The 43889-nt window shown below is 42.2% G+C and carries 37 protein-coding genes (1 of these 37 only partly in view); all 37 read left to right on the top strand.

The features are described 5' to 3' along the window. Nucleotides 1-253 (top strand): hypothetical protein (locus tag HMPREF1548_RS30230; RefSeq protein WP_021636956.1); only part of this gene is annotated, 253 nt, incomplete at its 5' end. Between the two features lie 86 nt (nucleotides 254-339). Continuing rightward, nucleotides 340-2244, top strand: a complete 1905-nt coding sequence (asnB, locus tag HMPREF1548_RS14320) for an asparagine synthase (glutamine-hydrolyzing) (RefSeq protein WP_021636955.1) — start codon at nucleotides 340-342, stop codon at nucleotides 2242-2244. A gap of 12 nt (nucleotides 2245-2256) precedes the next feature. Further along, nucleotides 2257-3390, top strand: a complete 1134-nt coding sequence (locus HMPREF1548_RS14315; RefSeq protein WP_035322208.1) for a glycosyltransferase — start codon at nucleotides 2257-2259, stop codon at nucleotides 3388-3390. 128 nt (nucleotides 3391-3518) lie between these two features. Beyond that, a complete protein-coding gene (locus HMPREF1548_RS14310) occupies nucleotides 3519-4601 on the top strand; it encodes a hypothetical protein (RefSeq protein ID WP_021636952.1) in 1083 nt (360 codons plus the stop codon). Between the two features lie 111 nt (nucleotides 4602-4712). Further along, on the top strand, nucleotides 4713-6596 hold the full coding sequence (gene asnB, locus HMPREF1548_RS14305) for an asparagine synthase (glutamine-hydrolyzing) (RefSeq protein WP_021636951.1): 1884 nt from the start codon (nucleotides 4713-4715) through the stop codon (nucleotides 6594-6596). A gap of 14 nt (nucleotides 6597-6610) precedes the next feature. Beyond that, nucleotides 6611-7681, top strand: a complete 1071-nt coding sequence (locus HMPREF1548_RS14300; RefSeq protein WP_051358400.1) for a glycosyltransferase — start codon at nucleotides 6611-6613, stop codon at nucleotides 7679-7681. Nucleotides 7682-7746: 65 nt separating this feature from the next. Continuing rightward, entirely contained in the window at nucleotides 7747-8616 is an 870-nt protein-coding gene (locus HMPREF1548_RS14295) for an alpha-1,2-fucosyltransferase (protein ID WP_021636949.1), read from the top strand. Beyond that, nucleotides 8514-10373: an ABC transporter ATP-binding protein gene (locus HMPREF1548_RS14290; RefSeq protein WP_270495061.1), complete on the top strand. Its 1860-nt coding sequence runs from the start codon at nucleotides 8514-8516 to the stop codon at nucleotides 10371-10373. The genes HMPREF1548_RS14295 and HMPREF1548_RS14290 overlap by 103 nt, the downstream gene beginning before the upstream one ends. Nucleotides 10374-10562: 189 nt before the next feature. Beyond that, on the top strand, nucleotides 10563-11594 hold the full coding sequence (locus tag HMPREF1548_RS14285; protein ID WP_035322206.1) for a glycosyl transferase: 1032 nt from the start codon (nucleotides 10563-10565) through the stop codon (nucleotides 11592-11594). An 8-nt stretch (nucleotides 11595-11602) separates the two neighbouring features. Next, complete coding sequence (locus HMPREF1548_RS14280; protein ID WP_021636946.1) at nucleotides 11603-12379, top strand: DUF5672 family protein; 777 nt, start codon at nucleotides 11603-11605, stop codon at nucleotides 12377-12379. A 1-nt stretch (nucleotide 12380) separates the two neighbouring features. Beyond that, entirely contained in the window at nucleotides 12381-13352 is a 972-nt protein-coding gene (locus HMPREF1548_RS14275; protein ID WP_021636945.1) for a glycosyltransferase family 17 protein, read from the top strand. 26 nt (nucleotides 13353-13378) lie between these two features. Beyond that, nucleotides 13379-14335, top strand: coding sequence for a glycosyltransferase family 2 protein (locus HMPREF1548_RS14270; RefSeq protein WP_021636944.1), 957 nt, complete (start codon nucleotides 13379-13381; stop codon nucleotides 14333-14335). A gap of 47 nt (nucleotides 14336-14382) precedes the next feature. Next, nucleotides 14383-15600, top strand: coding sequence for a hypothetical protein (locus tag HMPREF1548_RS14265; RefSeq protein ID WP_021636943.1), 1218 nt, complete (start codon nucleotides 14383-14385; stop codon nucleotides 15598-15600). A 24-nt stretch (nucleotides 15601-15624) separates the two neighbouring features. Beyond that, on the top strand, nucleotides 15625-16734 hold the full coding sequence (locus tag HMPREF1548_RS14260; RefSeq protein ID WP_021636942.1) for a glycosyltransferase family 4 protein: 1110 nt from the start codon (nucleotides 15625-15627) through the stop codon (nucleotides 16732-16734). Further along, nucleotides 16731-17837, top strand: a complete 1107-nt coding sequence (locus tag HMPREF1548_RS14255) for a glycosyltransferase family 2 protein (protein WP_021636941.1) — start codon at nucleotides 16731-16733, stop codon at nucleotides 17835-17837. Before HMPREF1548_RS14260 ends, HMPREF1548_RS14255 begins: the two co-directional genes overlap by 4 nt. A gap of 36 nt (nucleotides 17838-17873) precedes the next feature. Further along, complete coding sequence (locus HMPREF1548_RS14250; RefSeq protein ID WP_021636940.1) at nucleotides 17874-19043, top strand: polysaccharide pyruvyl transferase family protein; 1170 nt, start codon at nucleotides 17874-17876, stop codon at nucleotides 19041-19043. Nucleotides 19044-19056: 13 nt separating this feature from the next. Then, the gene (locus HMPREF1548_RS14245) at nucleotides 19057-20145 is read left to right on the top strand and encodes a glycoside hydrolase family 88 protein (RefSeq protein ID WP_021636939.1); all 1089 of its coding nucleotides are present in this window, start codon (nucleotides 19057-19059) and stop codon (nucleotides 20143-20145) included. Then, the gene (locus HMPREF1548_RS14240) at nucleotides 20146-21291 is read left to right on the top strand and encodes a glycosyltransferase family 4 protein (RefSeq protein WP_021636938.1); all 1146 of its coding nucleotides are present in this window, start codon (nucleotides 20146-20148) and stop codon (nucleotides 21289-21291) included. A 70-nt stretch (nucleotides 21292-21361) separates the two neighbouring features. After that, nucleotides 21362-21919, top strand: coding sequence for an LbetaH domain-containing protein (locus tag HMPREF1548_RS14235; protein WP_021636937.1), 558 nt, complete (start codon nucleotides 21362-21364; stop codon nucleotides 21917-21919). Between the two features lie 465 nt (nucleotides 21920-22384). Continuing rightward, nucleotides 22385-23407 carry a glycosyltransferase family 2 protein gene (locus HMPREF1548_RS14230; RefSeq protein WP_021636936.1) on the top strand — a complete coding sequence of 341 codons (1023 nt, stop codon included), beginning with the start codon at nucleotides 22385-22387 and terminating at the stop codon, nucleotides 23405-23407. Nucleotides 23408-23748: 341 nt separating this feature from the next. Further along, nucleotides 23749-24648: an alpha-1,2-fucosyltransferase gene (locus HMPREF1548_RS14225; protein ID WP_021636935.1), complete on the top strand. Its 900-nt coding sequence runs from the start codon at nucleotides 23749-23751 to the stop codon at nucleotides 24646-24648. A gap of 261 nt (nucleotides 24649-24909) precedes the next feature. After that, nucleotides 24910-26454, top strand: coding sequence for a lipopolysaccharide biosynthesis protein (locus HMPREF1548_RS14220; RefSeq protein WP_021636934.1), 1545 nt, complete (start codon nucleotides 24910-24912; stop codon nucleotides 26452-26454). Between the two features lie 31 nt (nucleotides 26455-26485). Then, a complete protein-coding gene (locus HMPREF1548_RS30900) occupies nucleotides 26486-28453 on the top strand; it encodes a WecB/TagA/CpsF family glycosyltransferase (RefSeq protein WP_021636933.1) in 1968 nt (655 codons plus the stop codon). A gap of 891 nt (nucleotides 28454-29344) precedes the next feature. Continuing rightward, nucleotides 29345-30094 carry a hypothetical protein gene (locus HMPREF1548_RS29520; RefSeq protein ID WP_147331845.1) on the top strand — a complete coding sequence of 250 codons (750 nt, stop codon included), beginning with the start codon at nucleotides 29345-29347 and terminating at the stop codon, nucleotides 30092-30094. After that, on the top strand, nucleotides 30091-31299 hold the full coding sequence (locus HMPREF1548_RS14205) for a glycosyltransferase family 4 protein (RefSeq protein WP_021636931.1): 1209 nt from the start codon (nucleotides 30091-30093) through the stop codon (nucleotides 31297-31299). The genes HMPREF1548_RS29520 and HMPREF1548_RS14205 overlap by 4 nt, the downstream gene beginning before the upstream one ends. 1 nt (nucleotide 31300) lies before the next feature. After that, nucleotides 31301-32320 carry a radical SAM protein gene (locus HMPREF1548_RS14200; protein ID WP_035322200.1) on the top strand — a complete coding sequence of 340 codons (1020 nt, stop codon included), beginning with the start codon at nucleotides 31301-31303 and terminating at the stop codon, nucleotides 32318-32320. Next, a complete protein-coding gene (locus HMPREF1548_RS14195; protein WP_021636929.1) occupies nucleotides 32321-33391 on the top strand; it encodes a glycosyltransferase family 4 protein in 1071 nt (356 codons plus the stop codon). Nucleotides 33392-33445: 54 nt separating this feature from the next. Beyond that, nucleotides 33446-34480, top strand: coding sequence for a glycosyltransferase family 2 protein (locus HMPREF1548_RS14190; protein WP_051358399.1), 1035 nt, complete (start codon nucleotides 33446-33448; stop codon nucleotides 34478-34480). A gap of 12 nt (nucleotides 34481-34492) precedes the next feature. Then, nucleotides 34493-35446, top strand: coding sequence for a glucosamine inositolphosphorylceramide transferase family protein (locus HMPREF1548_RS14185; protein ID WP_021636927.1), 954 nt, complete (start codon nucleotides 34493-34495; stop codon nucleotides 35444-35446). Continuing rightward, complete coding sequence (locus HMPREF1548_RS14180; protein ID WP_021636926.1) at nucleotides 35443-36456, top strand: glycosyltransferase family 2 protein; 1014 nt, start codon at nucleotides 35443-35445, stop codon at nucleotides 36454-36456. Before HMPREF1548_RS14185 ends, HMPREF1548_RS14180 begins: the two co-directional genes overlap by 4 nt. Before the next feature lie 10 nt (nucleotides 36457-36466). Then, the gene (locus tag HMPREF1548_RS14175; protein WP_021636925.1) at nucleotides 36467-37363 is read left to right on the top strand and encodes an ATP-grasp fold amidoligase family protein; all 897 of its coding nucleotides are present in this window, start codon (nucleotides 36467-36469) and stop codon (nucleotides 37361-37363) included. A 34-nt stretch (nucleotides 37364-37397) separates the two neighbouring features. After that, a complete protein-coding gene (locus HMPREF1548_RS14170; RefSeq protein ID WP_021636924.1) occupies nucleotides 37398-38261 on the top strand; it encodes an alpha-1,2-fucosyltransferase in 864 nt (287 codons plus the stop codon). 3 nt (nucleotides 38262-38264) lie between these two features. Further along, nucleotides 38265-39293, top strand: a complete 1029-nt coding sequence (locus tag HMPREF1548_RS14165) for an O-fucosyltransferase family protein (protein ID WP_021636923.1) — start codon at nucleotides 38265-38267, stop codon at nucleotides 39291-39293. Between the two features lie 18 nt (nucleotides 39294-39311). Continuing rightward, nucleotides 39312-40382 (top strand): glycosyltransferase family 10 domain-containing protein, encoded by a 1071-nt coding sequence (locus tag HMPREF1548_RS14160; protein WP_021636922.1) that lies wholly within the window; start codon nucleotides 39312-39314, stop codon nucleotides 40380-40382. A gap of 3 nt (nucleotides 40383-40385) precedes the next feature. Then, entirely contained in the window at nucleotides 40386-41357 is a 972-nt protein-coding gene (locus tag HMPREF1548_RS14155; protein WP_021636921.1) for a WaaS/CpsH family glycosyltransferase, read from the top strand. Between the two features lie 28 nt (nucleotides 41358-41385). Continuing rightward, complete coding sequence (locus HMPREF1548_RS14150) at nucleotides 41386-43137, top strand: ABC transporter ATP-binding protein (RefSeq protein ID WP_021636920.1); 1752 nt, start codon at nucleotides 41386-41388, stop codon at nucleotides 43135-43137. A gap of 18 nt (nucleotides 43138-43155) precedes the next feature. After that, nucleotides 43156-43889 carry the 5' portion of a glycosyltransferase gene (locus HMPREF1548_RS14145; RefSeq protein ID WP_021636919.1) on the top strand. Its footprint extends 112 nt past the window's final position, so only the first 734 of its 846 coding nucleotides appear in the window; the start codon lies at nucleotides 43156-43158; its stop codon lies beyond the right edge, outside the window.

Raw genomic sequence — 43889 nt, 5'->3', positions numbered from 1 at the left:
GGCTGCCAAAATGGCGGAACTCCTCACTGCGTTCGTCAGACATCGCCATTTTAGGCGGGCAGCCGCAGGGAAAGCGGAGTCTGTAAGAAATATCTCCATTTTCTCGGGACTCACCTGCAAAAATCCCCGCCCCGGCCAGACAGACGGCAGACAGGAGATAAACAGAAGCGCGGCCTCCGGGGACGGACGGGGAGCCTGGGGCTATGATGAAGGGCAAAAGGATAAGGACAAAAGGGATAAGGGCAAAAGATAAGGGGTTAGTTGGTGTAGAAGTGGTGTTTATGAGTTTTAATGGTTGATATGGGATGAGGAGTTTGGTTTGGAAGGGAGTGATGGAGGATGTGCGGGATTTGCGGGTTTGTTAGCCGGGGGGATATTTCTTTGGAGGCTTTGCGGGGGATGAATGATACGATGTATCACCGGGGGCCTAATGATTCCGGGGCGGAGATTTATGTCGGGGGAGATGGGTACCGGGTTGGATTTGCGCAGCGCAGGCTTTCTATCATGGATCTTTCGGAGCTGGGGCATCAGCCTATGCATTCGGAGGCTGCTTTTGGTGTGGCAGGGCAGTGTGTGAGTGTGGTTTTTAATGGTGAGATTTATAATTTCGGTGAATTGAAGAAGGAACTTTCGGACTACCCCTTTAAGTCTAACTGTGATACGGAGGTGATTATCGCAGCTTACCTGAAATGGGGTATTTCCTGTATTGACAGGATGAACGGGATGTTTGCCATCGCTTTGTATGACAGGAGGTCGGAAGAGGTTTTTCTGGTGAGGGACAGGATCGGGAAGAAGCCTTTGTATTATTGGATTGAGGGCGGTAATCTGGTCTTTGGGTCGGAGCTGAAGCCTTTGATGGCTTGTCCGGGATTTCGGAAGGAGATTCGCAGGGATGTGCTTGCCAGGTTTTTGTATCAGCAGTATATCAATGCGCCGGATAGTATTTTTAAGGATGTTTATAAGCTGGAGCCGGGAGGTGTGCTGCGGTTTCATCAGGGCGAAGTGAAGAAGTGGAAATATTGGGATATCGGACGGGTGTATCATAGGATGCAGGAGCGGCCGGTTGAGGATTTTGATGAGGCGAAGGGAGAGCTGAAGGGGCTTTTGAAGAGCGCTGTGGCTTCCAGGATGATTGCGGATGTGCCTTTGGGCAGTTTTTTGAGCGGGGGTTATGATTCTTCTTTGATGACGGCAATTGCTCAGGAGAATTCGGCGGAACCGGTGAAAACCTTTTCCATCGGGTTTGAGGAGGAGCGGTATGATGAGGCGGTGTATGCCAGGCAGGTGGCGGAGTATCTGGGGACGGATCATACGGAGGCTTATATTGATGAGAAGGGGATGTTTGAGCTTGTGGAGAGTATTCCGAAGTATTATGATGAGCCTTTTGCAGACAGTTCCCAGATTCCTACCATGTTGGTGTCGGCGCTTGCCAGGGAGCGGGTGACGGTGGCGTTGTCCGGTGACGGCGGGGATGAGTTTTTCTGCGGTTATCAGATGTATGACAGGCTGGCGCAGGCGCAGCGGCTGGATGGGGCGGGAGCGTTTGTCCATGGAGTTCTGGGGCTGCCGGGGCTTAAGGGGGCGAAGCTGGAGGAAAGGCTTGCGGTGAAGGTGCGCGCTGTGTCTGAAAACCGGGATCCGGAGCTGAAAACGCAGGTGTGTCCGCCGGCTTATCTGAAGACAGCCATGGCCTTTGTCCCGGGAAGCGGGCTGGACTGCAGGTATCCGCAGGAAAGCGGCTATCAGGTAAAGGACTGGCAGATCCGCAGAATGCTTCTTGATATGGATACGTATCTGCCGGGGGATATCCTGTGCAAGGTGGACAGGGCTTCCATGAAGTATTCGCTGGAAGCAAGGTGTCCGATTCTGGATAAGGATGTGATGGAGTATTCCTTCCGGCTGCCTCATTCTTTTAAATATGACGGGAAGGAAAAGAAGCGGATTCTGAAGAGTATCGCTTATGATTATATACCGCGTGAAATGCTGGATCGGAAAAAGAAGGGGTTTTCGGTGCCGTTGGATAAATGGTTGCGAGGACCGCTGCGGGAGAGTCTGGAGACGTATTCCGAAAAGGGATTTCTCGGACGGCAGGGAATTTTTGATGCGGATTATGTGAACAGGTTTGTTGCCAGGTATCTGGAGCAGGGAGACGGAGGGCCGGGAAGCGGTTCCAATTATTCCAGGATAGTATGGGCTTTTTATACCTTTCAGCAGTGGTATGCCTGTTATATCAGACAGGCTTAAGGAGTGGTGAAGTTGGGAAAAGGACAGCGTGAGAAAAAGGACAGGAAACAACCGCATATTGCTCTTTTTATCAGCGCGCTCCGTAAGGGCGGTTCGGAACGTGTCCTGGTGAACCTGGCGGAGTATCTGAAGGATAACGGCGTGGAGGTCACTGTGGTGACCCAGTATGAGGGGCAGGGGGAATACTCTCTGTCGCCCGGTATCCGGCGTGTATTCAGCGAGATTACGGAGGAGGAGAAGAGCAGGAGCCGGGTGGTGAACTTTTTCCGGCGGTTTTTCAAGCTGCGGGGTATCTGGAAAGCGGAGCGGCCGGATGTAATTTTGTCCTTTATTGGGAAAAATAATCTGATGGCGCTGCTGACCAGCAGCTTCCTTCGTATTCCGGTAGTGATTTCCGTCCGGGGAGAGCCGAAGGAGGAATATTATTCCGGTGTGCTGCGTTTCTTTGCGAAAACTTATTTTGCCAGGGCGGCGGGAGTGGTTCTTCAGACAAAGGAGGCCATGCAGTTTTTCCCGGAAAGGATCCGGAAGAAAGCGGTGATATTAAAAAATCCGCTGAATCCGTCCTTTGTCAGGGAGCGGTTTGAGGGGGAACGGGAGCGTTGTATCCATGCGGTAGGCCGTATGGATGCCAATAAAAACCATGAAATGATACTGCGGGCGTTTGCTGCGCTGGCGGCGGATTTTCCGGAGGTAAGGCTTGTTATATACGGAAACGGCGAGTGCAGGGAGCCTTTGATAAAGCTTTCAGAGCAGCTGGGGCTTTCGGAACGAATCAGCCTGCCGGGAGCGGTGTCGGATGTGGCGGATAAAATTTACAGAAGCAGCGCTTTCGTGTTGTCCTCTTACAGTGAGGGGATGCCGAATACGCTGATTGAGGCCATGTGTATGGGACTGCCGGTAATTTCCACGGACTGCCCCTGCGGCGGGCCTGCGGAGCTGATTGAGGATGGCGTGAACGGGTATCTGATTCCGCCTGGTGATGGGAAGGCGCTGGAGGAGCGGCTGCGGATTCTTCTTTCCGACAGGGAGAAAGCGGAGAAAATGGGCCGGAATGCATCGAAGCTGCTGGAGGAGTATCGGCCGGAGCATGTGGACAGGACCTGGATGGATTATCTTCTTTCCTTCCTGCCGCCGGCAAAATGAAGGAAATTGGATAAAACTGCACCGTTGTTAAGGCAGGGCCGGAAAAAGTTTCCGTTACAGAGAAAGATAAGCTGTCCGCCGCCGATGAAAAGGGCGGAAGCGGCAGCTGACAGAAAGCAACAGGTAGTATGAAGAAAAAAGAATGGATTAAGACAATTTGTTTCATAGCAGGGTTTTTCCTGATTCTGATACCGCTGACTTATATTATCCGTACGAACGGTGATATTAAGGATATTTTTGTGGGATTTTATGCGGAGAAGGAAGATACGATTGATGTGGTTATGATCGGATCCAGCCCGGTGTATCCGTATTATGCGGGGCCGAAAATCTGGAAGGATACCGGGATTACCTGTTATCCGCTGTCCTCAAACATGCAGCGGCCCAAGGCGGCGGTGCATCTGGTGGAGGAGGCGGAGAAAACGCAGGATCCGGGGCTTTACATTTTTGAACTGCGCATGTACCTGGGACCGGATGAGCGGCTGACCCAGAATATGGCCTATACCAGGGGAGTGACCGATAATATGAAATACTCCTGGAACCGGATTAAGACGATTAATGCGTTGGTGGATCCGGACGGCCCGGAACCGCGTTATACCTATTATTTTGATATTTTCAAGTATCATTCCAACTGGAAAACCATGGTGCTGCCCAGCCAGATTGTAACCTTCCGGTATGAGTGGCCGGATCCGCTGAAGGGCGCTGTCATCAGGGATGATGTGGGTCCCAGTGAGATTGCGGATTTTTCCTGGGTAACGGAACGGCAGGCCATACCGGAGGATCAGGAGGAGGTGCTGCGGGAGCTGCTTTCCTGTCTGCAGGAAAAGGGGCTGAATGCGCTTTTCATCGTTTCCCCCAATACCATGACGGAAGAAAAACAGCGCCAGTATAATTATATTGCGGATATCATTGCGCCTACAGGCTACGGGTTCCTGAATCTGAATGATTATTATGAGGAGCTGGGAATTGATTTTGAAACGGATTTTGATGATTACGGCGGCCATACCAATGCCTTCGGCATGGAAAAATGCAGCGCCTTTTTGGGGGAATATTTGAGCACCCACTATGATTTTGAAGATAAACGGGGACGGGAAGGCTATGAAAGCTGGGATAAGGCGGCGGAACTGTGGGAAGAACAGACAGAGAGCGCAAAGCAGGCCATACTTGATAAAATAGCCCGGAAAGAGTTTAAGGTAATTGAGGAAGAAGAGTAATTTTTTGCAACGGTTCAGGACGATGCGCCGTCCCGAACAGATACTATTTGAAGAATTATTCCGCCAGGTCAGCGCATAAAAAGCGCAGACCGTAAGAAAGCAGGTGAGCCTATGTGCGGTATTGCAGGATTTTGCAACTGGAAAACAGACTGGGAGAAAAACATAAGGAAAATGAATGACCGTATGCGCCACAGAGGGCCGGATGCCTCCGGGATCTGGGCCAGTGAAGACGGCAGTGTTGTTTTCGGCCACCAGAGACTTTCTATTGTGGATCTTTCCGAGAACGGCGCACAGCCCATGCAGTCCCACAGCGGCAGGTTTGAAATCGCTTTTAACGGTGAAATTTATAATTATAAACAGATTGCGAAACGGCTTCTGGATGAAAAAAAGGTGGATCATTTCCGGGGAGGTTCGGATACGGAGGTGCTTCTGGAGGCTATGGAGCATTATGGGGTGAAGGAAGCCATTTCCATGTGCAAGGGGATGTTTGCCATCGCTTTGTATGACAGGGAGGAACGCGTCCTTTACCTTCTCAGGGATCGCATCGGGGAAAAACCCCTGTACTATGGATTTGTCAACGGCAGCTTTGTGTTTGCCTCGGATATCGGTTCCATTGCCGCGCTGGACGGATTCAAAAATGGAATCAATAAGGATGTCCTGGATATTTACTTTGTACATGGTTATATACCGGCGCCTTATTCTATTTACGAGGATATCCGGAAGCTGGAGCCGGGCTGCATACTTACGTTGCGTCAGCCCTTTGCAGAGCCGGAATTGGAGGCCTATTGGTCTGTGAGGGAAGCGGCACGGAAGGGGCAGGAAAACCTGTTTACCGGCAGCCGGGAAGAAGCGGCGCAGGAGCTGGAGCGCCTTCTGAAGAATTCCATACGGGAACAGATGGTGGCGGATGTGCCGGTAGGCGCCTTTTTATCGGCAGGCATTGACAGCAGCACGATTGTGGCGCTGATGCAGTCACTGAACAGCGGAAGGGTGAAAAGCTTTACCATAGGTATGGGAGAAGCAGAGTACAATGAGGCGGAGGCGGCCAGGGAAATAGCGAAAATACTGGGAACCGAGCATACGGAGCTTTATATTACGGAGGAGGATGCCAAGGCTGTCATCCCCAGGCTTGCGTTTATGTTCGGTGAGCCCTTTGCGGATTCCTCCCAGATCCCGACCTATCTGGTGAGTAAAATGACAAGGGAGCATGTAACCGTTTCCTTAAGCGGCGACGGCGGGGATGAGCTGTTCTGCGGCTATACGTCCTATGCCTCGGTGAGCCGTATCTGGAACAAAATGAAGAATGTCCCCTACTTTCTGAGGAAGCCCTGCAGCGGCCTGGTACTTCACAGCCCGCTTGCCAGAAAAGAAATCTTCCGTATCAAAGGAAAGCTTTTGGGCGCAAAGGATCCGGCGGATATTTATCTCCAGTCCCGCCTGACAGATCCGCTCACCATGGAAATTGCAAAGCAGCGGGGGAACCTGCCCTATAAATATACTACGATGCCTGAGGGATACCTGAAGGAGGTCAATCACACGATCATGCTGATGGATATGCTCATGTACCATCCGGATGATATTCTTGTGAAGGTGGATCGAACGGCCATGGCTGTTTCGCTGGAAACGAGGGTGCCGATGCTGGACAAGGATGTGGTGGAGTTCGCCTGGAGCCTTCCTGTGGAGTACGAACGTCAGGGAGAGACGGGAAAGCTGGTTCTGCGGGATGTGCTTTATAAGTATGTGCCGAAGGAGCTGATGGACAGGCCGAAAAAAGGATTTTCCATTCCCATTGCCAAATGGCTGAAGGAGCCGTCCCTGCGGGCCTGGGCGGAAACACTGATTGACCGCAGGACGCTGGAGAGCCAGGGGATGCTGAATCCGGAGATGGTATGGACCATCTGGAAGGATTTCGTGGAAAATGGTGTGTGGCGCATCCAGATCTGGTATATATTGATGTTCCAGGCATGGATGGCGGAACGCAAGCTGGCTGTCTGAAGGAGGTGGAAGCCTTGCGGAAACTGGAAAAATTCACGCCTTTGCCGATACCGGAGGAGGAACAGACGGATAAAATTTCTGTGATAGTAGCAGTCTATAATATAGAAGCCTATCTGGAAAAATGTGTCCGTTCCCTCAGAAACCAGACCTATCGGAATCTGCAGATCATTCTGGTGGATGACGGCGCTACGGACGGCTGCCCGGCCATCTGTGACAGGCTGGCGGAAGAGGATGGCAGAATTCAGGTCATCCATAAGAAAAACGGCGGCCTCTCAGACGCCAGGAATGCCGGAATTGCTGCTGCAGACGGAGAATATATCGCTTTTGTAGACGGGGACGACTGGATTGAGACGGATATGTATGAGAAGCTGCTTTCTGCAGCTAGGCAATTCGATACGCCTCTGGCGGTCTGCAGATACCGGAAGATTTACCGGAACCGGGAGGTGGATGCTTCCACCGGTGCGGCCGTGGTTTTTGACGGCCAGGAGGCCCTGGAATCCTTTCTTATGGAGGAGGATGATATCTGCATCCAGAACGCTGCCTGGAACAAGCTGTACCGCAGGGAGCTGATGGGGGAGCTGCGTTTCCCCACGGGAAAGTATTATGAGGATATTGTGTACACCACCATGCTGCTGGCACGTTCCCAAAAAACGGTTTATCTGGATCTGGCGCTTTATAATTATGTGCTGGAGCGGGAGGGCAGTATCATGGGCGAAGGGCTGGGAAGCCGTATTTTTACGGATCAGATCCCGGCGTATGAAGAAAAGGAAGCGTTTTTGCGTTCCATCGGAAGAGAGGATCTGGCGGATGTACACAGGTATTTTTTCTATAAAAGGCTGCTCCTGTACTATATTGCCCTGGGAAAATCCCAAAAGGATATGAAAGAAAAGTACAGGAGAGTCATACGGGAGAGGCTGCTAACGGATCGCGGGGAAATGGACAGGGTATATGCATGCAGGGCGGCTAACCAAAAGGAAAAGAAAAAGATGGAAATTTTCCTGAAAAGCCCGAAGCTGTATCTGGCGGTAATTATGGTGAATGAACGGTTTCTGATTCCGGTGAAGCAGCGGCTTCGCCGGCATTGAAGACAGAAAATGTGCAGGCTTTTTAAGGTCTGTGATAAGATGGTGCAGATGGGAGCAAGTACAGTATGGTAATTGTGCAATTATCAGGAGGGCTGGGCAATCAGATGTTTGAATATGCCCTTTACCTGAGTCTGAAGGCGAAGGGGAAGGTCGTGAAAATAGACGATATCACCTGCTATGAGGGGCCGGGAACGCGGCCGAAGCAGCTGGATGTATTCGGGGTTTCCTATGAGCGGGCCACAAAGCAGGAGCTGACGGAAATGACGGATTCTTCCCTGGATCCCGTCTCACGTATCCGGCGAAAGCTCACCGGGCGTAAGACAAAGGCATACAGGGAAAAGGATATCAATTTTGACCCGCAGGTAATGGAACGTGATCCGGCGCTGCTGGAGGGATGCTTTCAGAGTGAAAAGTATTTTCAGGACTGCAGGGAGCAGGTGAGGGAAGCCTACCGCTTCCGTGGGATCGAATCCGGGGCTTATCCGCTTCCGGAGGCTTACCGGAGGCTGGAAAAAGAAATCGCAGACTGCAAATCAGTGAGCGTCCACATCCGCAGAGGCGATTATCTGGAGGAAAGCCACGGAGGGCTCTATACGGGAATCTGTACCGAACAGTATTATCAGGAGGCTTTTGCCCGGATGGAAAAGGAAGTGCCGGGGGCAAAATTTTTCCTGTTCAGCAACGACCCGGACTGGACGAGGGAGCACTTTAAAGGCGAAAACCGGATACTGGTGGAAGGTAGCACGGAGGATACGGGATATCTGGATCTGTACCTGATGAGCAAATGCAAACATAACATCATCGCCAACAGCAGCTTCAGCTGGTGGGGCGCATGGCTGAACGACAACCCGGAGAAAAAAGTGACGGCGCCGGCCAGATGGCTGAACGGCAGGGAATGCCGGGATATTTATACGGAGAGAATGATACGCATATGATGGAAAATATTAAAAAGCTGAGTCGTATTTTAAGCAAGGCACAGAAGAAAAAGGTCGGGATGATAGGCATCCTGATATTGATTGGCGGCGTGCTGGAAACAGTAGGCGTAACCGCAATCCTTCCGCTGATTACCGCGATTATAGATCAGGACCGTATGCTGAAAAACGAGACGGTTCAGCAGGTGTGCAGGTTCTTTGGATTTGAATTAAGCAGGGAGAATTATACCCAGCTGATTTTGCTGCTGCTGTTACTGGTTATTGTGGTCATTGTGGTAAAAAACCTTTTCCTGCTGCTTCTTACCTATGCCCAGGCCAGGTTTGTAAACGGAAACCAGTTCCGCACGGTAAGCTATATGCTGGAGGAGTACCTGAACAGACCCTATGAATTTTACCTGAATGCGGATATTCCTACCGTATTCCGCACGGTGGACAGCGACGTGCCCAAGGTATTTACTATATTGATGGAATATATCCAGCTGGCCAGTGAAGCGGTGGTAGCCGTTTTCCTGTGCGTTACGCTTCTGCTTGTGGACTTCAAAATGACGGTGGTCATGGGCGGCATCCTGGTTGTCATGACTCTGTTAATTATGCGGGTGATGAAGCCGAAGCTCAACACCATGGGATTAAAATCCCAGAGCGTACAGAGCCGGATGGGAAAATGGCGCCTGCAGTCCATTTATGGAATCAAGGATGTAAAAATCCTTCATAAGGAATCCTTTTTTGCCAGGAATTTCAGAAAGTATTCCCAGATTGCAGGGGAAGTAACCAGTAAGTATACGGTTTTGAATAATGTGCCCAGATTGTTGATTGAGACGCTGTGCATGGGCGGCGTTCTGGGGTATCTGGCCGTGTATATCTTAAGGGGAGGCAATCTGACGGAAATGATTCCCCAGATGACCGCATTCGCCTTTGCGGCAACCAGACTGCTTCCCAGCGTAAACCGGATTAACGGCCATGTGACTAATATCGCCTTTTTCCAGCCGTCTCTGGATTATGTGTATGAAAATGTGGATTTCAGCGATTATACTAAGTATGGAGAATACCAGAACAGGGACGACGCCAATGCGGCGCCGGTTCCGGTAAAGGATGCCATCTGCCTGGACAATATTACCTACATTTACCCGAACACTACGAAAAAGATTCTGGATGATGCCTGCATGCGGGTTCCCATCGGTAAATCTGTAGGCGTTATGGGACCCTCCGGCGCCGGAAAAACAACGGCGATTGATATTCTTATGGGTCTGCTTCAGGTGCAGGAAGGAACGATTACATGCGGCGGAGTGAATATTTTTGATAATTATCCCTCCTGGCTGAGCCATATCGGCTACATTCCCCAGACGATCTTCCTGACAGATGATTCTCTTCGGGAAAATATCGCTTTTGGTGTGGATAAGGATCAGATTGACGATGCCAGGGTGTGGAAGGTATTGGAAGAAGCCCAGATGAAGGAATTCGTGGAGCAGATGCCACAGCAGCTGGAAACAAGCGTTGGCGACCGCGGCGTACGCCTCTCCGGCGGCCAGCGCCAGAGAATCGGTATCGCAAGGGCGCTGTACCATAATCCGGAAATACTTGTTTTTGACGAGGCCACATCGGCGCTGGACAATGATACCGAGTCTGCGATTATGGACGCGATTAACAGCTTCCATGGGCGTAAGACGCTTATCATCATTGCCCACAGATTGCGGACAATAGAGAATTGTGATATTATCTACAATGTGGATAAAGGGAAGATTGTGGAGGCGAAACTGCCATAATCTGATATTTTGCCGTTGACAGAGGGGCAGCGTTCCTGACAGCCGCCGACAGGAAGGGCAAAGGAATGACCGTCTGGTTAACGTATAAGGATTGAAGGAAAGTAACTGTGAAGGTGCTGAACAGTTACAAAAGAAAATGAGTAACTGTTCAGCGGAATGAATGGCTGCGAAGATAAAGGAAGCATTTACATGATTGGTACGGAATTGCTTAAAGGGCAGGGACTGGGTAATCAGTTGTTCTGCTATGTAACGACCAGATGTATCGCAATGAAGCAGGGAAGGGATTTTTCGATTTTGGGAAGTGACACACTGGCCAATAATATCCACAGTTCCTGCGGGCTTTATTTTATGGATTTGGATTTCGGTGTTAAGGCCGGAAAAGAAGATTTTACAGGAGTTTATTCAGAGAGGGATGATCGGATATTTACCGGCAGCTCACGCCATGATATGACGCATGGCTGCTATGTTACGGCTGCGGATGAAGAGATGCTCCATGTAAAGGATAATATGCTCTTGTTTGGAAATATGCAGGCAGAGGAATATTATATTGCCTATCGTGACCAAATTAAGCAGTGGCTTAAAGTAAAGCCGGAATATGACTGCTATGAATTCAGCAGGGATAACCTGTGTATTCTTCATCTGCGTTGTTCTGATTATATGGATTCGCCGGAACTGTATCTGCGTAAAAGATACTGGCTTGACGGTATGAAGAATATGCGCAGGATAAATCCGGATATGGAGTTTATGATCATAACGAATGATGTGAAGGAGGCTAATAAATTCCTCCCCGGAGTACCTGCATATAATTTTGATCTTGCAAAGGATTATTCCATTCTAAAAAATGCGAAGTATCTTCTGCTGGCAAACTCATCTTTTGCATATTTTCCTGCATTTACCAGTGATACGGTGCAATATATTATTGCGCCCAAATATTGGGCGAGACATAATGTATCGGATGGCTATTGGGCAAGTGAGCAGAATATTTATTCCGGCTGGCATTATATGGATCGCAGGGGAAGAGTCTTTTCTGATGAAGAGTGCAGGGTAGAACTGGAAGCCTATAAAGATAAATCGCCCAGATACAAAAAGCTGAATATGCGTCCGGGAAAGGTGAGAACCTTTTTTTATACAATACAAAGTAAATGCATTTATACCAACGCAAGAGTCCGGAAAATTTCCAGGGGAGTTATGCGCAGGCTGAAGGCATTGAAAGGCAGGTAGAATCGGCGATGAGTACAGAAAATAAAGAACCCAGGAGCTACCGCAATGCCCAGGGCAAGCTGGTCCTCCCGCAGGTTACCCTCTGCGCCATGACCAGCGTTAACGTCAGGGAAACCCTGAAAGCAATGGAATACAGCTGCCGCGGCATTGAGTTTGCCGATGCGGTGATCATTACGGATAAAAAGCCGCGTTTCCTGCCCAAAGGAATCCGGTACAGCCATATTGACCGGCTGGGAAATATCGATGCGTTCAATTACAAAACCGTCTATGATATGGGAGACTATATTCATACGGATTTTGCCCTGCTGGTGCACTACGATGGCTTTGTGGTGCATCCGGAAATGTGGCGGGACGAATTCCTGGACTATGATTATATCGGTTCGCCCTGGCCGCTGCCAAAGCCGGGCGATGACACTACCTACCGGGATATTTACGGCAATATCTGCCGCGTGGGCAACAGCGTGGGAATACGCAGCAAGAGGCTGATGGACTATCCGAAAAAGGCTGGCATTCCCTGGGTAGGGGAAAAAGGATATTTTAATGAGGACGGCTTTATCTGCTGTAAAATCCGCCATCTTCTTGAGGCGGAGGGAATGCGGATTGCGCCGCTGGAGGTGGCGAAATACTTCGGGCACGAAAATATGATTCCCGAAATTGAAGGGATCACTCCCTTTGTTTTTCATAAATGGTATGGAACCAATGCGGGTTATCCTGATTTCAGGAAAAAGCATACGGTTCTGAACTCCTTAAGAAGGCTGCATGGCAGGCTGAAGGGAGGAAATTAAAATGGTATATGACTGTTTCCAGTTTTTTAATGAACTGGATATTCTGAAGCTGCGGCTTCATATTATGAACCCGGTGGTGGACAGGTTTGTCATCAGCGAGGCCACGGAAACCTTTTCCGGGAACCCAAAGCCGCTGTATTATGAGGAAAATAAGGAAATGTTCGCGGAATTTGCGGACAAAATCATTCATGTGGTGGTGGATGATACGCCGCCGGGCTATACCCATGACAGGGATACCTTCCAGAAAAATGCGGTGGGCAGGGGACTGAAGGACTGTACGGATGAGGATATTATTATTTTCAGTGATCTGGACGAAATCCCCAATCCGGAGAAAATCAAGGAAATCCTGCAGAATTTTGACAGGACGAAAATCTATCATTTTGCCCAGAGGCTGTTCTATTGTTATCTGAACATGGAAGAGGTGTCCGGCAATCTGCTCTCCTATGCGGGAGAATTCCCGGAAGCAGAACGATCCAAAGATGGGATTCCCGGCAGAAAAAAATGGATTGGATCCAAAATGTGCAGCTATTCGCTTTTAAAGGAGCAGAAGCTCCAGCTGGGCGAGCTGCGTTTTCCGGAAAGAAAGGCCTGTGGCATCCGCGTGGAGGACGGCGGCTGGCATTTTGGCTATATGGGCGGCCACGGGGAAAAGGATGTAAAAAAACGTGTGGCGGAAAAGGTCCGCAGCGCGGCGCATCAGGAATATAACAAAGCGGAGGTCCTTTCCGATGTGGCGGACAGGATTAAGGATGGAAAGGACATTTTCGGCAGAAATGCGTCCTTTGTCCAGGTTGAGATAGACGAAACCTTTCCGGAATATCTACGTGAGAATCAGGAGGAGTATTCCTTTCTGATTCTGAAGGAAGAACCGCCGGTAAAAAAGGGGCTGCGCCACATGCTTGGCGGAATACGCAGGTTTATTTTCAGGACAGGCCATTTGGCGAAACGTGTTTTGCGGAAAATCAAGGGTTGAAAAAATACGGAACGGGAGGAAGGACGATGGACATACCTAAAGTTTCCATATGCATCCCTGCTTATAATAATGCGACAGAGGTAAAAAGGCTTCTGGAATCCATCCGTATGCAGACCTTCCGGGACCTGGAAATCATACTGACGGATGATTCCACCAATGAGGAGATTGCGGAGCTGGTTAAAAGTTCCGGGTGGGAAGATATCCGCTATATCCATAATGAAAAACCTTTGGGCCACATTTTCAACTGGAATAAAAGTCTGTCAGAAGCGCAGGGGGAGTATATAAAAATCATGTTCAGCGATGACTGGTTTACCGCTCCTGACAGCCTGGAAAAGATGGTTTCCCTGCTGGATCGGACACCGGAGGCTTCTTTGGCATTCTGCGGAACGATGCAGGTGATGCTGCCGGAGGATGAGCAGGCTGTACAGGGCGACTTGGCAGACGGCAGCGGGCAGCCAGGGAAAAAGGCTTATGCCAGGGCGGCGGCGGATTGGTACACGGACAGGCTGGCGGCGGATTACCGGAACCTGTTTCTGGGAAATGAAATCGGCGCTCCCAGCGCGACCCTTTACCGGGCCTGCGGGGCAATGTTTGATGAGAAGAGCAACTGGGCCTCCGATATGTTTCTGTACTTTGAAATACTCAGCAGGAATCCCCGTTTCGTCTGTACGCAGGAGCCTCTGATTTCCATCGGGATCCATGAGGCGCAGTATACCGGGATGTTTGAAGAGAAGGATTTGCGTAAATTTAATGATACGCTTTATATGTATGAAAAATATCAGCTCAGGGAAAGCCAGGCCTGCAGGGAATATATGTTAAGGCAGATACTGAAATTCAGACAGGGCTGGGAAACTGCTGGACAGTGCGGGATTTCCCGCGGTGAATATTTGAAACAGGGGATATCCTGGTTCTGGGAAAATACGGTGCTGGGATATTGGAATGGGGCGATGCATAAGCTGGGGATCCGGAAAATAGAAGGGTGACAGATACCGTTTTAGCATATAGGGAACCAGTTCCCAGGGAGAAATGAATGGACAAGGAAAAATGTACGGAGGATTGGCTGTACCAGTTGGGGCAGATTTTATTTTATATCGGACTGGTACTGGAGCTTCTGATTGTTATTGCGGACAAAAGTGCATACATCAATCCATGGGAGGGGCAGTTGTTTCGTATAACCTTCCTGCTTTTTCTGGGCAAAATCTGCCTTACCCGTTATTCATTCAGGGAATGGCTGTGGATGCTGTTTTTTCTTATAATTGCCGGAACCTGTTATTTGTTTTCGGGACGGGATGAAGCAGTCAGGCTGGTGGTTTTCTGCGCTTCCTTCAAAAATGTGGATTTACGCAAGTCTTTACAGTTGGCTTTTTTCGTCACACTGTCGGGCTGCCTGCTTCTTGTATCGCTGGCTTTAACAGGTATTTTCGGCCAGATGTATATTGTGGATGCAGGGGACAGGGGAATAAGGTATACCTTCGGGCTGGGGCATCCTAACGCCTTTTTCTGCATGTTCTGGGTACTGGTTACGCTGGGGATATATTTGTACTGGAGGAAGATGAAGCTATGGATGTATGGCCTGCTCCTTGCTGCCGGCCTCATTTTATTTCTGCCGACGGATTCCAGGACAGGGGTATTAATTCTTGTTTTTACACTTGCCTTTTCCCTGTTTCTTACTTATGGCAGGAAGGCTCGGGACAGTAAATGGCTTTATATTGCCGGCATTCTGCTTTTCTTTGGCTGTGTGGGACTGTCCATATGGATTGCCTGTTATGAGCCGTATGAGGGGCCTTTTTATCCATATGACCGTTTTTTTACGGGACGTATTACAAGCATGAATACCCTGGAGGGCGGAGGAGGAATACTGCGCAACTGGCGCCTTTTCTCCCGGCCGGAAAACATCAAGTATTTCGATATGGGCTATGTGCGCCTGTTCTATTGGTATGGAATCATCCCCGGCGCGCTTTATGTGCTTCTGTACGCAATGCTGATGTGGCAGTGCTATAAAAAGAAGAATTATATGGGCTTCATGATGGTGCTCAGCTTTGCATTGTACACCATGCTGGAAGCGCATTTTATTTCCGTATATCTGGGCAGAAACTATGCCCTGTTTCTGCTGGGGGCTTACTGGAGTGATATGCTCTGCTTCCGGAAGCCGCCTGCAGAGGGGATGCAGGATATACAGGAGGAATACTGGTGGCAGAGCTGGCGTTTTCTGGGACGGAAAGAAACGTCCGGGGAACCGGGCTGTTAAAAAGAAGCGTGAGAGGTATAGGGAATGAGGTTGGTAATTGACTGCTTCAAGCTGGTAAAGGGAAAAGGAAAAAGTATTGGTATTTACAACCTGGCGCAGAATCTGGCCCAGCATCTGACTGAGACGAACCGGAACGGAGAGCGCTGCGAGGAAATCATTGTGCTGGGGAACGAATATAACCGGAAGGATTTTGATATACCCGGCATCCGTTTCGTTCAGATGAAAGGAAACCCGCTGAACAAGCTGACCTGCCTCGTATGGGAGCTTTTTATCGTTCCGTTTCAGGCGCGTAAATATAAGGCAGACAGAATCCTTTTTCCCAGGGGATACCGTCCGCTGTTTTACAGGGGAAAGGATACGGTTATCATTCACGATCTGATACCTTTCTTTTATGATAAATATTTTCCCAGCGTATTAAACCGGGTGGAAAATGCCTATATTATGAGCCGGCTGAAGGCTTCCATGAAGCATGCGGATCGGATTATAACGATTTCTGAATTTTCACGCAGAGAGATTGATGCCATGTGTCCGGGCAGCGGGAAAAGGGTCAGGGTTATTTACAATGGATTGAATGAAGTAAAATGTTCCCGGAATAAATGTGCCCTGATTCCGGAGGAACCTTATATTTATGCAGCCGCCTCAGGGCTTCCTCACAAAAATGCGGCGGGGGTGCTGAAAACCTATGATGCCTATTATCATCAGACACAGCATCCTGCCAGGCTGATAGTGGTGGGAATCCTCAATACAGATGGCTATGAGATCAGCAGTGAGGCGGCGTCCCATGTGACCTGCTATAAATATATTGAACGTTCAGAGGATATGCACAGCCTTTTGGCCGGTGCAAGGGTTTTCCTGTTCCTTTCCCTGATAGAGGGATTTGGATTCCCTCCGCTGGAGGCCATGCAGCTGGGGGTGCCGGTAGTCTGCTCCGACAGGACGGCATTGGCTGAGGTGGTGGGAGATGCCGGCCTTCTCACAGATCCGGATAACTATGCTCAGAGCGTAAAATGCTTGAACCGGATTCTGACGGAGGAAGAACTCAGACAGCAGCTGATAAGAAAAGGTTATGAGAATGTGAAGCGGTTCGGCTGGGACAGCCGCATTACGGCATACTGGGAGGAGTTGGCCAGGTGAGTGCTAAAATTTCGGTGATCATACCTGTTTATAATGCCTCCGGGCCTCTGCCCGACTGCCTGCAGAGCATTGCTTTGCAGACCTGGACTGATCTGGAGGTGCTGCTGGTAGACGACGGATCCACGGATGACAGCACTGGCATCTGCCGAAGCTTTTGTGAAAAGGACAGCCGCTTCCGGCTGCTCCAGAAAGAAAACGGCGGCGTATCCTCTGCAAGAAACCTGGGGCTGAAAGAGGCCTCCGGTGACTATATTGCCTTCGTGGATGCGGATGACTGGCTGTGCCCGGAAATGCTGGAGCATCAGGTGGAATGCCTGGAAAAAGACGGCAGCGATATGGCTATGTGCGGTTTTCAGGAGGCAGGGGAAGCGGAACGGAGGCAGTTTCGCAGGGACTGTGGAACAGGAGAGAGCACACAGCTTCTGAAGAGACAGGATAAAAAGCTCTCAGATAAAAAGCCTCCGGATAAAGAAAATGCGGATAAGGAAAGACGAGACGGAGAAGCGGCGGGTATGGAAGAAACATATCCGGAGCACATCTCCATGCCGGTGGAAGCCTATGTGGCAGAATATCTTCTGGCCGGAAATACCCGATGCTGGAGTATCCTTTTTCGAAAAGAAATACTTCAGGAGGCGCGTTTTCAGGAAGGGCTGACAATCGGGGAGGATTTGCTGTTCCTCATAGACCTGCTCCCTGCATTGAAGAAGGTTTCCCTGATAAAGACAAGGGAATACTGTTACTATATCAATGATGATGGCGCCATGTTTTCAGGATTTAAGCCTGCATACATGGATCAGATAACCTGCTGGCAGCAGGCCCGGGAAAAAATAAAGCTTTTGTATCCGGATTATACGGCAAAAGCGGATATCAGCCTTTTTCAGGCGGCGCTTCTTACGGCCGGAAAGCTGGCACTGCTCCCGGCAGAGGAAAGAAGGGCGATGGCAGATTATACAGAAGTATGCCGTAAAGCTGCCAGAGAAGCAGCCCGGGACCGGATGGTAAGAAGAGGACTTCCGGCGGGATATAAGCTGAAGGGGCTTTTGTTTCTTTTAGCACCGTCTTTGTATCTGGGGCTGTACCACCATTGGAAAGGGCGCCGGTAAGCCGGATTTTTATCAAAACAGGAAGGTGAGACTCCGTTGAAAAAAGATAAAATTGTTCTGTATATGCACGCGGGAAGCGGAAATCATGGATGCGAAGCAATTGCCAATACCGTATGCAAAATGCTGCCCAAGCCTGCAATCATCGTAACCAACAGCGCTGCGGAGGATGAAAGGTATTCTCTGAAGGGTTTATGTACGCTGATTGAGGAAAAGAAAATCAGGGAAAATTTTTTCATTCATGTATATTATTATCTGAAGGAACGTTATTTGCATGATCCGGAGGCTGCGCTGCGCTATCGGTTCGGAGAGGTATGCGGCAGGAACCTGCGGGCGCTGAACATCTCCATCGGCGGCGATAATTATTGCTATGATCTTCTTTTAAAGGATTTAAAGCTGGCCAACCAGATGTTCAACAGTCAGGGGGCGAAAACGGTCCTGCTTGGCTGTTCCATAGAACCGGAGCTGCTGGCTGAACCTGATATTATTGATGATATGCGGCGCTACAGCAGCATCATAGCACGGGAGTCCATTACCTGGCAGGCATTGCAGGATGCAGGGCTGAAGGACAATACCTACCTTGTACCAGATCCTGCATTTCTTCTTGAAACAATAAAAAAGCCTTTGCCGGAGAATTTTACGGAGGGCGGCATGGTAGGGCTGAATGTGAGTCCGCTGGTGGTGGAAAATGAAGCGGTGCCGGGGATTACCATGGAAAATTACAGGGCGCTAATCCGGCATATTCTTGATACCACGCAGATGAATGTGGCGCTGATTCCCCATGTGGTCTGGAAAAACAATGATGACAGAACGGTTTTAAAACGACTGTATGAAGACTTTAAGGAAACCGGACGAATAGTTCTCATTGAGGACTGCGGCTGCGAGGAACTGAAGGGCTATATCGCCAGGTGCCGTTTTTTTATAGGAGCCAGAACCCATGCCACGATAGCGGCCTATTCATCGCTGGTTCCCACCCTGGTGGTAGGGTACTCGGTAAAAGCCAGGGGAATTGCCAAGGATCTGTTCGGCACCTGGGAGGATTATGTGCTTCCGGTGCAGAGCCTGCGTCAGGAGGGGGAACTGATTGAAGGCTTTGAATGGCTTAAAAACCAGGAACAGTTTGTAAAAACACGGTTGGAAAAGGTTATGCCGGCTTATCTGGAACGTGCCAGGCAAATGGGAAAAATACTGGGAAAACTGGCAGAATGAGGGGAGTGACTGTATGGAGCGGTTACAGGAACTGATACAAAGAACGGAAACAATCCAGAAGGTAAATGCGCTGCAGCAAAATGTGGCGAAGCAGCTGTTCACCTATCCGATATTGGGGAAAAAAGAAAAGACCAAGCGGCGTATCAGAAAATATCTGCTTTTTCAGCAGATACCGCCCGTGGATCGGTTTTACTGGCCCAATGCGCTGCTTGCCAGAGGACTGTCGGAAGTTTGCAGAGGTACCTCAGACAATGTGAGTATTAATACGTTGGAGAGATACTTTAACAGGTGGATAAAGCAGGAAATGCCGATATACTATGTGGATAACATAACGAACGGCATTCCCTTACTTGATTTGTATGAAAGAACCGGTAATGAAAAATACATGACAGGCGCCCAGCGCCTTGCAGCCTACCTGCTGAAGTATCCGGCGGATTCCAGGGGAAATCTTCCTTACAGGCTAAGGGATGGAAGCCATATTTATGCCGATGGTATCGGTATGGTCTGCCCTTTTTTATGCCGTTACGGTATCCTGACAGAGGATACGACGGCGGTTAAGCTTAGCGTCGTTCAAATGGTGCACTTCCTGGAGGGCGGGATGGACGCGGCATCGGGACTGCCATACCACGGTTTTGACAGCGATACCGGCGTAAAATACGGTATTATCGGCTGGGGCAGGGCCGTAGGCTGGCTGATGTCAGGAATCTCTGAGAGTCTGGCCTATCTTCCGGAAAAAACACCGCAGTTTAGTTTCCTGCGGGACCATTTTCAAAAGCTGTCCGCTATTGTGGTGGGTTTTCAGAAGGAAGACGGAAGCTTCCCCTGGCAGCTGCAGGCACAGGATGGCCCCAGTGATTCCTCTGCCACGGCCATGATTGCCTGTGCGTTGCTGCGGGGGATGCAGTTTGAAAATCTGGACGGTCACTATGAAGAAAATGTGCTGCGTGCAGGCGAATATTTGCTCGCACATATGAAAAACGGCAGGGTGGAGCAGTGTTCGGCGGAGTGCGACGGCTTCAGCCAGTATCCGCAAAGATACGGAAGCTATCCCTGGGCGGACGGGCCTGCGCTGCGGTTGTTTGGGATGATGGAGGAAGTGTAGATGGGAAAGCCGCGTCTTATATTGTATGATACCTGCAACTACAGGGATTATCCCGTAGGCGGACAGGTGACAAGCATAAAAAATTTTCTCAGATTCCTTTCACAGGAATATCCGGAGCATACAGGAGAGGTTCTTCTTGTAGGGGTGTCATGTGATGCCAGCGAAGTTGGTAAGGTTAAAAGAATATCCAACGGTGGAGGCGAATACTCTTTTCTGGCCGTGACTCAGGCATCAGCTGATTTAAGCAAGGTGAAAAAATCCCTTCGACTGGAATATGTTAAAGGATTGTGGAAATATCGGAAGCTGATAGGGTTAACCAGGGAGGACTGCAATTATATCCATACTCCGGAGGCCTTCGGCGCAGTACGTTTTCTCAGGCCCGGCGCCATCTGCTATGTTTTTTCCCATGGAACCTATCTGGATATGTGGCAGCGGGTACGTTTTTTTAAAAAGGCGCCTTTTATACGAAAAGCTTTTCAGGGTTTTCTGGTCCATGTGATAAAGAAGAGCACGGCTATCTTTGTTTTGGAACAGGAAACACTGGAAAATTACAGCGTTTACAATAAACATACGGTGCATGTGGGAAATTCTATTGTGGTGCATCCTTATGAAGAAAGAAAACTGCATGAGGATAAAATACACTTTTTATATGCGGGAAGGCTCTCGGCCGTTAAAAACGTGGGACCTATGATTAAAGCGGTTAAAAGCTATGGCAGAAGCTGCGATTTTACGATACTGGGTGACGGTGAAGAGCGTAAGCAGCTGGAAACGCTGGCAGACGGAAACGAGAGGATTCATTTTGCCGGTGCCGTATCGCCGGATGAAGTACAGGAAACGATGAAGGCCGCCGATATGCTTGTTATGAATTCAACGTTTGAAGGGATTCCCATGATTATCCTGGAAGCCATAAGCCGGGGACTGCCGGTGATTACCACGGATGTCGGCGGGATTAAGGAAGTGCTGACTTACGGAAAGGATTCTGAGGTTACGGATGGAAGCGTGGAGAGCATTCATTCCGCAATGGACAAAATCGTGGCGGATTATGAACGTTATGCGAAGGCAGCCTATGAAAAATCCCTTCAGTTTGATTACCGGAAGGTAAACAGGAAGGTTTTTGATGTAATTAATGAAAGTCTGCAGTGGTGATTCAGGAAGTTTGCAAATTCTGGAAGCCTGGGATGCAGGTGATGCGGCCATTATGCCATGAGGGGATATCATGATACAGGACAAAAAGGATTTAAAAGAATATCTTGCATACGAGAGGGCGTTGTATTTCGGGGGAGAAAACAGTTCCTGGCTGCCGGCATGGCTTCTGCGTTCCAAATTTTACAGGATATGGCAGTATCTGTGGACATTAAGGCATGCGGAGTATCATAAAAACAGGAATACGTTCTGGGATAAGGCGGCATTTATCTGGTACCACCGCAGGAAATATGTGCTGGGGAACCGGCTGGGCTTTGAAATCCCGGAAAATTGTTTTGAAAAAGGTCTGCTGATTTATCATATAGCCCCAATTGTAGTGAATGAGGACGCCAGGATCGGGGAAAACTGCCATGTTACAGGCAATTTCTGTGTGGGAAATACCGGTGCCGGAACAAAAAGCCCTGTGCTTGGCAAAAACGTGACTGCGGGATGGGGATGTTCGGTCATTGGGGATATCAGGATTGCAGATGGAGTTACGATTGGTGCCGGGAGCGTGGTTACACGGTCTATAAACCAGAATGGAGCAACTGTAGCCGGGGTACCGGGGAGGGTGCTGCATTTAAAGAAGTAGTATAGGGTTAGATGCTATAATACAGGAAGAGGCATAAATATATTGGGCTAACAAAATAATTGTCAGAAATAAACATAAAATATTGAAAAAAATCTGACAATATATAGGCAATAGATAATTTTGCTGTTTAATAAGGCGAGTTACTTACGAATAAAAGAAAATATTGTATTCTTTGTAAATATAATTAGGATATGTATGTTTTGCTGAAAATTATTAAAAATAAAAAGTGTATTAAGATTTAAAAAGGCTTTACCAACAATAAGCTGAATTCATTATAAAACATATATTAAAGACAATAAGATTAATAGTTTCAATTTTGAATACAGTCATATTAAAGTGAAAATTGTAATTATCAGAAAATAAAACAATATTTTTATATAATTGCGACAAATAACTTTTAAAATTAAATTAACATATACAAATTTGTTATTCTGTCTGTTATCCCAGGTTGGAGTGGAAAGTACAATGAAGCAAAAGCTAATAAGTGTGATTGTTCCGGTTTATAATGCAGAGAACTATCTTGAACGCTGTCTTAACAGTATAGTTAATCAAACATACAGTAATCTTGAGATTATTCTTGTGGACGATGGTTCCAGAGATGGAGGACCTCAAATATGTGATTCTTATGCGGCTGGAGACAAAAGAATCCGTGTAATTCACAAACAAAACGGCGGCCTGATGTCGGCCTGGATGGCAGGGGTTAATGTGTCTGCCGGGGATTATCTGAGCTTTATTGACAGTGATGACTGGGTAGAAACCAATATGATGGAGGAGATGCTTAAGGAGGCAGCGGGCATTCCGGGAGAAGTTATCTGTGGAAACTTCGTGATCGAGAAAGACGGACATTCAACCAGCCATTTTCATGAGCTATCGCCGGGTATATATGAAGGTGCTCTGCTGGAGAATTCAATTAAAAGAAATTTATTGGGAAATGAGCGGCGTACCATATCAATGTCACGGTGCATGAAGCTTTTTCCCCGGGAATTGATTGTGGATAATATGATTTACTGCAATCCCGGCATTAAAATGGGAGAGGATGTAAACATTGTTCTTCCGGCGTTATTGGACAGCAGGAGGGTGGTAATATTAAAGGAAGCGCTGCATTACCACTATTTTTATAACGATGCTTCTATGGTACACAAATATGATGCGGGAATGTACGATGGAATATGCCTTCTGATAGACGCGATTAAAGAAATATTCAGCTCTAAGAGTATTACAGATTGGCAAGAACAATGGGAGAAGGAAAGCCTGTTCCTTCTTATGCTGGCTGTTAAAAATGAACTGCGCGGCGGCAAAAAGGGCTTCACAGACAGAACGAAAAAAATTTGTAAAGCTGAACATGTGAAAACAATAGCTGATAAGTATAAAATTCGTCCGGAGGATAATGTAAATAAACTTCTTATCTGGGTAATGAGAAGGCCCTCTGTTTTCCGTTGTGGAGCAGGAAAGATTATCTTTGAATTGTATGACAGGATTAATGGATAACAGAAAATGTGCGAATATACTGACGCTAATAATAATTGCCCGAAAAGCGGGAATATTTTTGAAATTTTGTATGAGATTGTATATTTTCAGAACTATATTATGATATCTTGAAAGTTGTGCTACAAAATATAATTGTTTTTTGAAATAGTATTATTAGTCAGAAATAAATGTATATTGTTGGAAAATTGTGGATTAATAACAGAAATCATATAACTTACAAATAATAGAATAGTAAAAATATTAAAATGCGAAAATTGTTAGTATATTTGCAAACAGTCAGAATATTCTGAACATATATGCTTTTATATACTATTTTGTGCAGGAAGGATTGAATGAAGTAGATGATAGTAATACGAGTTATGGGCGGTTTGGGAAACCAGATGCAGCAGTATGCTTTATATGAAAAGTTTAAGGCTTTAGGAAAGGAAACACGGCTTGATACATCATGGTTTGACAATGCTTCTATGCAGGAAAATGTATTAGCCAGACGCAGCCTGGAGCTGAGGTTTTTTGATAATCTCACTTATGAAGCCTGCACTCCCCAGGAGAGAGAGGCTCTTTTGGGAAAAGAAGGGTTTTTTAATAAATTGGAACGAAAACTGTTTCCTTCCAAAAACAAGCATTTTTATGAAAGTGAAATGTTTCATCCGGAAATTTTTAAGTTAGACAATGTATATTTGGAGGGACATTGGGCCTGCGAAAAATATTATCATGATATTATGCCGCTCCTTCAGAGTAAAATAATATTTCCTAAAACCGATAATATTCAGAATAATATGTTAAAAAATAAAATGAATTCAGAAAATTCAGTCAGTATTCATATCCGACGCGGAGATTATCTGGACCCTGAAAATGCAGCCATGTTTGGAGGAATCTGTACAGACAGTTATTACAAGTCGGCGGAGGGATATATACGTAACAGAGTAACGAATCCTCATTTTTATTTATTTTCCGATGATCCGGCCTATCTGCGCGAACATTATAAGGGGGAGGAATATACCGTTGTTGATTGGAATCACGGCGCTGACAGCTTTTATGACATGGAATTAATGAGTTGCTGCAAGCATAATGTCTGTGCCAACAGCACCTTCAGCTTCTGGGGGGCAAGGCTTAACAGGACAGAGAAAAAAATTGTAATACGACCGGCAAAGCATAAAAACAGCCAGCAGGCTGAGCCGGAACGAATGCATGAATTGTGGGAAAATTGGGTTATAATTGATGAAGAAGGCAGAATTGTCTGAAAACTTAGTTGAAAAATGGCAAACTGTCATAACAATATACTTTTTTTATTATCTCGTATGATTGGGACGTATGATATCTGCAAGTATATTAATCGTAATCTGAATATTTCCTATGGTTGGAATTACTAGGGTAATATGTTATATTATAGAAAAAGGAAAAATGTGCATATTAAGAGGGAGAGGAAATTAGCTCGTTTGGGTGGAATAATCTGTCATAATATGATAAAATACTAAAACTACTGAAAAAGAAAGAAGCAGTGAATGGGACGAGTAAAATATGCAGCCAGAAATATTATGTTTGGCTACGTCAGTAATATAATTACACTGCTGTTAAATGCAATCCTGCGTTATGTGTTTATAATGCGCCTGGACGAAACACTTCTTGGAATTAACAGCACATATACTAATATTTTGTCCGTGCTTTCGTTGGCTGAATTAGGGGTCGGCACTGCAATTAATTTCAGTCTCTATGCCCCGGTTGCGAAAGGTGACAGGGAAAAGGTTAAGGCTTACATGCAGTTTTACAAAAAGGCATATCGCATGATTGCTTTTATTGTAGCAGCGGTAGGTCTGATTTTGGTACCGTTTTTGAAGTATATTATTAAGGATCCTGTTGGGATAGACAGTACCCAGGATTTGATAAATTTCTATTTAATATTTCTTTTTAATACGGTAAGTTCCTATTTTGTAGCGTATAAATACAGCCTGCCCAATGCTGAACAGAAGAATTATATTCAGTCGAATGTTATAACTATCACTAAAATTGTGACTACATTGGTTCAGACAATAGTGATTCTTGCCACCTCAAGTTTTTATGGCTACTTAATCTCCGCTTCCGTTATAGAGCTGGCACAGAAAATATTTGCAAATATTTACCTTAATTATAAGTATCCATATTTAAAAGAGAAAAATGTGGAAAAACTTACTAAAGAAGAAACCTCTGATATTAAAAGAAAAACAGGGGCGCTTGTCTGTCATAAGGTCGGGGATGTGGCCAGACTTCAGACAGACTCCATTATAATATCAGGGTTTATCAACGTTGCCATGTCGGGTATGGTTGATAACTATAATATGGTGATATCCTCTGTATCCAACTTTGTTAATATTATTTTTAATTCTGTAATATCCAGCTTTGGCAACCTGATTGCCACGGAGTCCAGGGAAAAACAATACAACATGTTTTGTATTTACCGTTTTTTTGCTTCCTGGATATACGGTTTTTCTGCTGTGGGTTTTTATATACTGTTGACTCCTTTAATAAAACTGTGGCTTGGAGATAAATGGATTTTACCTGGGGCTGTTATTGCAGCGATTTTGATTGACTACTACTTTAAGGGCGAACGGGTAGTATTATCTAATTATAAAACTGCTGCAGGTGTCTTTGAGCAGGATAAATACCTTCCATTAGTACAGGGAGCGGTGAATCTTGTTATTTCCGTAGTGCTGGTAATTAAAATCGGACTGATAGGGGTTTATATCGGGACAATTGTATCCGGCCTGTTGGCCAATATAATCCGGCCTGTTATTATATACAGAGTCTGTTTTGAAAGAAAAGCGACAAGTTATTTTTATGATACGGTCAGATATGCAGCGGTCATTATACTGGCGGCCGCATGCTGCGTGCTGTGCAGCAATATATTTATGAAAGAGGTAACGATTGCCTCTTTTGCCGTAATGATAGTTATTATTACTCTGGTTTTCAATGGGATTTTCTTGATTTTTTTTGGAGGAACCGCAGAGTTCAGGTACTTATTTGCAATTTTCAGAGATAAGGCATATGCTGTGGTAAACAGGCTTCATCGCTGATAATATCATCTTTAGGTTAAGGGTAAAATGAATGACAACAGAATTGAACTACAGCAGTATATTGGGAACAAAAATTAATATAACTGATATGGAAAAGACAGTCAGTTATATAGAACAGCATTTGGATGAACTTAAGGGACACTATATATGTGTCTCTAATGTGCATACTACGGTTACGGCTTATCGGGATGGTGAATACAGAGAGGTACAAAACAACGCGGCAATGAATATTCCGGATGGCAAGCCGTTATCCATTGTACAGCGCCATACCGGGTTTAAAGAAGCTGGCAGGGTTCCCGGGCCGGATTTAATGCCTGAAATATTCAGATTGTCCGAGAAAAAGGGGTACAGGCATTATTTTTACGGAAGCCGGCAGGAAACGTTGGATGCCTTAAAGGTAAAGCTTGCAGAAGAATATCCCAAAATGAATGTCGTCGGCATGTATTCACCTCCGTTCCGTCCTATGACGGAAGAAGAGGATGAGGAAGCAATCCGTAATATAAATGAATGCAATCCTGATTTTATTTGGATAGGTCTTGGAGCTCCCAAGCAGGAAAAGTGGATGGCAGCGCATGACGGCAGAGTATGCGGTGTTATGCTTGGTGTTGGCGCCGGCTTTGATTTTCATGCTGGTACTATCAAAAGAGCACCATTGTGGATGCAGGAATTCTGTATGGAGTGGCTGTTTCGTATTGGGCAGGATCCTAAGAGGCTTTTTCCAAGATATCTGGATACTAATTTTTCCTTCGTTTTTTATCTATTCAGAGAATGGCTGAAAGGAAAAAACGGGATTGACAGGAAACATTATGTATCTAGGCCAATATCTGCATGCGACAAAGAGATTCCGCGTGGGAAAAAGGGCAGGCCTCTGCGGGTTGCAATGATTGGCCATAAAAGAATACCTTCCAGAGAAGGCGGAGTGGAAATTGTGGTTGACGAATTATCGACCAGGATGGTAAAACTGGGGTGTGAGGTGGATGCCTACAACCGGTTTGGTTATCATGTTTCCGGTAAGGAATTTGACGAAAAGAGAGAAAGATATTATAATGGTGTGAGGATTTTTACGATTCCCACGCCAAGCAGCAGTTCATTGAATGCAATAGTCTATTCTTTTCTGGCAACAATCCGTTCATTGTTCGGACGCTATGATATCATCCATTTTCATGCAGAAGGGCCTTGCACAATGATTTGGATTCCCAAATTATTTGGTATGCGAGTTGTGGCAACCATACACGGACTGGACTGGCAGAGATCTAAATGGGGTAATTTTGCATCGAAGGTATTGCGATTCGGAGAAAAAATGGCGGCAAAGCATGCGGACGAACTGATTGTTTTGTCTGAGAACATGAAAGATTATTTCCAGAAAGAATACGGACGGGAAACCAGCTATATTCCTAATGGTATTATATGCCCGGAACATAAAGAGATAAACTGCATTAAAGAGAAATACGGACTGGAGAAAGATGAATATATTCTGTTCCTTGCAAGAATTGTTCCAGAAAAGGGGCTGCATTATCTGATAGATGCATTTAAAGATATTGCGACCGACAAAAAGCTGGTAATTGCCGGTGGAAGCAGTCATTCTCATGATTATATGGATCAGATAACAACGATGTCACAGGAGGACTCCCGCATTGTAATGACTGGATTCGTACAGGGAGAAATATTGGAAGAATTGTATTCCAATTCATATATCTTCGTATTGCCAAGCGATGTAGAAGGAATGGCAGTCAGTCTTTTGGAAGCTATGAGCTATGGAAATTGCTGCCTGGTTAGTGATATTGATGAGAATATGGAAGTTGTCCAGGATAAAGCATGCTCCTTCCAAAAAGGAAATGTAGAAGATCTTAAACAAAAATTGGAAGAACTTCTTACAAGACCGGATATTGTGGAAAAGTATAGAAAAGAGAGCGCAGACTATATCTGCGGCCGTTTTAACTGGGATGATGTGGTGGACAGAACAATCTGTCTATACATGCAGAAAGAAAAAGGAAAGTAAGACAGGTATAGATAAATGGAACAGAAGAACGCCGTATATAATATGGGGTCCGAACGCGGGACAGGTTTCAGGCCAGAAGAAATATTCTATTATTTATTCTTTGCTATAATGTTGTTTGCCAAAGGAATTGGCCTGTATGAAGGGATGAAATCCTTTAGACTGTGTATTATTGCCGCTTTTTTCTGTTTTGTGGTAAAAGTGTGCCTGACTGAGCATACTGTAGGTGAACTAGTGCAGATGCTCGTTCTGATGGCTTTTGGAGTACTGGCTTACCGTAATTCCGGAGAAATGGCTGCTTTTATCTATGTGCTGGTGGTTGCAGGCATGAAACATGTTCCTGTAAAAAGGGTTTTTAAAGTAGGTGCAGCAGTATGGACGGTGGCATTTTTTTCCACTATTGTATTGGCTTTGTTAAAGCAGATACCGGATCTCGCGCTTGTCCATTCCAAATTAGGTTTAGGACATATTATCAGATGGAGCCTTGGGTATCCACATCCCAATGTGCTCCATATTTCTTATGTTATCCTTCTGGCTTTCTTTTTTTATCTCGCAAACCTGAACAGGAAACAGTTGATAATTGCAACAGCATTATTATATGGGGGCAACTTCTATATTTTTCTGTATTCTGTAAGCTATACCGGGTTGATTCTTACTACGGTTTATCTGCTTGCCAACCTGTATTTTAATTTGCGGAAGGAGTTTACCAGAGGAGAGAAAGTATTAATTCAGTGCATTTATCCGGTATGTGCTTTGCTTTCTGTATTGGGACCGGTACTCATTAAAGGAAAGCTGTTTGATATATTTAACAAGATGATGAATACCAGGTGGAATCTTTCCCGATATTTTTTGACGGAACAGCGGATTTCTCTTTTTGGGACAAGGTTTACGGATTTGCCGGATAAGGATTATAATATAGATTGTTCTTATGTTTATATTTTAATGTATTATGGCATTATTTTATTCGCAATTATTTCGATAGGATATTTTGTGACAATAAGAAGAGAAGTAAAGCTCATGCGTAGAAAAGAGCTGGCAATTATGACGGGTTTTCTGGTGGCAGGTATGTCAGAGCCTTTTATGGCAAATTTGTCATTTAAAAATTTGACACTGATTTTTATAGGAGAGTGTTATTATGTTATTTTGAAGGAATTGCAGGAGAAAAAGCCGGATATCTGGTGGAATAAAAAATTATGTCTGCTTCCCTGGGCCGAGAATTATGTAACAGTGCCTTTAAAAGGGATAGGAAAGATAAAAGATAAATTTTCAGGAGTTGTAAAAAAAGGATGGAGATTGAGCCTGATTACGGGCCTGATTTTTGGGCTTGGTGTAGGGGTGTTTTATTATAAAACTGCAGATGTACCGGATGCGATATATGCAGATTCGGGAATCAGTGATTATTGGGGCGGAGAAAAAGTAAAACTGGACAGAAACAATTTACCTGCTGATTTTCAGGGAGAAATTATAGGGACCGCAGATGGTAATACAGATTTGTATGTTTTAAAGGGAAATATTATTTGGCTGGAGCTTATAAGAGGAACTGTTACGGTGGGTATTGCAGGCGTTATAGCCGGCTGGTGTGTGACAATTATACTTTGTGGCATATATTTTGGTTTGATGGATAAAAAGAGAGTAAGAAAATGAAGGTATTGATAGTAAATAAATTTTTATATCCTAATGGGGGATCGGAAACCTATATTTTTAAGCTGGGTGAGATTCTCGAAAAAAAAGGGCATGAAGTACAATATTTTGGGATGGAGCATGAGGGCCGTATTGTTGGAAATGAAGCGGAGAGTTATACATCAGATATGGATTTCCACACAGGCCGGATAAAAAAGCTATTGTATCCTTTTCAAATTATTTATTCGGTGGAGGCCAGAAAAAAGATACGAAATGTGCTTAACCGTTTTACACCTGATGTGGTACATCTCAACAATTTTAATTTTCAGCTTACGCCCTCAATTATTTATGAAATAAGAGCTTTTGAAAAAAAGACGGCCAGAAAGATTAAAATTATATATACGGCACATGACAGCCAGTTTGTGTGTCCAAATCATCTGATGAGAAATCCGCTGACAGGGGATATATGTACGAAGTGTATTGACAATGGAGTTAGTAATTGCATAAAAAACCGATGTCTTCATGGTTCGAGGGCTAAAAGCTTGTTAGCTGCATTTGAGCATGCGTTATATCATATTCTTAATACCTATGAAGAAATAGATTGTGTAATCTGCCCCAGCGAGTTCCTGAAGAAGAAACTGGAAACCTATAAGGCTATTCGAAATAAATTGATAGTTATGCATAATTTTGTGGACAGACCGTCTATAAAGACAGAATCTGTCATAAAGAAAGATTATGTTATATATTTCGGCCGTTACTCAGAAGAAAAAGGCATTCAGACTTTGCTGAAGGTATGCCGGAGAATGCCGGAAATTCCCTTTGTTTTTGTAGGCAGTGGTCCGATGGAAGAAGAGATTAATAAGGTAGAAAATATTACAAATAAAGGATTTTTGTCAGGGGAAAAGCTTCAGCAAATTATAGGGGAGGCAAGATTCTCAGTGATACCTTCGGAGTGTTATGAAAACTGTCCATTTTCAGTAATGGAATCTCAGATTTACGGAACTCCTGTATTGGGAGCGAATTTAGGTGGGATACCAGAACTCATATCAGATGGGGAAACCGGAGAACTATTTACAAGTAAAAATGAGCAGGAATTGTATGCAAAAATATATGAACTGTGGCATAATAAAGAAAAAACAGACAGATATATAGAAAATTGCAGGAATGTCACATTTGATACTGCAGAGAAGTATTGCGAGAAAATTTTAAAAATTTATGGAGATAAATAAGATGGCAAGAAGAACATTATATGGAACGGTAATCGTGACCTATCGCTGTAATGCCCATTGTAATATGTGTGATTGTTTCAGGGATCCGACAAGGCCAGAGGATGAAATAACGCTTGATGTAATAAAAAAACTGCCGGAAATGGCTTTTACAAATATTACAGGCGGTGAACCATTTATCAGGAAGGATATTCCCGAAATAGTAAGGGAACTTTATAAAAAGTCGGACAGAATCGTGATTTCAACAAATGGGTATTTTACGGATCGTATCATAGCCTTATGCAAAGAATTTCCCAAGGTGGGAATTAGAATCAGCATAGAAGGACTTCAGGAGACCAATGATAAAATAAGAGGAATTCCGGACGGATTCAACAGAGGGTATGGTACATTAAAGAAACTTGTAGAAATGGGACATCCGGATGTTGGGTTTGGCATGACAGTTCAGGATATGAACTGCGAAGATCTGGTTCCTTTATATGAAAAGGCAGACGAATTGGGAATGGAATTTGCTACGGCTACGCTTCATAATTCATTTTATTTTAGAAAAACTGATAATAAAATAGATGATAAATACAAAGTATCACAAAATTTTGAAAAACTGATTAATAAACTGCTGAAAAGCAATTCTCCTAAAAAATGGTTCAGGGCTTATTTTAATCACGGACTCATTAATTATATTTATGGAAATAAGAGATTGCTTCCATGTGATATGTCTAAAAATGCATTTTTTATTGATCCTTTTTGCGATGTTATTCCCTGTAACGGTATGGAAAAAAAGGCTGTTATGGGAAATTTAAAAGAACAGTCGTGGGATGAGCTGTGGAACTCACAGCAGGCAGAAAAAGTGAGGGATTGCGCCAGAAACTGTACAAGAAATTGTTGGATGATTGGAAGTGCCTCGCCGGCTATGCATAAATATATTTGGGTGCCTGGCTGGTGGGTAGTTAAGCACAAGATTTTTAAAGGCGGAAAATACAGCTTGAGTGAGAACAAATTTATTAAAGAGGCAAAAAAGGATAAGTAAATGAAAATTCTGATGCTGGTTAACTGGAAGGTGGAATATACCTCTGAAGCTCCTGAAGACAGGCAGCCTCCGGATTATGTTGTTAACGGAGAGAGGTACTGGTTTTTCAGGTATTTTCCTGAAGATGTTACCGTAGATGTCGTAGATATCCGTTCCTTTCCGGCATGGGAAGGGATTGAACAGAATAAACTCAGGTTTTACATTTGGCAGACACTGAGGATATTGCCTAGATTAAGACGATATGATGTGGTACTTTCACATGGAATGCAGAGTGGAATTGTTCTGTGCCTTTTACGGAAGCTCTTTGGTAAAGGAAAATATAAACATATTGTATTTGATATCGGGGCTTTTAACAGTGCGAAGGAAAGCGGCAAGGCGCTGCGGGTCATGCAGTTTGCAAGTAAATCATTAGATGGTGTTATTTATCATACAAAATGTCAGAATGAATATTACCGGAAGTGTCATCCCTGGCTGTTAGAAAAAAGCAGATATATTCCATTTGGAACCGATACGGATTTTTTCAGATATCAGGAACAGGAAAATGGCGGGCTGCAGAAATATATTATCTGCATTGGCTATAATAAAAGAGATTGGAATACATTAATAGAGGCCTATAAGCTGATTCAGACAGATGTCAAGCTTTATATGATAGGTAATGCAGATATAGAGTGTACGGATCCCAGAATAAAAGTGTTTGCAAAAGTAAATATAATCAAACTTATCCGTTTGATTTCAGGCAGTTTATTTGGGATTCTTCCTCTGAAAAGTTTTAATTATTCCTATGGACAGATGACGCTTCAGCAGCAGATGGCATTAGGGAAAGCGGTTATTGTTGCTGATGTACCCAGTATCAGGGAATACGTAAGAGATGGAAGCGATGCGCTGCTCTATGAACCGGAAAATGTTATGGCGCTGAAGAAAAGCATTGAAAGCCTGCTGGAACATCCGGAGAGAGCAGAACAGATAGGAAAGACGGCAGCCTGTACGATTTATGAAGTATTTAATGAGAAAAATATGGCTGTGGGGATTTATAATTTTATCATGGATATTTGTGAAAATAAGAAATTGTAGGAATTTATTATTTTTTGGATTATACTACTATATGGCATGATAATGGGAGCTATAATGGAGACAAGAATAAGTGTTATTGTACCGGTATATAATGTGGAAAAATACCTGAAAAGGTGTGTTAAATCGCTGACAGATCAGACGTTGAGGGAAATTCAGATTATTTTAGTTGATGATGGCTCCTCAGATGGAAGCGGAGAGCTTTGTAGGCAATTTGCGGAAAAGGACAGCAGAATAAAGGTCATAAGCAAAAAAAATGAGGGGCAGGGATTGGCAAGAAATTCCGGCCTTTCATGTGTTTCAGGCAAATATGTTACTTTTGTGGATTCGGATGACTATATTGATACGGATACGTTTGAAGTTTTATGGAATACCATGGAAAGCAGTAGAGCTGATTTGTGCTGTTACAGCTATGTGAAGCATGATACAGAAGGAAAGATTGTTTACAAGGCTAAAGTAGATGAAAGATTATATGAAAATAATGCGGTATATACATCCTTTTTGCTTCATTATTTCGGAGATGATCCCCTGTTAGATGATTTAAGAGGTGTTTCTGCCTGTATGTCAATGTTCAGGACTGAAATTATTAATAACAATAAGATTCGATTTCTGTCAGAACGCAAGGTATTTAGTGAGGATACGCTTTTTTGCTTGGATTATTGTAAATATATTAAAAAAGTGGTTACACTTTCGCATCCTTTTTACCATTATTGTCTGAAGGCTGATTCATTTACAAAAGGCTATCAGGAAAAGCGTCTTGAATTGACAATTGATTTCTGCAATACACTTAGCCGGTATGCCTGTGACTATAAGGTTGAAGAACTTGTTAGTGAAAGAATAAATATGGTTTTGTGGATTACCCTAATGGATTGTGTTAAGCAGGAAATTCTGCGGAGCAGGGAAACTGGAGTGCGGAAAACATATCGGATGATAAAGGAAATATGTAACCATTCATATGTGAAGGAAGTAATTCGCAATATGAATACAGATGGCTTCCATATGAAACAGAAGCTTTTTTGGTTTGCGATCAGGCGCCGATTGATTCCTATGGTTATGATATTGGGAATTCTTCGGGTAAAACAGGGAATATGAAGGTAATAGTATATGGGTATAAAAACTATTCTGAGAAAAATTAAGGGGATGGGATTGACGACTGCTTTCCTGAAGTTAATTGGTTATGATGCAGTATTTACTTGTGCTGTTCGACAGAGAGCAAGTAAGGAGGATATTCCTGAAATGAAAAGTCCGTTCCATGTTTTCGGACAATCAAAAGAATTCTGGTATGCGGATCCTCTTCTTTACTCTTTCAGAGAAAAGGAATGCATATTTATGGAGGCTTTTGACAGAAAGGCTGGGCTTGGGAGAATTGCATTTTCTGAAAGAAAGGAAAATGAGTGGACAACTCCTAAAATAATTATTAAAGAAAATTTTCATTTATCATACCCTATGATATTTCAATATAAGCAGGAACTTTACATGATGCCCGAAACTTCCACAGCGGAGAAAGTAGTATTATACCGTTGTATTAAATTCCCGGGGGAATGGGAAAAACAACAGACATTTTTAGATGGCAGAAAAATAGTTGATATAGTTGTAAAAGAAATAAAAGAAAATGAGATTCAATTTTTAGGCTCGGAATGCAGCAAGGATAATGATCTTATGACAAAGTTCTGCCGCTTTTCCCTGAAGCATAAAGAGGGTATGTTTGTGGCCAGTGAAGAGACGGAATTTAACCGTGTGCAACAATATACTTGGTTTTCACGGTGCGCAGGGTATCCTTATTCGGATTTGCTTCCGTTGCAAAGAAGCCGTGAGGGTATTTATGGTTATTCCATCATTATGTCTGATCGCAATGAAGTAATGGAAAGCGGAAATGTAATTATGAAAGCTGAAATAACTCCTGAGGATATACAGCTTTCAGGTAAAAAGCCAGGAAAGATTATTGGAATCCATACATACACCAGAACACTTGGATATGAGGTGATTGATGTGGAATATATGGAATATAATCCCTCAAAGTGGAGGGACAGGCTGAATAAAATAAATAGAAAAGGATGATTTCCGCCATGCCCTTGATAAGTATAATTATGTCAGTATATAACGAAGAGATATATTTGAAAGAAGCGCTGCAAAGCATTTTCAATCAGACAATTGAGGATTATGAACTAATTATTGTTGATGATTGTTCCACAGATAGAACGGTAGAAATTATAAAAAGCTTTAACGATCCCAGAATTAAATTAATTATTAATGAGACAAATATGGGATTGACTAAGAATTTGAATAAAGCTTTGAAACTGTGTCGAGGCGAATTTATAGCCAGGATGGATGGAGATGATATTTGCATGCCTGATCGGCTGCGTAAGCAGGTGGAATATATGAGGCTGCATCCTGAATATATGCTGACAGGGTGTCAGACAAGGACGTTTGGTGAGCAAAATATGACATGGTGTCTGAAAGATAATCCTGAAAAATTGAGGATAATGATGTTAATCAGGCCGGTACTTGCACATCCTACATTTATGATGAGAAAAGAACTTATATTTAACAAGAATTTTTGTTATGATGAAAGCTTTCGTTCCGCACAGGATTATGACCTTGCACAGCGGGTAAGTGAATTTTATCCTATAGGAATTGTGCAGGAAGTACTTTTAAATTATCGCACACATAAAAAACAGGTATCCAGCAAATCGGGAAGTACACAATTTGCAAATGCTGATCGTATACGTGAAAGGCAGTTGGAACGGTTAGGAGTAGTACTGGATGAAAATATGCGTAAAGTATATACTTTGTGGGTAAAAGAAGATAAGAATATCGAAGCAGAAACCTTTTGCAGGGCCCAGGAACTGATTCATGTATTTTGCAAAGCCAACGATAAAAAGAATATTTATAGTAAAGAGTTAATGGAAAAAACTTTGAAAGAAATGTTGTTTACTTGGTTTTTAAGAAATAAATCAATGAAGACTATGCTTAAGCTGCCGGCCATCTGTGATTCCATCAGTGATTTGCCAATTTTAGCGAAACAGACTGCAGAAATTATGAAAAGAAAAATGCACGAAAATAAATAGGGAGAAACTCATGCGGGAAGAAAGTTTGTCTGTAAGAAGAAAAATATATCGTAAAATTTGTGCATTGGGAGAAAGGTTTTTACCGGATAAATTATATTTAGAGATGCTTTATCAGGTGAGAATGGGAGAGAAACTCGATCTGAAAAACCCGAACAATTTTGATGAAAAGCTGCAATGGCTGAAGCTCTATGACAGAAAACCGGAATATACAATAATGGCTGATAAATATGAAGTCAGAAAATACGTAGAAGAAAAACTGGGAGAGAGCTATCTTATTCCATTACTGGGGGTATGGGACAGCGTTGATGATATCGATTTCTCTATGCTTCCGGAACAATATGTGTTAAAATGTACGCATGATTCAGGAAGTGTCCTTATCTGCAAAGAGAAGAACACCTTTGATATTCAGTCAGCAAAGCAAAAATTAGAGAAAACATTAAGGACTAATTACTTTTATCCAAGCAGAGAATGGCCATATAAGAATATACATCCAAGGATAATAGCTGAAAAATATATGACGGATGAATCCCATGTGGAATTGAAAGATTATAAAATATATACATTTGGCGGCGAGCCATATCTCATTCAGGTTGATTTTGGCAGATTTGTCGAGCATAAACGAAATTTATATACAACAGACTGGCAGTACATTGATGAAGAAATAGAATATCCTAAAGACCCATCGGTGCAAATTGAAAAGCCGGAGAGCCTTGGTGAGATGCTGGAGTGCTCGCGAAAGCTCGCTGAAGGAACCGCCAGCCTGAGAACCGATTTTTACTCTATTAATGACAGAATATATTTTGGAGAAATAACATTTTATCAGGAAGCTGGATTTGCCCATTTTTCTTCGGAGGAATTTTCAAGGAAATTAGGGAAGATGATTGTGTTGCCTCAATCAAAATTATAGAAGTTATTTGTGCAGAGACAAAAGGATATTGTTTATGATAATTATTGAAATAAGCGGCGGTCTTGGAAACCAGATGTTCCAATATGCTTTGGGGCAGAAATTTATTTCCATGGGAAAAGAAGTAAAATATGATCTTTCATTTTATAATGATAGAGTGCAGACTTTAAGGCAATTTGAGCTGGATATATTTGACCTTGATTGTCCTGTGGCATCTAATAGTGAATTGAGCCGTTTTGGGAAAGGAAATTCTCTAAAAAGCAGATTAAAACAGAAATTAGGCTGGGATAAAGAAAAGATATATGAGGAGAATTTAGATTTAGGATATCAGCCTAGGATATTTGAATTGGATGATATTTATTTGTCGGGGTATTGGCAATCGGAATTATATTTTAAGGATATTAGGGAACAGATTCTAAGGTTGTATACTTTTCCAATACAATTAGATTACATGAATGGTGTTTTTTTGCGTAAAATTGAAAACAGTAATTCTGTTAGTATTCATATTAGGAGAGGTGACTATTTAAATGAGAATAATTTGAAAATTTATGGTAATATTTGCACGTTGAATTATTATAACAAAGCATTGCAAATTATAGCTAAAAAAATTACGAATCCAATAATTTTTGTTTTTACAAATGACATCGAATGGGTAAGGAAAGAATTGGAGATACCTAACATGGTAATCGTAGATTGCAATTCGGGTAAATTAAGTTATTGGGATATGTATCTTATGAGTAAATGTAAGGCTAATATAGTTGCAAATAGTTCTTTTAGTTGGTGGGGCGCTTGGTTAAATAAAAACGAAAATAGAATAATAATATCACCTAAACGATGGTTAAATAACCATGAGCAGACTTCTACTCTTTGTGATAATTGGATTAGATGTGGAGATGATTAAAAGATGGATAAGATTGTGACTAAAATAAAAAGTAAAAAATTACATTATGTACTGAAAGCATTAAAACATTTTGGCGATGAAGAGTATATGGATTTTTTTTTGGAAAGAGAAACGAATCCCTTATTGTTGGAATTTAGTAGAAACGGTGGAAGAAACTTTAATAAGCCATTTTATATTATTCATGAAAATGGAGATGGCTGGGGATTTTTTGCAGAATTTAGGGCGTTGCTGGCAAAATTGGTATTTGCCGAAAGGTTTGGTATGATGCCATATGTCATCTGGGGCTCTAATTTTTTATATAAAGAGCAAGAGGGATTGAATGGTATAGACAATGCATATGAATATTATTTTAATCAACCATTTGGCTATTCTTTAGAAGATGTGAATAATGCAGAACTTGTTACCCATTCAAAATCAATGCAAGCGGTAATGATTGAACGTGAATATAAGCGAGATGTTTACGATATCTCTAATGAATATTTAACCGTGCTCTCGTTTGTTTATAGAAAGTATATCAGTTTAAATGAAGTCATTGAAAATCAGATATATAAACAAATTAATAGTAAGTTTAATGGAGAAAAAGTGTTGGGGGTTCACTTTAGAGGCACTGATTTTAAAGTGGGTTATAATAATCATCCGGTGGCAGTCCAAATAGAACAAACTATTAATGCAATTAAACATGTTATAAAAGAAAGAAATTTTACAAAAATATTTATAGCAACAGATGAAGAAGCGGCATTAGAAAGTTTAAAGAGAGAGTTTGGTAGCATTTTAATCTATTATGAAGATGTATATAGGGGAAATTCCAGTAAATCAATAGCTTTTAGCAATGCGGATAGAGAAAACCATCATTACCGTCTGGGTTATGAAGTGATTAGAGATATGTTGACTCTATCTTACTGTGATGGTCTGGTAGCTGGATTATCTCAGGTAGTAGTTTGCGCGAGAATTGTGAAGGCTAGCAGAAAAGAATCTTATGAAATTTTGAACATTATAAATAATGGAATTAATCATACAAAATTATTTTTTTAACAGAAGAGGGTATTTTTAATGAAATTTGCAATAATACCATGGGATGATAATGGTTTGGCTGACAGAATGTTTAACATAAAAGATAAAACATTAAATTTTGATCATAGGTTAGAACAATTTTATTTTATGAAAAAGGAGTTTGAAATTAATGGTGATATTTTGCATACCATTGATTTTTACAAAGATTTAAGTACAGTTGATTATTTTCTTTTTTTTGACTTAGACATAAATTGGGTAAAAAAATTAGTTGATTTGCATTTGGAGGATAGGATGATTTACTGTAATGCGGAACCTCCAACTGTAAATAAATATAACTGTAAGAATGGGTATGAAAAGCTTCAAAAGATTTTCCCATATATAATGACATGGGATGATGAATTGGTAGATAATAAAACGATATTTAAAAGGAATATACCTTATTATTTTGAGGATAAGAGAAAGAATATACCTTTTGATGATAGAAAATTGATAACGTGTATATCGGGGAATAAAAAATCTAACCATGTTAATGAACTTTACACAGAAAGAGAAAGGGTGATATCTTTTTTTGAAAAGAATTATCCAGATATGTTTGATTTTTATGGGGTAGGATGGGATAAAGAAAAACATCCATGTTATGGTGGAAAGGTTGAAGATAAATCACAAATATACCACAAATATAAATTTGCAATAGCATTTGAAAATATGGGAAATGTTAAAGGATATATTTCTGAAAAAATTTTAGATTGTTTAACTTCAGGTATTGTTCCGATATATAAAGGGGCAGAAAATATAAAAGATTATGTGCCAGAGGAGTGTTTTATTTCTTATGACGATTTTTCTACATTAAATGAATTGGCAAATTATTTAGCTGCTTTGGAAGAAGAAGAGTTTAATAAATATATTGAAGCAGCAGATTGTTTTATTCATTCAAAACAGACTGAATTATTTAGTGGTAAAAATTATGCCCGCTATATTTATAATGTTACAAGGCATGCTATAAAAGTATTTAGAGTTTCTAGAGTTAATAAGTTATGTTTAAATCTCATTGTATATACAAAAACATTTAAACATAGTTTGAGGCGAATTATTAATTTGCGGAGAATATGAGACATGAAATTTTGGACTGTTGGATGCAATATTATGCATAAGGTAATGTGGAATGATATTAATAAGTTGGAAGATGCTGTTTATATAGATAGTATTTTTAGATCAGTATGTAAAATTAAACTTTGGGTATGTAGGTTGTTTATTGAACTGGACAAAAAGGAAAAACTACCTAGTTTCTTACGTAAATATACCTATTCTATTTATTCTCTATCGGATGTGGTATTTGATAATGATAAGAATTTTATAATACTAACCGATAATAGAGTTGGTTGGTATTCTTTAAATTATTTAACTTACTTAAAAGAAAACCATAATGTACGTTATGTACTTATATATCTAAATCCATATATCACTAGTGGTGGTGATGTTTTAAAATTTAAAGAAATGGCAGATTATGTTTTTTCGTATGATAAAAATGATGTTAATAAATATGGATTTGAATATTTTGTTACTATTTACTCTGATTTACCAAAGAGTGGGATAAAGAAAGATATAGAAAGTGATATAATGTATTTTGGGGGAGAAAATGGACGACTTGAGTTGTTATTTAAGTGTTTTGAAGAGATTGATAAGAGTGGTTTGAAATATGATTTTAATATAGTTTCTGTGCAAAAGAAACGGCAAAAGTATAAGGGAAAAATTAAATATTGTAAGCCTGTATCTTATTATAGTTTAATGGATAAAGAATTGTCTACTAATTGTATATTGGAAGTTTTAAGTCAGAAACAAAATGGTACTACTTTAAGGGCTATGGAAGCAGTAATATTAAATAAAAAGTTCTTGACAAATAATTCTGACTTAGTTAATCTTCCTTTTTATAATAATAAATTTATGAAGATTTTTACTGACCCTTCTGCTATTGATTGGGAATTTGTACGAAAAAAAGAAGATGTAAATTATGATTATCATAATGAGTGTTCACCAATTAAGATAATAGAACGTATAAAGTATTTAGAAGAGCATCATATAATGTAGTAAAATTAATGAGAGAAGGTTAGATTGTATGCTAAATAAGTTTAGATATATCTTTGAAAGAAAAGATAAATGGAAATTAATAGGAATGGTTGTTTTGATGATTATTGGAAGTGGGTTGGAACTAATTGCAGTTGCAATATTTAGTCCATTTATTGAATTGTTGATGAATTCTGAGCAAATCAAGGAAAATGAATTTCTAGTTTTTTTATTTAATTACTTTCAATTTAATTCATTAGAAAAATATTTGGTAATCATTGCTCTTGGAATATGTTTTATTTATTTAATTAAAAATATATACTTGGGATTTTTACAAAATAGTATTTTATCTTTTTCTTACAAAACAAGAATGAATCTTGCTACTCGTTTACTTTCTACTTATATGTGTGAACCTTATGTTTTTCACCTATCTAAAAATATTGCTGAGATGCAAAGAAGTCTGCAAACAGATACATCTCAGTTTATGTTATTAGTTAATTCAGTATTACAGCTTACAGTTGAAGTGGCTGTAAGTATTGTTTTGGGATTATATTTATTTCATACAAGTCATTCCATAACAGTTATAGTAATAGGATTATTATTAGTATGTATAGGGTTTTTTTATGTAATATCTAAAAAGGTATCTTTTCGATTAGGAAAGCAGAATGAATATTATAATGCGAAATTGTTTCAGTGGATAAATCAGTCACTTGGAGGAATAAAGGAAGTCAAAATTTTACAACGGGAAGAATATTTTATTGATTCATATAAGGTTAACTATAAAAAACTAATTAAGGGAGCTAAGCTCAATGAATTATTAGCAGCGTTGCCTAAATACATTGTTGAGACTGTCTGTATGACAGGATTACTGTTAGCTGTAGTGGTAAAATTACTATATGGGCATGGCGATTTAAGTACATTCATTCCACAATTAACAACTTTTGCTGTGGCTTCATTCCGATTATTGCCTTCTGTGGGGAAAATAAATGCATATGTTAACAGTATAATGTATAGTAAAGCATCACTGGATATGATTTATGGGGACCTTATGGAGATAGAACAATATTCTCCTATACAGAGTTCGAATAAGTCAGGTTTAAAAGATTGGGTTTTTCAGCGAGGAATATTCGTTGAGAATGTAAGCTACCATTATCCCGATACAGATGTGTTAGTATTAAATAATGTTAATTTAGAAATCCCCAAAGGAAAAACCATAGCATTAATTGGGCCTTCTGGAGCAGGCAAAACGACATTAGCAGATATTATTCTGGGGCTTTTAGAACCAGTATCTGGGCATGTAAAAATAGATGATATTAATATTTATGATAATCTTTCATTATGGCATAAAAAGTTGGGATATATTCCTCAAAGCATTTATTTATCAGATGATTCAATAAGAAATAATATAGCATTTGGTATTAAAAATGAAGAAATAGATGATTCAGCCATTTGGTCAGCGCTAGATAAGGCTCAACTTAAACAATTTGTAGAAAATCTACCTAATGGTTTGGAAACGTATGTAGGAGACAGAGGAGTAAGATTATCAGGAGGACAAAGACAGCGAATTGGTATCGCAAGAGCATTATATCACGATCCGGAAATTCTTGTGTTAGATGAAGCAACTTCTGCATTGGATAATGATACGGAAAATGCAGTTATGGAAGCTATAGAAAGTCTACAAGGGACTAAAACGATGATTATCATAGCGCATCGTTTATCAACTATTAAAAATGCGGATTATATATATGAAGTATTCAATGGTGAAGTGATTAAGAAAAATAAAGATGAAGTAATAATCAATTAATAAGCGGGAGAGAAAAAAATGAAAATGATAGCTGGCATAGTATTATATCAGCCAGATATTTGTCGATTACAGGAAAATTTAGAGGCTATTGTTCCTCAGGTCGATGAGGTTTTGCTTATAGATAATGCCTCGTGTAATATAAGTGATGTTGAAAAATTATTAAAGAAATACTCTTCATGTGTTTTAATAAAAAATGAGAGTAATTTAGGTGTTGCAAGTGCTTTAAACGAAATTTGTCAGTATGCTAAAAATAATGAATATAATTGGTTTTTGACATTAGACCAGGATTCTGTATGTTCAGTAAATCTTATTAAAAATTATGTCGAATATTTGGGGTTTGAGAATATTGGAATAATTACAAGTAAAGCCATAGATAGAAATTTTATATTAGAAGAGGAATTTGGAGTTGAAGAAAAGTACAGATATGTTACATATTGTATTACTTCAGGAGCTCTTATGAATGTAGACGCTTGTATAAAATGTGGTGGATGGGATGAACGTTTATTTATTGATAATGTAGACGGCGATATCTGTATTAATATGAAAATCCATGGTTTTAAAGTGCTGAGTATCAATTATAATGGTATTTTGCATGAGGTAGGACATGGTAAAAATGTACAGTTTTTATGGATGAAAGATTGTGTTTATAATCATTCTGCGGAACGGCAATATTATATGGCTAGAAACAGAATTTATGTGGCAAGAAAATATCCATCTGAGTTTAAGATTTTTAGGGAAATAGTAAAAGAATT

The organism is Clostridium sp. KLE 1755, from assembly GCF_000466465.2.
Lineage (GTDB): Bacteria > Bacillota > Clostridia > Lachnospirales > Lachnospiraceae > Eisenbergiella > Eisenbergiella porci.
Note: the sequence above shows the minus strand (reverse complement) of the source record. Positions and strands in the feature narration are given on the sequence as shown.

Excerpts from the sequence above, each read along its gene's own strand:
- HMPREF1548_RS14290 (WP_270495061.1), top strand. The coding sequence starts at position 8,514 with ATGGCTGAACGACAACCCGGAGAAAAAAGTGACGGCGCCGGCCAGATG.
- HMPREF1548_RS14245 (WP_021636939.1), top strand. The coding sequence starts at position 19,057 with ATGGAGCGGTTACAGGAACTGATACAAAGAACGGAAACAATCCAGAAG.
- HMPREF1548_RS14150 (WP_021636920.1), top strand. The coding sequence starts at position 41,386 with ATGCTAAATAAGTTTAGATATATCTTTGAAAGAAAAGATAAATGGAAA.
- HMPREF1548_RS30900 (WP_021636933.1), top strand. The coding sequence starts at position 26,486 with ATGACAACAGAATTGAACTACAGCAGTATATTGGGAACAAAAATTAAT.
- HMPREF1548_RS14295 (WP_021636949.1), top strand. The coding sequence starts at position 7,747 with ATGGTAATTGTGCAATTATCAGGAGGGCTGGGCAATCAGATGTTTGAA.
- asnB (WP_021636955.1), top strand. The coding sequence starts at position 340 with ATGTGCGGGATTTGCGGGTTTGTTAGCCGGGGGGATATTTCTTTGGAG.
- HMPREF1548_RS14285 (WP_035322206.1), top strand. The coding sequence starts at position 10,563 with ATGATTGGTACGGAATTGCTTAAAGGGCAGGGACTGGGTAATCAGTTG.
- HMPREF1548_RS14225 (WP_021636935.1), top strand. The coding sequence starts at position 23,749 with ATGATAGTAATACGAGTTATGGGCGGTTTGGGAAACCAGATGCAGCAG.
- HMPREF1548_RS14155 (WP_021636921.1), top strand. The coding sequence starts at position 40,386 with ATGAAATTTTGGACTGTTGGATGCAATATTATGCATAAGGTAATGTGG.
- HMPREF1548_RS14280 (WP_021636946.1), top strand. The coding sequence starts at position 11,603 with ATGAGTACAGAAAATAAAGAACCCAGGAGCTACCGCAATGCCCAGGGC.
- HMPREF1548_RS14170 (WP_021636924.1), top strand. The coding sequence starts at position 37,398 with ATGATAATTATTGAAATAAGCGGCGGTCTTGGAAACCAGATGTTCCAA.
- HMPREF1548_RS14310 (WP_021636952.1), top strand. The coding sequence starts at position 3,519 with ATGAAGAAAAAAGAATGGATTAAGACAATTTGTTTCATAGCAGGGTTT.
- HMPREF1548_RS14205 (WP_021636931.1), top strand. The coding sequence starts at position 30,091 with ATGAAGGTATTGATAGTAAATAAATTTTTATATCCTAATGGGGGATCG.
- HMPREF1548_RS14160 (WP_021636922.1), top strand. The coding sequence starts at position 39,312 with ATGAAATTTGCAATAATACCATGGGATGATAATGGTTTGGCTGACAGA.
- HMPREF1548_RS14240 (WP_021636938.1), top strand. The coding sequence starts at position 20,146 with ATGGGAAAGCCGCGTCTTATATTGTATGATACCTGCAACTACAGGGAT.
- HMPREF1548_RS14220 (WP_021636934.1), top strand. The coding sequence starts at position 24,910 with ATGGGACGAGTAAAATATGCAGCCAGAAATATTATGTTTGGCTACGTC.
- HMPREF1548_RS14165 (WP_021636923.1), top strand. The coding sequence starts at position 38,265 with ATGGATAAGATTGTGACTAAAATAAAAAGTAAAAAATTACATTATGTA.
- HMPREF1548_RS14230 (WP_021636936.1), top strand. The coding sequence starts at position 22,385 with ATGAAGCAAAAGCTAATAAGTGTGATTGTTCCGGTTTATAATGCAGAG.
- HMPREF1548_RS14180 (WP_021636926.1), top strand. The coding sequence starts at position 35,443 with ATGATTTCCGCCATGCCCTTGATAAGTATAATTATGTCAGTATATAAC.
- HMPREF1548_RS14265 (WP_021636943.1), top strand. The coding sequence starts at position 14,383 with ATGGACAAGGAAAAATGTACGGAGGATTGGCTGTACCAGTTGGGGCAG.
- asnB (WP_021636951.1), top strand. The coding sequence starts at position 4,713 with ATGTGCGGTATTGCAGGATTTTGCAACTGGAAAACAGACTGGGAGAAA.
- HMPREF1548_RS14195 (WP_021636929.1), top strand. The coding sequence starts at position 32,321 with ATGAAAATTCTGATGCTGGTTAACTGGAAGGTGGAATATACCTCTGAA.
- HMPREF1548_RS14185 (WP_021636927.1), top strand. The coding sequence starts at position 34,493 with ATGGGTATAAAAACTATTCTGAGAAAAATTAAGGGGATGGGATTGACG.
- HMPREF1548_RS14235 (WP_021636937.1), top strand. The coding sequence starts at position 21,362 with ATGATACAGGACAAAAAGGATTTAAAAGAATATCTTGCATACGAGAGG.
- HMPREF1548_RS14270 (WP_021636944.1), top strand. The coding sequence starts at position 13,379 with ATGGACATACCTAAAGTTTCCATATGCATCCCTGCTTATAATAATGCG.
- HMPREF1548_RS14190 (WP_051358399.1), top strand. The coding sequence starts at position 33,446 with ATGGAGACAAGAATAAGTGTTATTGTACCGGTATATAATGTGGAAAAA.
- HMPREF1548_RS14260 (WP_021636942.1), top strand. The coding sequence starts at position 15,625 with ATGAGGTTGGTAATTGACTGCTTCAAGCTGGTAAAGGGAAAAGGAAAA.
- HMPREF1548_RS14175 (WP_021636925.1), top strand. The coding sequence starts at position 36,467 with ATGCGGGAAGAAAGTTTGTCTGTAAGAAGAAAAATATATCGTAAAATT.
- HMPREF1548_RS14200 (WP_035322200.1), top strand. The coding sequence starts at position 31,301 with ATGGCAAGAAGAACATTATATGGAACGGTAATCGTGACCTATCGCTGT.
- HMPREF1548_RS14275 (WP_021636945.1), top strand. The coding sequence starts at position 12,381 with ATGGTATATGACTGTTTCCAGTTTTTTAATGAACTGGATATTCTGAAG.